Origin of the sequence: Pseudomonas sp. NFPP24 (assembly GCF_900112095.1) — a bacterium.
Classification (GTDB): domain Bacteria; phylum Pseudomonadota; class Gammaproteobacteria; order Pseudomonadales; family Pseudomonadaceae; genus Aquipseudomonas; species Aquipseudomonas extremorientalis.
The window spans coordinates 111,290-168,231 of sequence record NZ_FOKD01000011.1 but is presented as its reverse complement, the minus strand read 5'-3'; the positions used below and the strand labels follow the sequence as shown (position 1 = coordinate 168,231).

Here is a 56,942-nt window from a genome sequence, read left to right as displayed (position 1 = left end):
TCGGTAAATACGCATGTCCGGCCCTTTCGGCAAGCTGCTGGCACGCAGCGGCATGTGCTCGTAAAAAGCCTGGTAAGCCGCCGCCCGTTGCTGCAGAAATTGCCCCACAGGGATCTTCGGGTCCTGGGACCAGCGGTTGGCATAGTCATTCTGTACTTCGTGATCGTCCCAGGTCGCCACGCTCGGTGCGGCAGCGTGCAGGGCCTGTAGATCCGCATCGGTTTTGTACAAGGCATAGCGGTTGCGGTAGTCGCTCAGGCTCACCGCGTTGCCGCTGCCATGGGGGCGAATGATCTTGCCCGAGTCCGCTGCGTAGGAACTGTCGTAGATGTAGTCCCCGAGAAAAAACACCAGGTCGGGTTGCTCCTGCGCCAGGTGGCGATACGCACTGAAATAGCCACGCTCCCAATGGGAGCACGAGACAAACCCCAAGCGTGCCGACACCATGGCATGCACCGCCGGTGCGGTGCGCGACTGCCCCACCGGGCTTTGCGCGCCGAGCCCTTCGAACTGGTACCAGTACGGCCTGCCCGGCTCCAGCCCCGCGACCTCCACATGCACCGAATGCCCCCAGCGCTCGCTGGCCATGACCTCGCCCTGGCGCACCACGCGGGTCATCGCCGCATCGCTGGCGACCCGCCACCGCACCGGTACCGGGCGGCTCAAGCCCCCCTGGCCATCGGCGGCATTGAACAGCGGCGCCAGGCGCGTCCAGATCACAAACCCGTCGGGCAATGGATCGCCGGAGGCCACGCCCAAAGTAAACGGGTAGTCCACGCCGGCACTGCGCGCAAACGGGCTGAGGATCGAAAAAGTGGTGGCAACGGCCAGCCCGGCGAGGACCCGGCGCCGACCGTGATCAACGTCGCCGCTCACAGCCGAAACTCCCAATCCTCACGCAGGGTGGCGAACACCAGCATGTCTTCATGCACCCCATTCTTGAGGAACGCCCCACGCATGCAGCCTTCGTACTGCAGACCGATTTTCTCCATGACCCGCGCCGATTCCTTGTTGCGACTGAAACACTGGCTGCCCACACGGTGCAGGCCCAGTTCGCCAAAGCCGTAGTCCATCAGCGCGGTCGCCGCCTCGGTCGCATACCCCAGGTTACGTGCATCCGCCGCCGTCCAGCCGCCAAGGTGCCCATAGTGATGAGCCGCATTGATGCGCAGGCTGGCGATGCCGATCAGTTCGCCGCTGTCGCGCACATGCACGCCCAGGCTCAACAACCCCACCGAGCGAAATTTCTCCTGCATGCCGTCGATTAAATCCTGCGCCGTTTGCAGGGTATAGGGCGACGGAATGCTCGCCGTGTTATCGGCGATCTTCGGCCCGTTGGCGAGGGTGCACAACGTCTCGGCCTGGTGCTTTTCCAGTGCTTTCAATAGAAGTCGCGGAGTTGAAAGACATGGCAATTCGCTACTCATCTTTGGGGGCCCTCGATGTAAAGTTTTTGAGAATGCCCCTGTCGGGTTTCAATTCTGTTACGTCACAAAAATGACCCAAGAGTCGCCTGTAATACCCGTCCTAGAGGCCTCAAAACGTCAATTAAAGTTAACCAATCGGTCATTTTTGGTTGTTAGCGTGTCGCCCCTAATTCAATAACGGGGTAGCGGAATGAGAACCTGGGACGAACCGAAAAAACGCAAGGCGCACATCGAACTGATCCCGATGATCGACGTGATGATGTTCCTCCTGGTGTTTTTCGTACTCGTGAGCCTGAACGTGATTCCGGCCCTCGGCATGAAGACCCAACTGCCGAGCGCCAGCAGTTCGCAGCAGCTCAAGCCGCAGAACAAATTCATCCTGACCCTGGGCCTGGAAGGCCAGTTGCAACTGGATGGCAAGGACCTCACGGTCGATGGGCTGGTGCCGGCGTTGAAAGCGGCCGAAAAGCCTGACACCAAGTCGACCATCATCGTGAACAGCGACAAAGGCGTCGAGGTTTCGCGCCTGGTGGAGGTGATGGACACCCTGCGTCTGGGTGGCTTTACCTCCGTGTCCATTGCCACGCGTAAGTCCTGATCATGTACGTATTGTTTCGTGCGCGTCAGCTGCTGGGCAGCGTCCCGGCCCTGATCGCTCTGGTGCTGATTGCACTGGGTATCCAGTCCCAGACCTTGAAGGTCGAACCGGTGTATGACGAGTCCGCCGTCGAGTTGGCGCTGGTCGAACCGGAGCCGGAGGTGATCCCGGAACCGGTGGTGGAACAAGAGCCGCCACCGCCGGTGATCGAGGATGAAGAGGCCGAGCCGGCCCCGCCGCCGCCGCCGCCCAAGCCGCTGCCAAAACCCAAGCCTGAGCCCAAACCCAAGCCCGTGCCCAAACCCGTGGTGGCCAAGCCAACGCCTGCGCCGACGCCGCCACCGGTCGCCGCCAAACCGGCGCCTGCGGCCGTGGCCCAGGCCGCGCCGACACCGGCGCCGCCCGCCCCTCCCAAGGTCGACGGCCAAGCGCTGGAAGGCAGTTACCTCAAGGGGCTGCGCAACGAGTTGGACACCTACAAACAGTACCCCACCGGGCGCCAGGCCTCCCTCGAACGCCCGAGCGGCGAAGTGGTGGTCTGGTTGCTGGTCGACCGCCAGGGTCGGGTTCTCGACTCCGGCTTGCAAACCCAGGCCTCGAGCATGTTGCTCAACCGGGCCGCCACCAACAGCTTGCGTCGCATCAAGCAAGTCAAGCCGTTCCCCGAGCAAGCCTTCGGGGGCCGCAATGAGCAGCGCTTCACCGCCACCTTCAACTACAGCGTGCAATAAGCACCCGACACCAGGACGACAGAGATGAGGTTCACACGGATTCATCTGGCACTTGTTGCCGCAAGCATGGGCCATGGAATGGTCATGGCCGATACCAGTGACAGTGACGTCGGGACTATTGGGGTTCAGGGCAAGGCCACGGCAGGTGGCGGCTACATGGTGCAGGAAGAAAGCATCAAGGGCCGTTCCACCGTGACCAAGGAAGCGCTGGATAAACAGACCGCCACCGGCAACGCCGTGGACAAGCTCAAGTACACCCCGGGCTTGAACATTTCCAGCGAAGACAACACCGGTCTGTCAGGCTTTCGCTTTACCATGCGCGGCCTCAACTCCGACCAAGTGGGGATGTCGGTGGACGGCATGCCGATCAACGACTCCGGCAACTACGCGCTGTACTCCAACCTGCTGGGCGACCCGGAAAACATCGAGCAGATCTTCGTCACCCAGGGCTCTTCGGAAGCCGACGGCCCGCACATCGGCTCCAGCGGCGGCAACATCGGTATCGTGACCATTCGCCCGACCAAGGAAACCGGTGCGTTCGTCAAACAGATCATGGGCAGCAACGCCACCCGCAAGACCTTTGCCCGCCTCAACACCGGCGAGATCAACGGCCTGAGCAACTGGCTGTCGGCCTCCCATACCGAAGGCCAGATGTGGCGCGGTTCGGGTGCCGTGCGCGCGGACAAAGTCGAGTGGAACAGCTTCTTCGACGCCGGCGATGGCAACACCGCCAACCTGATCCTCAAATACCACGAGCAGGACAACAACAGTTACAGCCAACTGACCAAGGCTCAGTTCCAGCAGAACGGCCGCAAATACGACCCTTACCCCGCCACCCCCACCGTGGGCAGCAACGGCAAGTACAACAGCTACTACGCCCTGGCGCAGAACCCGTTCCAGACGTTTACCGCGGTGCTCAACACCCAATTCAAACTGGCCGACAACCTCGCGCTGTCGGTGATCCCGTATTACTACTGGGGTAACGGCAGCGGCGTCGGCTCGTCCAGCTATGCCCTGAACCGCGGCTCGAACCAGGGCGGCGTGTTCGACCTGGGCAACCTGCCCACCGGCGCTCAATACAACGCCGACGGCACCCCGAACAGCGGCGTGTACTATCGCCCTTCACGCACCCAGACCTGGCGTCCGGGCATCACCACCAAGCTTAACTGGGACCTGGGCGATCACAGCCTGCAAGTGGGCTACTGGTACGAGCGCGCACGCCAGAGCCAGACCCAGCCGTTCATTCCGCTCAAGGCCAGTGGCAAGCCGGTCGACACCTGGCCGGATTCCAACGAGGCGGTGGTGGATGCCAATGGCAACACCATCCAGGGCCGCGACCGCTTCACCATCACCCCAGCGCAAAAGGTCTGGGCCCAGGACACTTGGTACATCAACTCGGACTGGACCCTGATCGGCGGCCTGGCCTATATGAACGTCAAGCGTGACGGCACCAACCATGGCAGCCTCACCGAGCAAGCAGAAAAACGTAACCAGACCTACAACAAACTGCTGCCCAACGCCGGCCTCAAATACCAGGTGGATGAACGCGACCAGGTGTTCTACAGCCTGTCACGCAACATGCGCATCCCGCAGAACTACGTGCTGTACGACAAGGGCGCAGGCTCCATCGACGCCAAGCCGGAAACCAGTTGGAACCACGAACTGGGCTGGCGCTACACCGATGAAGACATGACCGTGGCCGCCACCTTGTTCTACATGCAGTTCAAGGATCGCCAGGTGTCGTCGCGCGATATCAACGGCGACTTCGCCGACATCAACGCCGGCTCCGTCAACAACAGCGGCCTGGAACTGGAGTGGAGCGGCCTGTTGCCCAATCACTTCAACTACTACACCTCCTACACCTACACCAAGGCCGAGCAGCAAGACGACTTGACCGTGTACAACGCTGGCAAAGCGATCGTACTGCCCACCAGCGGCAAGCAGTTCGCCAACGTGCCGAAAAACATGCTGGCCGCCAACATCGGCTACGACGACGGCCGCTTCTACGGCACCTTCGGCGGCAAGTACACCAGCAAGCTCTACGGCGATTTGACCAACGACGAAGCCATCTCCGGGCGCACCGTATTCAACGCCGGCGCCGGTATCTACCTGCCGGTGGACAAGAAAGTGGTCAAGGACGCGACCCTGCGCCTGAACGTCGACAACCTGTTCGACAAGAAGTACCTGGACGGCGTGTACACCACCAAGACCAACGCGGCCACCTACGGCGGTTTCCGTGACGGCGACCCGGCCTACATCGTGGGCCTGGAACGCACCGTGACGGTTTCCCTGGAAGCCAATTTCTAATTGCGAGGTAACTGAACATGGACATGAACCTGCTCCACGACATCACCTTCTATGTGATGTATGCCGCGATGGCCATCTCGATCTTCATCACCATCGAGCGCGGGATTTATTTCGCGTATGTACGCCGCCAGGCCCATGCACTCACCGAAGTGCTCGGCGCCAACGTGCACAGCGAACGCGACCTGCCGGAGAGCCTGACCCGTCGTGACAGCCTGCCGTTGAGCATGGTGCTGCCGGTGCTGGCACAGAAGGCGTCGAACGGCTCGCGCAAGGACCTGGATGATGTCATCGAGACCCAGTACCTGACCACCCGCGCGCCGCTGGCCCGCAGCCTGTGGATCATCGAAACCATCACCACCGCCGCGCCGCTGTTGGGTTTGCTGGGTACCATCCTCGGCATCATCGACACCTTCAAGGCGTTGGCGACGGCAGGCGTGTCGGACCCGGGCCAGATCTCCGGTGGCATCGGTACGGCCCTGTTCGCCACCGGGTTGGGGATCGCCATTGCGCTGTTCTGCGTGGTGTTCCACAACTTCTTCCAGGACCGCCTGGAGCGTATCAACGACCAGCTGAAAATCCTGCTGATCCGCGCCGCCACCGGTGCCCGCGTGCAGAGTGAAGTGCCGCATCGGGTACCGACGCCGCTGCACAGCCGCACCGCATAAACCTGTGGTGAGCGGGCTTGCCCCGCGTTGGGTGGCGCAGCCACCCCATATCCAGGCACCTCGGTCTTTCTGGGACAACGCGGTGGACTGTTTGGGGCGGCTGCGCCACCCAACGCGGGGCAAGCCCGCTCACTACATCAGTGAAGAGAGTGTTATGTCCGTCTCCTTGAAATTGCGTATCGCCGGCCTTGCCGGCTTACTCCTCAGTCCGCTGGCCCAGGCGGACTTTTCGATTCCGGGGTTTGAACTGGTACACACCGTACCGGTGGACACCGCCCTCGGCACCGACGACCTGCGCCAGCCCGGCCCGGTATGGAGCGAACTGTTCGACGGCGCCAAAAGCCGCATCGATATCGGCCAGTTCTACGCCGCCGATCACCCCGGCTCGGTGATGGACCGTGTGATCGAACGCCTGGAAGCCGCCGGCAAACGCGGTGTGAAGATTCGCTTTTTGCTCGAAGAAAAAGGCATCAAGTTGTCGGAGGCCTCCACCCTGGAACGCCTGCGCGCGATCCCCAACCTGACCTTTCGCGTGTTGCCCTACGCCCGTGTAAGCGGCGGGATCATCCACGCCAAGTACTTGGTGGTGGATGGCAAGCAGGCGTTTGTCGGCAGCCAGAATTTCGATTGGCGCTCGCTGGAGCACATCCACGAAACCGGCCTGCGCATCACTGATCCGACGGTCGTGGGGCAGGTGCAGGCCATCTTCGAACAAGACTGGAAAGCCCAGCATGCGTTGGCCGACAATCAGCCGGTGCCACTGCCCGTCGCGGGTAAAGAACCACCGCGCACCGGCAACTACCTGGTCGCCAGCCCGCAGCGCTACAACCCGCCCGGCGTGGGCGACTCGCAGCTGGAACTGCCGCGTTTGTTGAGTGAAGCCAAACAGGAAGTGCGCGTGCAACTGCTGGACTACGCACCGTTGTCCTACGGACCGGACAAGACCCGTCCGTACTACGCGGTGATCGACAATGCCGTGCGCGCGGCGGCGGCGCGTGGGGTGTTGATCAAACTGATGGTGTCCAACTGGAACACCGACAAGCTGGAACTGCCCTACCTCAAGAGCCTGGCGGTGCTGCCCAACGTGCAGATCAAGATCGTCACCCTGCCCGAGGCCAGGCAGGGATTCATTCCTTACGCGCGGGTGATTCACAGCAAGACCATGGAGATCGACGGCCAGGTTGCGTGGGTCGGCACCAGCAATTGGCTGGGTGGCTACCTGGATAATTCGCGCAACCTGGAAGTGGTGATGCGCAGCGAAGCGATGGCCAGGCGTGTCGGGGAATTGCATGAGCAGTTGTGGGATGGGCCTTATGCCAAGGCATTGGATGTGACAGCTGAATACGCGGCTGCGCACCCGGGTACTTTGTAATACACCATCAGCTGCGGACATTTGAATTCTTGAGATTGGCAGCTAGCCTTCTCAGGCTCCGGACGCAGCTTTAGCGGTGCTGCGGCTGGAGCCCACTGACATGAGAGCATTGCCATGAAAACCGCACCCTTTCGCACCTTGTGTACATTGCTTCTGCTTATTCCACTCAGCGCCTGCGTCAACAGCCCGCCAACACTCACTCTGGTGACCTTTGCCGACGGTACACGGGGCCTCAAGACGCCCGTGGATACTGGCGCACCGGGGCCTTCCCAAGGCGACCTGTTTGTCTTCGCTCAACCCCTGATGGATCAGGATCGCCAGGACATCGGACACAACAATGGCTATTGCGTCACCACGCAGCCTGGCGTTCACAGCCAATGCCAATGGACACTGATGTTCGTGGATACTGCCGGGCAGATCACGGGCACCCTTGTCGTCGGCGGACAGGAGTACGAAACCGGCTTATCCACCGTCGCACTCCTAGGCAGTACCGGCAAGTATGCCGGCTTCACTGGCCATATGACTTCCGAACCCATGCCCGACGGTACATTCAAGCAAACCTTGTATCTGACTCCTCGCTGACCCCGCAAAATGCCGCTCATCAACGCGCGGCGTTTTCTTATTGAAGTAGGACATTTCACTGATCCGCACCTCCCATCTCACGCCTTCACAGTGTTAGTGTGTGGAAATGTTTCTGACAGATCGATCAGAAACCTCCTACTCACTACCTGCAAAGGAATGCGTCTCTCCATGCACTTTCCACTCAAGCAATTGGCGGCTGCCACCCTGTTTGCGGCGAGCCTTTCGGCTGTTACCTGCCCCGCCTTCGCCAACATCACGCCCGAGCAAAGCACGGCGATTCTCAAGAACTTCAACGAAACGTCCGTCACCGATTTTCGCGGCTTCCTCGGCGCGCTGGCTAAAGGCGACCTGGGCAAGACCAGCGACGTCGGCCCGGCAATCAGTGCCTTTCTCGACAACAAAACCCTGAGCGCCGACCAGCAGAACGAAATCAATCGCCTGCTGGGCATCTACACCCGGGTGAAGTACGGCAAAGCCGCCCTCGAAACCCTGCGCGAGCTGGTGGAAATCCCGACCTTCAACGTGGATGGCCTGCCGCAGTACAAGAACCCGGAATTCATCAAGATCGCCGGCAAGCTCCAGGACCTGGCCAAGGCCTTTAACCTGAACTTCCGCAACATCGACAACCGCGTGTACGAAATTTCCCTGGAAGGCAGTGGCGACGACGTCGTCGGTATCCACGCCCACGCCGATGTGGTGCCGGTGACGCCGGAAAATTGGGTGCTCAAAGATGGCACCAAACTCGACCCGTTCAAGGTCACCCTGATCGGCAACCGCATGTATGGCCGTGGCACCGAAGATGACAAGAACGGCATCGTCGTGGCGATGTATGCCATGAAGGTGATCAAGGAAGAAAAGCTGCCACTGGCGCGCAATTTCAAGCTGCTGGTCGACACCACCGAAGAAACCTCCGGCGACGCGATCCCTTACTACTTCGAAAAGAACCCGACACCGCAATACAACCTGGCGCTGGATGGCGGCTACCCGGTGGTGATTGCCGAGAAAGGCTACGGCACGGTGATGGCAACCTTCCCGCGCCGCAAGGGTGAAGGCAAAGGCGCGGAAATCATCGCGATGACCGGCGGCATGGCCACCAACCAGATTCCGTCGGCATCGGTGGCGACCTTCGTCAGCGACAAGCCTGCCGAGTTGGCCGCCAGCCTGCAAAAGGCCGGCAGCGAATACGCCAAGCGCAACGGCGGCGATTTTGCAGTGGCCGCCAAGGTCGACGGCAAAGACGTCAAGCTGACCGTCACCGGCGTGTCCGCTCACTCCTCCGAGCCGGAGTCCGGGGTCAACCCGGTGGCGCGCATGCTGGAGCTGATCCACAGCGTCGACGGCAAGATCGCCCTCAAGCACAACCACATCACAGACGCGGCGCGGTATGCCTCCGACAACTGGGGCCTGGACTACCTGGGTGGCAAGTTGGGCGTGGGCTTCTCCGACGAGTTCATGGGGCCACTGACTACCTCGCTGACTTTTGTCGGCCTGGATGAAAAAGCCTTCAAGCTGGCGGTAAACCTGCGGGTGCCGAAGGGCAAGTCGCCGGAGAAACTCAAGGCCGAGATCGCCGACAAGCTGAGCGCCTGGGACAAGAAAGCCAAGGTCAAGGTGGACTTCGCCTACTCGGTGGCCGAGCCGATGTACCGCAACCCGGAAGGTGAATGGGTCAAGGCACTGCTGGCAGTCGCCACGGAAAACCTCGGCATGGAGCACAAGTTCGGCACCTCCGCCGGCGCAACCTCCGTGCATGAACTGCCCAACGGCGTGCAATTCGGCCTGGCGCGCCCGGAAGTCAAATACACCGGGCACACCGACGGCGAGTTCAAGACCGTCGACCAGTTCCTGCTCGACCTGCAGATCGTCACCGAAATGATGGGCCGTATCGGCCAGCTGCCGAAGCTCTGAGCCCAAAGCACTGATGCAAAGGAGCCCGCCGCAACGGCGGGCTCTTCAGGCTTGCAGCCTCAACATATCCTCGAAAAAACCACCGACCGGTTCCGTGGGATGGCACAGCTGGATTTCCAGCACCCAGGCCATTTCACTCGGTGGGATGTCCAGATCCGCCAGTTCCTTGTTCTCGAACAACGCGTGGGGGAAATCCGCCAGGCGATGCCCCGCAAGGTTGCGCGCCAGCCTCCAGCCTTTTGCCACGGCGCTCTGCTCGGCGAAATCATACAGCTCTCGACCGGTGAGGCCTCGCAACCAGGCGTCGCGGGTCTCGTCGAACACCTCGTGCAGCGCGGTCGTGCACGCCAGGTGCAGCGGCGCGTCACCGAACACAAAGGTATCGCCGTAGTCGCCTTCATAGCCGTCCCACACCGGGCCCAAATCAACCACGACGATATCGCTGGCGCGCAGCCTGCGCTGGCGGTCGATCCCTTCGCGGGGTGGGCGGACCGTGTCGGCGCCAAAGCGGATATAGGTCGGGTGCCAGGTGTGCGATGCGCCCATGGCCTGCAGTTGTTCGGCGGCCATGTCGAGGGCTTCGCCGGTGGTCATGCCCACCCGCAGTCGGCTGGCAATGGCCGCCAGGGCGCGGATGGATTGGTCACGGGCCGCCAGCATGCCGTCAAACGAATAACGGGGGCCGACTTTTTCCCAGATCGGGTCGAACGCAGGTGTAGGCGCTTGCGTGCCTGCGCCACCACTGGGCACAAAGGCTTCGGCGACAAACCGGTGAGCCGGCAAGCCCGCGTCTAGGCACTGCTCGCGGACCTGGCGGATCATTGCGCCGTTGCCGCACGCGTACACCTGGGCAACTTGCCAACGATGCCCATGGCTCAGCGCAACGTCCTGCACGCGCCCCTGCGAAGCCAGCACCGGGTGCCAGTGAAAACGCGGGTGATCGATGACGGACTGGTCCAGGAACACGCGATCATAGAAGTCTGCCGGCTGCGCGCCGCCCCAGTACAACGTCACCTCGACATTGCGCTTCAAGGCGCTCAGCAGGATCGGTTTGATGCCGGCGTAGCCGGTGCCCGTAGCGAACAGGACCACAGGGCTGTCATCCACGTCCTGCCAGGTGCAGGCACCAAAAGGCCCCTCCAGTTGCAGCACGTCGCCGGCCTCCAGGTCGCCCAGAACAGCCTCGGAAAACAGCCCGCCGCGCACCTGGCGAATCTGAAAGACCAGGCGCCCGTCATCTTCGGCCGGCAGGTTGGCGATCGAGAAACACCGCGAGTCACCGTCGACCAGACGGAACTTGAGGTACTGGCCGGCACGCACCGCCAATGGCAGGTCCGGCATCAGCACCAGCTCAATGATGTCAGGGCTCAATGCGCACTTGCTCAGCACTTGCGCCTCGACACTCAGCGCGGGGGTGTCCAGGGCCCAGCCGGGGATTTCCAGGCGCATATCGCCGCAGGCGTGGCTCTGGCACAACAACATTTCATTCGCCGCCAACGGATAGCACGGCGCGGGGGCGTTCGGCGCCAACTGCCTGGCCCGGTACTGCCCTTCTGCGACTACCACCTTGCACGATCCACAGGCACCGCGCCGACAGGAAAACGGCACGGACAGGCCACTGGCGAGCATCGCATCGAGCAACAGCTCATCACCGGCCTCAAAGGTTTTCCCCGAGGGGGACAGTTCGATGACATGACGTGTATTCATAACAACCTCGGGGGTGAGTGAGGCTTGATTGTTGCGCTAGACTAGGCCCATTAAAACCTCCAGTTTTGGATACTTCAGATGGTCCAGATGCGTAAATGGCGGCCGCTGCTCAAGCTGGACGAGAGCGCCAGCCAGGCGTCCTACCGCAAGATCGCCGAAGGCCTGATGACGGCAATCGTCGAGGGTCGCTTGCCGCCCGGCACCTTGCTGCCGGGCACGCGGGAAATGGCGCAATTGCTCGACGTCAACCGCAAGACCGTGATCCTGGCCTACGAAGAAGCCATGACCAAAGGCTGGCTGGTCAGCGAGCCGCGACGCGGGACCTTCGTCAATGTGCAATTGGCGCCCAAGCCAGTGCCGAATCGCGCGCAACCGTCCTTCGCACCGCCCGTCCTGGCCCAGGCGAACGCGCCGTACTTCACCCAGAACGCCCAGGCGACGGCACTGCAACATCGGCGTGGCGCACTGTTTTTCGACAACGGCACCAGTGACCACCGCCTGCTGCCCCAAGCCGTGCTGCACCGCCACTACCGCAATGCCCTGCGCAACAGCTTCGCCTCCAATACGGTGCGCTATGGCAGTGAGGGCACCGGCTATGAGTTGCGCTGCGCCCTGGCCGAAATGCTGCGCAACAACCGCGGGCTGACGGTCAGCGCCGAGAATATCTGCCTGACCCAAGGCACCCAGATGTCGCTGTACCTGAGCGCCAGCCTGCTGCTCAAACCTGGCGACGTAGTGCTGGTGGAACGCCTGAGCTACCCGCCGGCCTGGGAGATTTTCCGCAAGCTGGGCGCGCAGTTGGTCACCGTGGATGTCGACGACGAAGGCTGCCGCACGGACCAGATCGATCGTCTGTGCCGTGAGCACAAGGTGCGGATGATCTATCTCACGCCGCACCACCAATTCCCCACCACCGTGAGCCTGCACGCAGCGCGTCGGCAACAGCTGCTGGCATTGGCGGCACTGCATGACTTCTGCATCATCGAAGAAGATTACGATCACGAATATCACTTCAACGGGCGACCTTACCTGCCGCTGGCCAGCGACCGTTCACAGCGCCATGTGCTCTACGTCGGCTCGCTGTCCAAGGCGCTCGGTTCGACGTTTCGCTGCAGCTATGTGGTGGCTCCCACACCCGTCATTGAAGCCCTGCACGGCAACGCTGCGTTGATGCTGGGCGATGCCGACGCGGTGGCGCAGAAGATGCTCGCGGACCTGATCAACGCGGGTGAATTGAAGAAACACCTGCGTCGGGTATCCAAGGAATACCGCGCCCGCCGCGAAACCTTGCAGGGCTGTCTGCATGCGGCATTCGGTGATCGGATCATGGTGCGCGAACCCGAAGGCGGGCTGGCGCTGTGGGTGCGTTTTGAAGATCGGATAAACGTCGATCAGATGGTGGCCACCGCATTGGAGCATGGGCTGGTCGTACGCAGTGGTCGGCAGTTTTCGCCGATGGACCGGCCGGAAAATGCGTTGCGCCTGGGCTTTGCCTCACTCAATCAGGCGGAAATCCGTGAGGCCACGGTGCGCCTGGCCAAAGCGGTGAACCTGTGCGCACACAAAAATGCCGATCATCGCTGATCGGCATGCGGTTAGAGCGGCAGCAGGAAGCGGGATTTCTCTTCGGCCCGGGCCAGTTCCGGGAACTCCAGCAGCAGCGCCCGGTTGCCCCGGCCAATATGCTCCATCACCGCCCGTGTAATGTACTCACGCACCATGCCCGTCGAGACGTAATACATGGCCCAGGCTTGTTCGGGCGTACAGTGGCCGATCTGTTCTTCGATTTGCGTGTACGCCTCGTCATCGTCCGACTTCACGTCGCGCTGATATTCCGCTTGGCCCATGATTGATCTCCTTCAACGGCACGCCTGCAACAGCCCGGCATGCCTGGTCATTCAGCCGGTCACGTGCCGCTCTTCACTTTGGTCCACACACGCGTGCGGATTCGCTCCAACTTCAAGGGCAGCGGTTCAAGGGGAACCAGTGTGGCAATGGTCTCTTTGGACGGATAAATCCAGGGGTTGTCGCGCAGCTTCTGCTCGACCAACTCGGTAGCGTCCTTGTTGGCGTTGGGGTACAGCGTGTGGTTGGAACTCTTGGCAATCACTTGCGGCTCAAGCATGTAGTTGATAAACGCCAGACCCTGCCTGGCATGCGGCGCATCCTTGAGCAGCACGAAGTTTTCCGACCACACCAACCCGCCCTCGCGCGGCAGGCTGTAGGCAATCTTGCGCCCGGTGTTGTTTTTTTCATTGATGGCCTGTGCCGTCAGCGCCCCGCTCGCCCAGCCCACCACCACACAGATGTTGCCATCGGCAAAGTCGGCATCCGTCCTGGATGAATCAAAGTAAAGGACGTAAGGGCGGATCTTCAGCAGCAGCCCCTGGGCTTTCTGGTAATCCTCAGGGTTCTGGCTGTTGCTGGGCAGCCCGAGATAATGCAAGGCGATCGAAATGATTTCACTCGGGGAATCGAGCATCGCCACGCCACACGACTTGAGCTTGCTGATGTTCTCTTCCTTGAAGATCAGGTCCCAGCTGTCCACCGGGGCATTCTCGCCCAGGTCGGCCGGGACGCTGATCATGCAACTGAACCGACCGGCGTTCTGGAGCTCACTGGTTCGCGTGCTAAAGGAATACGTCCAGATCGACAACTGGGTCGTGCTGATCTTCAGCGACCACCAGGTACGCGTGGTCAGCGTGACTGAGGTCGCCGATGCGGACGAAGTGGACGCGTTGACCCAGCGCTACGTAAAAGGGCTGTACCTGCTCGACCCGTTCTACATTGCCAACCGCGAAAACCCGCAGAGCGGCTTTTTTCATCTGTCCGACATTGCGCCGGAGCACTTCCTGACCACCGAGTATTACCACCAGTATTTCGCCCAGTACATCAGCGTGGATGAGGTGCAGTACAACGTACAACTCGACGCCGACAGAACGCTGTGCATTTCATTTGGCAGCCACGCGCGATACAGCCCGCAGCAGATCGCGACCCTGGACATTATCAAGCCATGGGTGATGGCGTTGATGCATCAACGCATGTGCTTTGAGACTGATGCGGAAAAAAGCCAGGACGAACCGCCACCCTGGTCAGAGGCCATCGTGCAACTGGGCACACAAATCACTGCGCGCGAAAAAGATGTGCTCAAGTTGCTGTTGAGCGGTTTTTCCAACAAAGAAATCGCCGGCAAGCTGAACCTGTCGGCAGAGACCATCAAAGTTCACCGTCGCAACCTCTACAACAAACTGAACATCAAGTCTCAGTCCGAGTTGTTTGCGCGTTTTTTCATGCCGGCGCAGGAGGCCCAGACGGCGCAGTGAACGCAGCCGCAGCGGGCCTGCGGCGGCTCTGCACAAATCACGCGCAAACAAAAACGCCGATCATTGCTGATCGGCGTTTTTGTCGAATATGGAGCGGGAAACGAGACTCGAACTCGCGACCCCGACCTTGGCAAGGTCGTGCTCTACCAACTGAGCTATTCCCGCAAATGGCGTCCCCTAGGGGACTCGAACCCCTGTTACCGCCGTGAAAGGGCGGTGTCCTAGGCCACTAGACGAAGGGGACACACAACTGAAACACATGGTGTGCATTTCAGTGTCCAGGGGTTAGATCCGAAGATCATGCCCTGGTTTCACTCAGTGCCGCCCGAGAGCCACACTGCTTAAACTTGGAGCGGGAAACGAGACTCGAACTCGCGACCCCGACCTTGGCAAGGTCGTGCTCTACCAACTGAGCTATTCCCGCAAATGGCGTCCCCTAGGGGACTCGAACCCCTGTTACCGCCGTGAAAGGGCGGTGTCCTAGGCCACTAGACGAAGGGGACACACAACTGAAACACATGGTGTGCATTTCAGTGTCCAGGGATTAGATCCGAAGATCATGCCCTGGTTTCACTCAGTGCCGCCCGAGGGCCACACTGCTTAAATTGGAGCGGGAAACGAGACTCGAACTCGCGACCCCGACCTTGGCAAGGTCGTGCTCTACCAACTGAGCTATTCCCGCAAATGGCGTCCCCTAGGGGACTCGAACCCCTGTTACCGCCGTGAAAGGGCGGTGTCCTAGGCCACTAGACGAAGGGGACACACGTACAACATTCACTGCTTAACCGCGTTTTGCTGTGTGCTTTACGCGTTAAGTGGCGCGCATTCTATGGACGGATTGAAAGATCGTCAACCCCCAAGGATAAATTTATTAAAATCAATGACTTCCCCCAGCTTTTCGGGCTCATGGGGGGATTGTGCGCGTCCGGGCTTTGACGCCTATATTCTGGCGCCCGACAAGACGCTATAGTTCGCTCCAGCAAATGATGGCAATGTGCATCCATGCAGGGAGCGCCTATGCCTGTAGAAGCAAACTACCCGGGCAACTGGTCGATCAGTCCTATCCGCCGGATAGCCCAGTCACTACACTCCACTGTAAACCCTATAAAGAGGTCACACCGGTGACACCACTCATGATCACCCTGCTGGTAATAGCCGGGATCGCAATACTGATCGCCATTGGCTACATGAACCACGTGGTGGAAAACAACAAGCTGGAAAAGAAGCGCACCGAGATCGAGCTTAACGATCGCCTGCGCCGTTGCGGTGAAATCACCGAGACCTTCCCTGGCCAGTTGATGACCCCGGCGCTCAAGCTGTTGCTGACCCGCCTGGAACTCAACGTCAACCAGCGCCTGCTGAACCTGAATAAAGGCAGCATGGCGCTCAAGGCCCGCATCGCCGAGCTGAATACGCTGGTCGCCCAGGGCGAATCGATCCCGGTGAACAACCCGCCCGCGCCAATCCAGACCGAAGCCAAGGCCAAGGATGTGCGTTTCCTGCTCGAAGCCCTGCACGGCCAGGTCACCCGTGCGGCCCAGGATGGTTTCCTGCCGGCCAACGAGGCCAAGCACTGGATCCGCGAGATCCGCCATATCCTGGTGTTGCTGCATATCGAGTTCTTCAACAACCTCGGCCAGCACGCCCTGCAACAAGGCCAGCCGGGCCAGGCGCGGCTGGCATTCGAGCGTGGCGTGCAGTACCTGCGCAAACAGCCGGAGCCGGTGATCTACAGCGCACAGCTGCAACACCTGGAGGCCCAACTGGGACGCGCCAACTCCACGGTGCTGACCAACAGTAAGCCGGCCGAAGACGAAGTCAACGAACTGACCGAAGGCCTCAAAGTGGTCGACGCCGACGCCGAGTGGAAGAAGAAAGTCATCTACGACTGATTCGCCGGCTGGAAGACTGGCCTGGCTTTTATTGCTGTGGTGAGCACGCTCACCACAGCAATAAAAGCCAGGCCAGTACAAACCACCTCGCTGCTTCACGAGATGCCATCACTTTGCATCTATCCCCCCGCCCCCGACTAGCGTAAAAAAGTGCCCCTCACTCCATGAAGTCAGAGGCCCGCTATGCCTGTCGCCGTCATTGATGGACAACCGCTGCACTACGTCGACCAGGGTTCCGGCCCCGTCGTCCTGCTGGGCTCAAGCTACCTGTGGGACCGCGACATGTGGGCGCCGCAGATCGAAGCCCTGTCGCAACAGTACCGGGTGATCGTGCCCGAGCTGTGGGGCCATGGCGAATCCGGCCCGCTGCCCGCAACAACCCGCTCCCTCGACGACCTCGCGCGCCAGGCCCTGGCCCTGCTGGACCAGTTGGATATTCCACAGATCAACCTGGTCGGCCTCTCGGTCGGCGGCATGTGGGGGGCACGCCTGGCGCTGCTGGCTCCCGAGCGCATCAACAGCCTGGTGCTGATGGACACCTACCTGGGTGCCGAGCCCGAAGCCACGCGCCAGTATTACTTCTCGCTGTTCAAGATGATCGAAGACGCCGGCGCTATCCCCGGGCCGTTGCTGGACGTGGTCGCGCCGATCTTCTTCCGCCCGGGTATCGACCGCGAATCCGCGCTGTATCAGGATTTCCGCAAGCAATTGCAGGGCTACTCCAAGGAGCGCCTGCTGCAGAGCATCGTGCCCCTGGGTCGCTTGATCTTCAGTCGCGAAGATGTGCTGGGACAGTTGCCCAAGCTGGACGCCGACACCACCCTGGTGATGTGCGGCGAACAGGACAAACCGCGCCCACCTGCCGAATCCGAGGAAATGGCCGGCCTGATCGGCTGCAGCCTGATCCTGATCCCGCAAGCCGGGCATATCAGCGCCAGGGAAAACCCGGACTTCGTCAACGAAGCCCTACTGACCTTCCTCGCCAACAACGCCTGACCGCCCTCCCCTGTGATCGCCGCATGAACGCTGCGATCACAGGCGGAAGTGCCCGACCATCCCCTTGAGTTCCGCGCCCAGCTGCGCCAGCTGAATGCTCGATGCGGCGTTGCCCTGCATGCTCAATGCCGACTGATCGGCACTGGCACGGATACTGGTGACACTGCGGTTGATCTCCTCGGCCACCGAGCTTTGCTCCTCGGCCGCCGCGGCAATCTGCTGGTTCATCTGCTGGATCAGCGACACCGCCACCGCGATGCTGCCCAAGGCGCTCTCGGTCTCCAAGGCATCGCTCACCGCCAGCTTCACCAGTTCGCCGCTTTGCTGGATCTGCTGCACCGAGGACTGGGCCGCGTTGCGCAACGTACTGACCAGCCGCTCGATTTCTTCGGTCGATTGCTGGGTACGCTTGGCCAACGCCCGCACTTCATCCGCCACCACCGCGAAACCACGGCCCTGCTCGCCGGCACGGGCGGCCTCGATAGCCGCGTTGAGGGCCAGCAGGTTGGTCTGTTCGGCCACGCTTTTGATCACACTCAACACAGTGCCGATGTTCTGGATCTCGGCGCTCAGGCTCTCGATGCTGGCGCTGGCACTGGTGCTGGAGGTGGCCAGCAATTCAATACGCTGCAAACTCTGGCGCACCACACGCTGGCCGCTGTCGACTTTGTCGTCCGCTGTCTGTGCGGCTTGCGCGGCTTCTTCGGCGTTGCGCGCCACGTCATGCACGGTAGCGGTCATCTGGTTCATCGCCGTGGCGACCTGCTCGGTTTCTTCTTTCTGGCTACTGACTTCGACATTGGTTTGTTCGGTGACGCTGGACAATGAGTGAGCCGAGCTGGCCAGTTGCTCGATACCGGCCTGCAGGCCGCTGACCATATGGCTCAGGCCATTGCCCATCTGCTGCATCGCCTGCATCAGTTGGCCGATCTCATCGCGGCGACTGACCTCCATGCGCCCGCTCAAATCGCCGGCCGCAATCTGCTGGGCAACCGCAATCACGCTGCGCAGCGGCGCGACGATCAAGCGGGTGATCACCCAGGCCGCGATCAACCCCACCAACAGCGCCAGGGCCGAAGAGCCGATGATCAGCATCGCGCTTTTCTTCAACTGTGCCTGCATCGACAGGTCTTCAGTGTCGTACGCCTGGTTGACCCGGCCGACCACTTGCTCGGCCCGATCATGCAACTGCTTGTAGACCACCTTCTCCTGGGCCAGCAGGCCGGTGTACTCGCCGAGTTTTTCACTGAACGAAGCAATATGCCCGGAGACCTCATTCAACACCGTCTGGTAACCGGGGTCCTTGACCGCGGTTTTCAGTGTTTCAACCTGGGCCAGCGCCTGGTCGGCCTGCTCGATCTTGCCTTGCTCGGCGTCATCGGCGTCTACCTTGCGGCTCTGGTCCAGACGTACGTGGGCTTCGTTCATGGCTTGCAACATCAGCCGTGAAACCTGGCTGACCTGCCCCGCCTGCTCGATAAACTCGGCGCCCTCCTTGCCCTGGCTTTCCTTGAGGCCATAGGCACCGTCGTCAGCCAGCCCGGCCTGCAGCACATCGAGATTATTGGCCACGCTGGACACTGACCAACTGGCCATTTCCAACGCCAGGTCCTTGGTCTGGGTCAATTCGACAAACTCATCGAACGCCTTGCGGTAGGCGGCCAGGGCCTGTTCGACATCCGTCATGACGGGCACGTTGGCCGCCGACTGGGCCTTGAGGCTCGCCGCGAGCGCGGCCAAGCCATCGACACTTTCATGCAGGGCGTCGACGGCCTTGGGGTCGGCATGCAACGCGTAGTCCTGCTCGATCAGGCGCACCTTGAGCAAGCCACTGTTGAGCGACGACATGGCCTTGAGGCCTTCGAAGCGCTGGCCAACGGATTGCAGGGACCACACGCCGATGGCCGCGACCAGGGCGGTCAACAGCAATACCAGGGTGAAGCCCAAGCCCAGTTTTTTTACCATACCGAGGTTGGCGAAGCGTCGTTGCACGGCCGAAATCATTGCACTTGCATCCTCTTGCAATGGCAGATGCCATCAAGCCCGGTTTACACAGGCGAGATTGGCAACCACAAGGCACCGAACACAAGTCATTGGCGCCACAATAATGGCAAAAAGCTACACGCTCGTCGTTTTCAGAATGGTCGAGGTCGATCTTGCAGGTCCCATGGCGCGGAATAACGCCAGTGCCCGTTGATCATCAGCATAGGCCACATTGATTCGCAGCCACTCACTGGGCTCATCCGTTGGACTGAACAGTGCCCCCGGTGACAACAAAACCCCCAGCCGCCGGGCATACGCCTGCAACCGCGACCGATCCCCAACCCCTGGCCGCGCCCACACGAACATCCCGCCGGCAGGGTTGGCGAACACCTCCCATTCCTCATCTTCCAGCACCTGCAAGGTCGCAGCCATTTGCGCGCTCAGCCGCTTGCGCAGGCGCTGCACCCACTTGCGATAAGTGCCATTAGCCAGCAGCGTCGCCACTACGGCCTCGGCAAACCGCGAAGTGCCGAAGCCGGTCAGGGTCTTGAGGCTGGCCAATTGCTCGATGATCGCCGTGCTCGCACTGAGATAACCCACGCGCAAGGCACTGCTCAGGGTCTTGGAAAAGCTTGCGACGTAGATCACCCGGTCACCGTGGGGTAACGCCGAGAGCCGCGTGCAGCTGGCGTGTTGCAGATCGCCAAACACGTCCTCTTCGATAATCAAAAAGTTCTCGCGGTGCGCCAGCTCCAACACACGCTCCGCCACGGTGCGACTCAGGCTGGAACCGGTGGGGTTGTGATACAGGCTATGGATGAACAGGCATTTGGGCCGATGACGCTGCAGCAAGGCCTCAAGCGTCGCGATGTCCGGCCCGCCACGGGTGCGTGGCACCTGCAGCAGTTGCACACCATGAAAGACCAGTTGCCGATAAAGGTTGCCGTACCCCGGCGTTTCAACCATCACGCAATCGCCGGCCTTGAGCAGGGTGCGTATCAGCAGGTCCTGTGCATGGCTGGCGCCCGCCGTGGTGAGGATGCCGTCAAGGTGGGTGGGGATGTGGACCTGTGTCAGGCGCTTGAGCAATTGCTCACGCAATGCCGGAAGCCCCAACGGGGTGCTGTAGTTGAACAGCGCAGCCGTGTCGCAGCGGGTGACTTCGCGAATCGCGTAGCTGATGTCATCGCTTTCGCGCCAGGCATCAGGCAGCCAGCCGCAGCCCAGTTTCAGCTCGCCCAACGGGTTATCGGCAAAGGCGCCCCAATCTCGCTCGGCACCTTCATACCACTGGCTTTCGTGTACCGTCGGTGGCTGGGCCACGCAGAAAACCGACCCCTGTTTCGAAACCAGCACGCCCTGGGCGACCAACCGCTCGAATGCCTCGATCACACTGGACTGGCTGAGCAGGTTATCGAGAGCCACCTGGCGAACGGAGGGCAAGCGTGTACCAGGGCTCGCCCCACTCGTGCGAATCCATTGCGCCACCGCGCTGATGATTTGCTGCACCACCGGTACAAGGGCTTGTCGATCGATCCCTAAATCCATGCGCCACTCACTTCAACTGTCTGTAATTCAACCCGGGACAGTTAAGCACAGAAGCCCATGTCGGCCGCTCGCCAACTTTTATTAAATTATTGATTTTATTGAGTTATTTACCTGCTGATACACATTCTGACAAGGCACCGTGCCAGCTATGGAAAAACCTCACACCCTCCCAGGCCTTTTCGAATAGAGGGTGACCTGAGGTCCTAGATAGCCGTCGCGCCACCGTCCACTGCCAAGGCGTGACCGGTGGTAAAGGCCGCACCGTCGCTGCACAGGTACAGCACCGCGCTGGCGATTTCCTCGACCTTGCCGATGCGCCCCACCGGGTGCATGGCAGCGGCGAATTCGGCCTTGCGCGGGTCGGCTTCATAGGCACGCCGGAACATATCGGTGTCGATCACGGCCGGGCAGACCGCATTGACGCGAATGTTCTTCTTCGCATACTCGATGGCCGCCGACTTGGTCAGGCCGATTACCGCGTGTTTGGACGCGGCATAAATGCTCATCTTCGGCGCGGCGCCCAACCCCGCGACCGACGCGGTGTTGACAATCGCCCCGCCGCCCTGGGCCAACAGCAGTGGCAATTGATGCTTCATGCACAACCACACGCCTTTGACGTTGACGCCCATGATGGCGTCAAACTCGTCCAGGGTCCCATCCGCCAGCTTGCCCTTCTCGATCTCGATCCCGGCATTATTGAAGGCGTAGTCCAGGCGGCCATAGGCGGCGAGGGTCTGGGCCATCAATTGCTGAACATCCGCCTCCAGCGTGACGTTGCAGCGCACAAACAGCGCTTCGCCGCCGGCCTGGCGGATCAGCGCGACGGTGCCTTCGCCGCCCGCAACGTCCAGGTCAGCGACCACCACCTTCAACCCTTCGGCGGCGAACGCCAGTGCGGTAGCGCGGCCGATACCGGCGGCGGCACCGGTCACCAGGGCGACCTGGCCGGAAAACGTCATGCTCATGAGGGATGTCCTGTGAGGGAAAGTCGTGGGTCGAGTCTAGCCAACGCCGCACCAGACGCGTCAGCACTATCAAAAGGCCGGTTGAAACTGCATGAATCGTAGTGATAACAGCCGCCGCCTGACTATCAGCAACACCTATCGACCGGCATTCGCACGCTCGGTGAACCTTGCTCCCAGCCCGTTCAAGGTCTATCACTTCAGGTTCATTTCCAGAAGAGTCGCTGCCATGACCGCCCAGACCAACCGCCAATTCCTGCTCGCCAAGCGCCCGGTCGGCGCGGCCACCCGGGACACCTTCACCTACCAGGAAGTCCCGGTGGGCACGCCCCGGGACGGCCAGGTGCTGGTGCGCAATGAATACCTGTCCCTCGACCCCGCCATGCGCGGCTGGATGAATGAAGGCAAGTCCTATATCCCGCCGGTCGGTATCGGTGAAGTAATGCGCGCCCTGGGCGTAGGCAAAGTGATTGCCTCGAACAACCCGGCATTCGCAGTCGGGGACTACGTCAACGGCGCCCTGGGCGTGCAGGATTACTTTCTGGGCGAGCCGCGGGGTTTCTACAAGGTCGATCCGAAACTGGCGCCCCTGCCCCGTTACCTGTCGGCACTCGGCATGACCGGCATGACCGCCTACTTCGCACTGCTGGACACCGGTGCGCCGAAGGCTGGCGAAACCGTGGTGATCTCCGGCGCGGCCGGTGCCGTGGGCAGCATTGCCGGGCAGATCGCCAAGCTCAAAGGCTGCCGTGTGGTGGGCATTGCCGGCGGCGCCGACAAGTGCAAGTTCCTGGTGGATGAACTGGGCTTCGATGCTGCTATCGATTACAAAAGCGAAGATGTGCCTGCCGCACTCAAGCGCGAGTGCCCCAAGGGCGTGGATGTGTATTTCGATAACGTCGGCGGCGATATCCTCGACGCCGTGCTCAGCCGCCTGGCGCTGAAGGCACGCGTAGTGATCTGCGGCGCCATCAGCCAATACAACAACAAGGAAGCCGTGAAAGGTCCGGCCAACTACTTGTCACTGCTGGTCAATCGCGCGCGCATGGAAGGGTTTGTCGTGATGGATCACGCCGTAGGCTTTGCCGCTGCCGGACAGGAAATGGCCGGCTGGATGGCCCAGGGCAAGCTCAAGAGCAAGGAAGATATCGTGGAGGGGCTGGAGACGTTCCCGGAAACGCTGATGAAGCTGTTCAACGGTGAGAACTTCGGGAAGTTGGTGCTCAAGGTCAGCTGACCACCCATAGATCTAAATGTTGGAGATCTGAATGTGGGAGGGGCAAGCCCGCTCCCACATTCGAAAATCAGGCGATTTCGGCGACGACTGCCGCCAATGCCTTGGCCGGATCGGCCGCCTGGCTGATCGGGCGACCGATCACCAGGTAATCGGAACCTGCATCCAACGCCTGGCGCGGGGTCAGGATACGGCGCTGGTCATCCTGGGCACTGCCCGCCGGACGAATACCCGGGGTCACCAGTTGCAACGACGGGTGCGCGGTTTTCAGGGCCTGGGCTTCCAGCGCCGAACACACCAGGCCATCCAGGCCGGCTTTTTGCGCCAGGGCAGCCAGGCGCAGTACCTGCTCCTGGGGCTCGATATCCAGGCCGATACCGGCCAGGTCTTCACGCTCCATGCTGGTGAGCACGGTCACACCGATCAACAACGGTTTAGGCCCGCTGCGCTGTTCCAGCACCTCACGGCAGGCACTCATCATGCGCAGGCCGCCGGAGCAGTGCACGTTGACCATCCACACGCCCATTTCGGCGGCGGCCTTGACCGCCATCGCGGTGGTGTTCGGAATATCGTGGAATTTCAGGTCGAGGAACACTTCGAAACCTTTGTCACGCAGCGTACCGACGATTTCCGCCGCGCAACTGGTGAACAATTCCTTGCCGACCTTGACCCGGCACAGCTTCGGGTCCAACTGGTCAGCCAGCTTCAGTGCGGCGTCACGAGTGGGGTAATCCAGGGCGACGATGATAGGAGTCTGGCAGACGGACATTGGAATGGGCTCTCAGGCAAGTCGAAATCGGCGCGGATTGTAGCGCAAGCGGCGGCGTTGCGGGATCCGATGATCGGTAAATACTGACCAAGCGCTATCGGGCAGGCATTTCAGGGAATTATTTCAAAGCCGATACATTCACGACATGCCCCCAACACGCCTCACGGCTAGCCTCGCTTGCACGACCCACCGACCAGCACTTCCAGCCATGGGGCTGGGCGCCTATGCTGAGCGCAACAACAGGGCAGATGATCGCACTATGCATACCCCTTCCGTCTCCATGAACGACGAGCAAAAAGGCGCGGTGATCGCCGACGACAAACGCTGGAACACCCGCGCGCTGATCGTTGACGACGATGTGCCGATCCGTGAACTGCTGATCGACTACCTGGCCCGCTTCGGCATTCTCGCCAGCGGCGTCACCGACGGTACGGCGATGCGCCAGGCCATGCAGGCCGAAACCTTCGACGTGGTGGTGCTCGACCTGATGCTGCCGGGCGAAGATGGCCTGTCGCTGTGCCGCTGGCTGCGCGCGGAATCGGATATCCCGATCCTGATGCTCACCGCCCGCTGCGAACCCACTGACCGCATCATCGGCCTGGAGCTGGGCGCCGACGATTACATGTCCAAGCCCTTCGAACCCCGCGAACTGGTAGCGCGCATCCAGACCATCCTGCGCCGTGTGCGTGACGACCGTACCGAACAACGCGCCAATATCCGCTTCGACAATTGGCGCCTCAACAGCGTGCTGCGCCAACTGGTCGCCGACGATGGCCTGGTGGTGCCGCTGTCCAACGCGGAATTTCGCCTGCTGTGGGTATTCATCGAACGTCCGCGCCGGGTGTTGAGCCGCGAACAACTGTTGGATGCCGCCCGTGGCCGCTCCATCGAAGCCTTTGATCGCAGCATCGATTTGCTGGTGTCGCGCCTGCGGCAAAAACTCGGGGATGATCCCAAGGCGCCCCAATTGATCAAGACCGTGCGGGGTGAAGGCTACCTGTTCGACGCCCGGGATATCGGTTGATGCGCAACGCCTTCAACACGCTGTTCGGTCGACTGTTTGGCGTGTTGCTGGTGGCGATTGTGCTGGCTCATGTGCTGGCCATTTCCTGGTTTCGCTATTACGGCCCGCCTCCGCCGCCGCCTCAGGAGACCTTTGTCGAGCAGCCGGACGGCACGATGAAACACCTGGCCAGGCACAAGCGACCATGGTTTGGTGGCCCGGTGGTGCCACTGACGTTCCAGTTCATCTCGTTGATCATCGCCGCCTGGTACGGTGCCAAGCTGCTGAGCCGGCCGATCCAGCGCCTGAGCGAAGCTGCCGAGCGCCTGAGCCTGGACCTCGACAGCCCGCCCCTCGACGAATCTGGCCCGCGTGAGGCACAGCAAGCGGCGTCGACTTTCAACCTGATGCAGCGACGCATCCGCGAGCAAGTCAGCCAACGCGCCCGTATGCTCGGCGCTGTCTCCCATGACCTGCGCACCCCGTTGTCACGCCTGAAGCTGCGCCTGGAACAGATCGAAGACACCCGGCTGCAAGGCCAGATGCGCCAGGACCTGGACGACATGATCGGCATGCTCGACGCGACCCTGAGCTACCTGCACGAACAACGCACCAGCGAAACCCGGCATTGGCTGGACGTGCAGGCGCTGGTCGAGTCGATGAGCGAAAACGCCCAGGACCAGGGTTCCGATGTGCAGTTCGGCGGGACCTGCGCACCGCTGCAAGTGCAGCCGATGGCCTTGCGATCGTGCCTCAACAACCTGATCGACAACGCCCTGCGGTACGCCGGTTCGGCGCGCATCGAGCTGACAGACAGCCGCGAGGCGCTGGTCATCCGTGTCATCGACCATGGCCCCGGGATTGCCGCCGACCAGCGTGAGGCGGTGTTCGAACCGTTCTATCGGCTGGAAGGCTCACGCAACCGCAACTCTGGCGGGGTCGGCCTGGGCATGACGATTTCCAGGGAAGCGGCGGAACGCCTCGGCGGTCGGCTGCACCTGGAAGAAACCCCCGGCGGTGGTTTGACCGCCGTGATGTGGTTACCACGCGTCTAGAGCGGCTTGTCTTCCCGCCGCCCCTGGGCCTGGGTTGCACTCCAGTCCATCAACAGGCTGTAGGCCACCGCCAGTAGGGTCGGGCCGATAAACAGGCCGATGAAACCAAAGGCAATCAAGCCGCCGAACACCCCGAGCAGCACGATGACCAACGGCAGGTTGCCGCCGCGGCTGATCAGGTAAGGCTTGAGCACGTTGTCCACGCCACTGATGATGAACGTGCCCCACACGCCGAGGAACACCGCGTAGGTGTAATCGCCCTTCCAGGCCAGCCACGCCGTGGCCGGGATCCACACCAGTGGCGGGCCCATGGGAATCAGGCTGAGCAGGAAGGTGACGATGCCCAGCACCAGCGCACCCGGCACCCCGGCGATCAGGAAACCGATCAGCGCCAACAGGGCCTGGGCGGCGGCCGTGCCGATCACGCCGTTGACCACGCGCTGCACGGTGCCGGCCACCAGTTCGATGTAATAGCCGGCACGCTCGCCGATCAAGCGCTCCAGCAGGCGGTGAACAAACATCGCCAGGCGCGGCCCGTCCCGGTAGAAAAAGAACACGAAGACCAGGCTCAGGGTCAGTTCTAGAATCCCACCACCGATTTGCGCACTGCGCGCCAACAACCAATTGCCGACCTGCCCCAGGTAGGGCTTGATGCTGACCATCAAGGCCGCGCCCTGTTGGTCAATGCTGTCCCACATGGCCACCAGCCGCTCACCGACTAAGGGGATCGAGCCGAGCCAGGCAGGTGCCTCCGGCAGGCCGTCAACCTGGATATCCTTGATCAACGCCGTCGCATCGCGCACGTGATCCGCGAGGTTGAAGCCCAGCCACACCAGCGGCAGCGCCACCAGCAGCATCCAACCCAACGTCAGGATGCCGGCGGCCAGGGATTCGCGCCCCCCCAGCCAGCGGGTGAGCAGGACCATCAACGGCCAACTGGCAAATGCCAGTACCGCGCCCCAGAACAGCGCCGACCAGAACGGCGCCATCACCCAGAAGCTGGCACCGAACAGCACCAGCAGCAGGATTTGCACCAGTAGGCGATCGTTATTGAGCATGGAGTATCTCTAGAAGAAGGCTATAGGAAGAGAGCTTAGGCGAACGGCGCGGGTCCGTTCGCCTTGTAACGGTCAGCGTATCAGATGCAGGTGCAGGCCTTTGGTTTCAGCGGAGCCGGTTTCCATGCGCGCAGCGCGCACACCTTTGTCGACCAGGGCCTGGCGCCAGGCTTCGGCGTTCGGGCCGGTAAGGCTGACGCGCAAGGTGGTATCAAGGTTCAACCCACGGGAAATCAGGGTCAGCCAGGTGTCGTCAGGGTCGCCGCCCAGCGCGGGGAAATCCAGCTCGCCGGTGCTTTTCAGCTCTCGCAGCAGCGTTGCGGAGGTGGGCAGAAGGTCGGCCAGCGGCGCGTTGGCGTCCAGTTGCTCCACGTGCAGATAGGCGCGACGGTTGCCACGGGTGATGCCATACAGCGCCACCAGGGAGTTTTCCTGGGGGGCTGCCAGGCGCAGCAGCAGGTATTCCTGCTGGCCGTCGGCGCCGACCAACTTGGCGTTGCCGAACACTTCATTGGCCCACAGGCTGCTTTCGCCGCAATCCCGGGCCTGGCACCAGAACAGCAACTGCGCGCCCTTCGCCTGCAACGCTTCGCGCGTCGCAGTAAATGCGGCACTGGAGCTGTGTTCGGCAGGTAATTCATAGGTGATGGCGGTGGCTTGGCCCCGTGCGGTGGCCTGGCCTTCGTAACGCAGCTGGCCGCTGATCTTGCGGATGGCGCCCATGGGGTAGATGCGTTCTTTTTCTTCGGTGGGACGGTAGTCGACGATTTGCGCGTCGACCTGGCGGGCCACGGTGGGCAGGTCCTGGCTACCCGGTATGTCGGCGGCAAATACCAGTGGGCTCAGCAGGCCCAAGCCCAGGATACGGATACATCCGTTACGCACGCTCATAGAATCAACGAGCCCTGGCCATAGGCGGTCACAGCGGTGTTGAAGTAGTTCATGGTTGACTCCCTTTCAATCCGCCCAGCCTCGGCAGTTGACCGCCCCAAGTCAAGGCGCGCAGAAGAACCGATTGAAACAGTCTGCAACAAGGACCGCGCCGGGCTCGTCATTCAGGTGTAAATGATGGCCGCCTGGCAGCGTGGTCACGGTAAAGGGTAGCTGGGAAAGCAATTCGGAATGTTTCGCCAGCATGCCATCAGCCGCGACCACCAACTGTGTAGGGCAACCCACACGCCGCACGAAAGCCATTGCCTGCTCATCGGTCAGACGCATCGGCGAAGCCAGGGTCAGGCGGCTGTCGGTGCGCCAGGTGTAACCGCCCGGCACTGGCATCAGACCGCGTTGGGCCAGCAGTTCCGCGGCTTCGCGACTGACCGCCACCACGCCTTTCATGCGCGCCTCGACCGCTCGATCCAGGGTGCTATAGACCGGCTTGCGTTTGTCCTGCAGGTTCAATTGCGCCTGCAACGCCATGCCCAAGCGTTCGGCGGCGTTGTCACCGCTGGCAGTGGGCGGGATCACCCCGTCGATCAATCCCAGGTGCGTCACCCGTTCCGGCAGCGCACCGGCCAGCACCAGGGAAACGATGGCGCCGAGGGAGTGGCCAAGTAATGCAAAACGTTTCCAACCCAGTTGCTCGGCGACGTGCAGCACGTCGTACGCGTAATCCCACAAGGCGTAACCGGCGCCGATAGGACGATGCGCCGAATGCCCATGCCCGGCCATATCCAGTGCAACGATGCGCAAGCCCTGAAGTTTCGGCGCCAGTCGCGCAAAGCTGTTGGCGTTGTCCAGCCAGCCATGCAGCGCGATCACCGGCAAACCGTCCTCGGGCCCGAACAGATGGGCCGCCAACTCGATATGCGGCAGGCTCAGGCGCACTTCTTCGACCGGTGTGCTCATGCGCAACTGCGCTCGCGGGCTTCCCAGCGGGAGAACAGGTTCTTGATCAAGGTCGCGGTGTCCTGGGGGCGTTCAAGGGGGAACATATGGCCGCCGGGCATGGTGAGCATTTCGCCCATGGGCAGGCGACCGACGCCGCTGGCGTGGTGACGCATCACCACCCGGCTCTGCCGGCCGCGCACCACCGCCAGCGGCACCTTCATCTGGCGCACCTGACCGGGGCTGGTGTGGGGCACGCCCCGGTAGATGCTGATCTCGGTAGCGGGGTCGAAGCGCAGGCGCAGGCGGTCACCGACCTGGTGCAGGCCGTGTTGCAGGTAAGCGTCGAAGCATTCCGGGTCAAAGCCACGGAACAAGGTCTTGCCGGCGAAATAGCTGCGCGCGGCGTCCAGGTCGCTGAACTCTTCGCGGCGTCCCTGGGTGCGCCCGGCCGGGGTCAGGCGGTCAATAAAACCAAAGCGCTTGGCCGCGCGGATCACCCAGCGGTCGGCGCGGGTCAACACCGGCGAATCGAGCATGACCACTCCGCGATATAACTGAGGGCAACGCATGGCTGCATGCAGATGCAAAACGCCACCGAGGGAATGCCCCACACCCCACACCGGTTCCGGCTGCCGCTCCAGGTGGTGGATCAGCTCATCCACCAGGTTCTGCCAGTTATCGTCCACCGGAAACCTGGGGTCGTGACCGTGCTGCGGCAGGTGCGCCACTGCATATTCCGGGGCCAGGGCGGCAAACAGCTTGCCGTAGGTGGCCGAGGGGAAACCATTGGCGTGGGCGAAAAACACATGCTGCGACATACCGGATCCATCGACAAAAACAGAGATTGATTGTCACCAGCCCCGACCGCCACAGCAATGACTGTAACTGCCAGGAATGATGACACTCACGCCACGCCTATCGCGCCGGCGGGTTCTCGCCCAGCGGCACCACCGCCATGGTCAGGCGCGACACGCAATTGGCCTTGCCATCGTCGCTGGTCAGGCGAATGTCCCACACCTGGGTGGTGCGGCCGATATGGATCGCCCTGGCCACCGCCGTCACCCGCCCACTGCGCACACCGCGCAGGTGGTTGGCGTTGATCTCCAGGCCCACGCAGTAGAACTTGCTCGCGTCGATGCAAAGATAGGCGGCCATGGAGCCGACGCTTTCGGCCAGGACCACCGATGCGCCGCCGTGCAACAAGCCGTAAGGCTGATGGGTGCGATGGTCGACCACCATGCTGGCGGTCAGCGATTCGTCATCGAAGCGTTCAAAACGGATATCCAGCAATTCACCGATGGTGTTCTTCTGGATCGCATTGAGTTGGTCAATATTCGGTTGAGTGCGCCACAGGCTCATACGGTTGTCCTTGTTGGTTTTATGATGGCCCTAATCCTGCCACAGAACGGTTTCGGAACGCTCGCTCCACGTCTGGAAATGTTCACCGTAGGTCGATTCGATCACATTGCGTTTGATCTTGAGCGTCGGGGTCAGAAAGCCGTTTTCCACCGCCCAGTTGTCTTTCACCACCACCAACTGTCGCAGGCGTTCATGTTTATCCAATGCTTGATTGACCTGCTCCAGCCAGCGTTCAAGGCTGCTGCGCAGCACATGCGGTTCTTCGCTCATTGCCGACAACACGCAAAGCCCCATCGGCGCGGTCAGGCCATCGCCCACCACGCACACCTGTTCGATGCGCGCATGTTCGGCCAGGCGGTTCTCAATCGGTGCCGGGGCCACGTACTTGCCTTTGCTGGTCTTGAAGATCTCCTTGAGGCGCCCGGTCAAGCGCAGCCGACCGTCGGCAGCCTGCTCGCCCTTGTCGCCGGTGCGCAGGAAGCCGTCGGCGGTGATGGTCTCAGCGGTTTTGTGCGGGTCCTTGTAGTAGCCGAGCATGGTCGCACCGCTGCGCACTTGCACTTCGCCCGCAGGATCGATGCGCACCTCGACACCAGGGCACGGCAGGCCGATCCAGCCGATGGACTGTTGCCCGGGGCGACACACATGGGAGTAGCCGCAGCTCTCGGTCATGCCGTACACCTCCAGTACGTCCAGGCCCAGGCGCTGATACCAGCGCAGCAGCGCCTCGGGCACCGGCGCCGCCCCGGACAGTGCGATGCGCAACGCATCCAGGCCCAGCCCGGCGAGCACCTTGTGGCCCACGCGCTTACCGATGAAGGGTAGGCACAGCAGGGTGTCCAGGCGTTTTTCCGGGATTTTGGCGTAGACGCCCATCTGGAATTTGGTCCAGATACGCGGTACGCCAAACAGGGCGGTCGGACGTGCCCTGCGCAGGTCGGTCAGAAACGTCTCCAGGCTTTCGGCAAAAAACACTGTCTGCCCGGTGTAGATCGCCGCCATTTCCACAAACATGCGCTCGGCCACATGGCACAGCGGCAGGTAGGACAGCAGGCGGTCGCCCTCCCCCAACCCGAATAATTCGGTGCCACGGGTGGCGGCAAACCCCAGCGCGCCGAAGCTGTGCATCACGCCTTTGGGTAGGCCGGTGGTGCCAGAGGTGTAGATGATGGTGGCCAAGTCCCAGTCCGCAGGCGCCGGGTCATCCTGGATCGGCGAACAGGCTTGCAGGTCGGCCCAGCTGAAATCGAACGCGCCGGCTGGGCACAGCGGCAAGCTGATGGTCGGGACATTGGACGGCACGCCGGGCGCCATGGCGGGCCAGTCGTCGAGCTTGCCGATGAACGCCAGCGCCGCCTCGGAATGGGCGAGCACATGGGCCACGGAGTCGGCAGTGAGGTTGGGGTACAGCGGCACAGAGACATGCCCGGCCATCCAGATCGCCAGGTCGGCAATGATCCAGTGCGCACAGTTTTTCGAAATCAGGGCAATGTGCGAGCCTGGGGGCAGCTCGCGGGCGCGCAGCCAGTGCGCGGCACACCGGGCCTGTTGGCCGACATCGCCCCAGGTGAGGCGCTGCACCTCACCGCCGCCCACGGGCTGCACCAGAAAGGTCTGGCGCGGGTGCCGCGCTTCACGTTCGAAGAACACCTGCAACGGCAATCGAAATGCGACGGGCATGGGACGCGCTCCTTTGTGGTCCGACGACAGCCAACCAAGCACTTGCTTGGTTGACTATATAGCACACACAAAGCCGCGATAACGCCTACGGATTCTTCACGCTGACCAGGCTCATCAGCCCCGCCAGCGGGAAATCCCCTTCCAGTTCCGCCAGGCTGGCGGTGTGCATCGGCTGAGGCTGGCGCTGATGACCATGCTGCAGAAAGCTGATCAGGCTGCCCACCAGGGGCTGATGGCTGACCAGCAGCACATTGTCGTCGGTGTCGAGCTTTTCCAGCACCTGCAACGGGCTGCCATCGGGGGTCAGCCACGGCACCGTGCGAATCTGCGCCTCGAAGCCCAACGCATCACGCACCAGATGCGCGGTCTGCTGCGCCCGCACATAGGGGCTGGCGATGATCGCACTGAGGGGCTGGCCGATCAGGTGCGCGGCACTGCGCAACACTTCGCCACGGCCATGCTCGGTGAGGTTGCGTTCGGCATCGGTGCGCGCATGCCCTTCGGCCTCGCCGTGGCGCAGTATCCACAACTTCATAGTTTCGGCTCTTCATCACGCACCGGGTGCGGCGCCGGCGGCACGCTGTGGGCAGCTTCGCCCTCGGGTGCGCGCGGGGTCGGCCAGTCGGCGAACGGCCACGGTTTTTGCTCGGTATGGAAGCTGCCGAAACGACCGATCTGCGCCAGGAACTGGCTGAGGCTGTCGCCGAAGTTCATCAGGCCCAGGTTCGGGGCGCCGTAGACCAGGCGGTAGATCAGTTGCACCACCACCAGCGCGCCGAGCAGGAACTGCGCCACTTGCCAAACCAGGGCAAACACCAGCATCCACAGGATGCGCAGGGCAATGGATTCGTACTTGGGGGCTGCTTGCGGATCGTTCATGACGCGTTCCTCAGTTGAAACCACTGGTGGAAATAAAGTCGACATCGGTCTTGGGCTCGGCGCGCATCAGCAACTCGATGACCTGGTTCAAGGTGCGCCCTTCAAACAGGATCGCGTGCAGCCCGGCGACCAACGGCATATACACGCCGACTTCCTGGGCCTTGGCCTTGAGCACCTTGAGGGTATTGACGCCCTCGGCCACTTCGCCCAGGCGCGTGACCGCGTCTTCCAGGCTCAGGCCCTGGCCGAGGGCGAACCCGACCTGATAGTTGCGGCTTTTCGGCGAGGAGCAAGTGACGATCAGGTCGCCCACGCCCGCCAGGCCGAGGAAGGTCATCGGGTTGGCCCCCTGGTTGACCGCAAAGCGGGTCATCTCGGCCAGGGCGCGGGTAATCAACATGCTTTTGGTGTTCTCGCCCATGCCCAGCGCCACGGCCATGCCGGCGATGATCGCGTAGACGTTTTTCAGCGCACCGCCCAGCTCGACGCCAAAGCGGTCGCTGCTGGCGTAGACCCGGAAGGTACGGCCGTGCAATACAGCCTGGACCCGTTCGCACAGCTCTTCGTCTTCACTGGCGACTACGGTGGCGGTCAGCGCGTGCTCGGCGACCTCCCGCGCCAGGTTCGGCCCGGATAACACGCCAATGCGCGCCTGGGGCGCGATCTCTTCGAGAATTTCGCTCATCAGCTTGAAGGTCTGCGCCTCGATGCCCTTGGTCAGGCTGACCAGCAGCTTGCCCACCAGGCGTTCGGCGTGGGGCGCCAGCACCGAGCGCAAGGCGCTGGACGGCAACGCGACGAAGCACAGGTCGCAGGCCGTGAGGGTGTCCAGCAGGTCGGTAACCGGCTCGACCGCCGGATGAATCTTGATGCCTTTGAGGTAACGCGGATTTTCCCGGTGCACCCGAATGGCCTCGGCCTGTTCGGGATCGCGCATCCACTGGCGCACAGCGTGACCGTTCTCGGCCAGCAGGTTAGCCACGGCGGTACCAAAACTTCCGCCTCCCAGGACCGCGATAGGGCGCTGTTCAGTCATATGCAATCCGTTAATCCATACCAGTGGCGATGGCGGCATTATACGGGCCGACCCGTCGGCGGCCAGCCCCCGTATCAATTCGTGCGCTTGTCGGAAAATGCCACACTTACATGAAGTAATTGCAAGTCCGGCGACTGGCAAATGGCCCCACCTCAGTTAACATGGGCGGCTATCCGTAATTATCAAGGCCGTGCCGTGTATTTGGGCCCTCCTCCCCGTTCATCTCTGTGGTTGATGCTGCTGTGCAGTGCGCCTGTCATGGCCGACGACCTGTTCCTCGACAGCCAGCCGCTGCCCCAGGTATTGACCGCCACGCGTCTCAAGCAATCGGCCGCCGCCGTGCCCGGCAGCATGACCGTGATCGACAGCGAGTTGATCAAGGCCAGCGGCGCGCGGGATATCAGCGAGTTGCTGCGCCTGGTGCCGGGGATGATGGTCGGCTACACCTCCGGCAACCAGGCGGCGGTGAACTACCACGGCACCAGCGCCAGCGATGCGCGGCGCATGCAGGTGCTGATCGACGGCCGCTCGGTGTACCGCGCCGGCCTGGCCACCGTGGACTGGAGCGACATTCCAGTAGCGATGGAAGATATCGAGCGCATCGAAGTCTTCCGCGGCCCCAACACCGTCAGCTACGGCGCCAATGCCTTGATGGCGGTGGTCAACATTCTCACGCGCTCGCCGGCTAACAGCCACGGCACCCGGGTCAAAGTGGTGCGTGGCGAGCGTGGCATCAATGACTTCTATGCCAGCCAGGGCATCGGCTGGGAAACCGGCGATTTGCGCCTGTCGCTGTCCGGCCAGCAGGACGATGGGTTCGACAGCGACGCCGCTGGCGCCGACCGCCGCGATGGGCGTCGTCTCAATCGCTTCAGCCTGGCGGTGAGCCAGACGTTGAACGCGCAGCAGAGCATCGACTGGCAACTGGATGCGAAGGAAGGCACCAACCAACGTCCGTATACCTACAGCCCGGTATTCGCCGGGATTACCGAAGGTGGCAACAACTCCGACGTCACGGCCAAGGACTACGCCGGCTCGCTGCGCTGGAATTTCGATTTCAACCCTGAACACAGCCTCTACATCCAGGGCTCGGCCCAGCAGTGGGACCGCCGGCAAATCTGGAAGGCCTGCGACGCCAAGGTGTCGTTCAGCCCGGAATTGACCCAGCTGTGGCAGATGAACCCCAACTACGCCGAGCTGCTGGCCCGCCACATGGACACCTACAGCCAGGGCAGCGCACCGCCGGGTAGCGCTGCCGAGCAAGCGCTGGCCAACCAGGTGTTGCAACAGTGGCGCGACGGTGCCAGTCAAAGCGTGTGCGGCGACATCGACCAGAGCACCCGCGAAAGTCGCTATGACTTGGAAATCCAGGACACCCTCAGCCTGTCCGACAGCCTGCGCCTGGTCAGCGGCATGAACTACCGCTACGACCGCGCCGACTCCGATACCTACTTCAATGGCACCCTGGACGACACCACCTGGCGCCTGTTCGGCCAGTTGGAATGGCGCGCCAGCGAACATTGGCTGCTGCAAGGCGGCGCCATGTATGAAGACACGCACCTGAGCGGCAATTCGCTGACGCCACGGGTGGCGGTCAACTACCTGATCAACCCGCGCCATGGCTTGCGCGCGGTGTACTCCGAAGCCATCCGCTCGCCGGACATGTTCGAGAACAACGTCAACTGGAGTTATCGCGTCACCAACCTCAGCTCCCCGGCCTACGGTCAGACCACCGGGCAATACTTCGTAAAGACGCGGGGGCCGGGCAACCTCGATAAAGAGATGATGAAGTCGCGGGAACTGGGGTACAACGGCTTCTTTGCCGACATCGGGCTGAACATGGACGTGAAACTGTTCTACGACGAAATTACCGACATGATCAGTTCGCCGCTGCGCAATAACCAGTACATTGCCAGCAACGCCAACAGCGCACGCTTCACCGGTGCCGAAACCCAGTTCGACTGGCGCGTGAGCAACGCCGACCGCTTGCGGCTGACCTATGCTTATGTCGATGCCAGCGCCAGCAACCCGCTGGACAAGGCACAGACCGCACGCAACAGTGGCTCTGCCGGTTGGTTGCGTGAATGGGGCCAAGGCTGGTCCAGCGCGCTGTTCTACTACGGCGATGACGCACTCAACCAATATCGCTTCGAACGGGTCGACCTGCGGGTGGCCAAGCGCATTGCCCTGGGCAAAGCCAACGTGGAGCTGGCCGGCATGCTGCAAGAACGCCTGGATCACCAGCCCACCACCTGGGCCGATAACAATTATGACCATCGCCACGTGCTCTACTTCAGCGCAGAGTTAGAGTTCTGACATGGGCGACTCGTCACGGATGACCTGCTTTTTTATCCACACGCTCTGGCGACGCATTGTGCTGTTCGCTTGCCTGCTGTCTGCCGCGCCGGCCTGGAGTGCCGAGATCCTGCTGACCGCTGCCGAAGACAGCGCCGGCGTCCAGGCCTTCGCCCAGGCCCTGGCCCAGCAACGCCCCGAAGACCACATCACCTTCACCCCGCTCAAAAACCTGCCAGCCCCTGGTCGACTGCCGGCCAACACACGTCTGATCCTGCTCGACCTGCCCAGCCTCGACTGGCGCCTGCAGGAGACCCAAGGCCCGCCGACCCTGGTGCTGCGTATCAGTCGGTTGCAGGCCCATCAACGCCTGGGCACCACACCTCACCCGCACATCAGCCTGCTGTGGAGCGACCCACCGCTGGAACGCCAACTGCGCCTGATCGCCGCCATCCTGCCCCAGGCGCGGCGCATCGGCGTGCTCTACGGCGCCGACAGTGAGTTCCTGCTGCCCGAACTGCGCCAGCACGCCACATCCCTCGGCCTGGAAATCGTGCCACAGCTCTGGGACAACATTAATGACAGCCGCCCGCTGCAAAACCTGTTCAGGAGCAGTGACGTGCTGCTCGGCCTGGATGACCCGCAGTTGTACAACTCGAAAACCGCGAAGAACCTGTTGCTGAGCAGCTATGCCCAGCAATTGCCGCTGGTGGGCCCGAATGCAGGCTTTGTGCGGGCCGGCAGCCTGGCCAGCACCTACAGCGACCAGACCGACTGGCTGGCCGTGCTTGACCGTTTGCTAGACCACCCGCCGGCCAACTGGCCGCGCTCGCTGTACCCGGAACACTTCAAAGTCGTGGGCAACCCGCAAGTCGCGCGCTCACTGGGGATCGAACAGGTGGACGAAGCCGGCGTCGCGATCCGCCTGGCCGAAGGAGAAAAACGCCCATGACCTTGCGCCGTCGTTGGGACATCAACACCCGCACCCAGCTCATCACCCTGGGCCCGGCGCTGTTGCTGACGTTGCTGCTGATCAGCTTTTTCACCTTCGTGCGGATCCAGGACTTGCGCCAGGAACTGGACCACACCGGCCAGTTGATCGCCAACCAACTGGCGCCCGCCACCGAGTACGGGGTGATCTCCGGCAACAACGAAGTGCTCGACAGCCTGCTGCGCGCCACGCTCGCTACGCCCCATGTGCGGTTCCTGGAGATCCAGGACAGCAGCGAGAACATCCTGGTGTATGTCGAGCAGCCGTCGGAAAAACACGACCGCTCGTTGTCCGTCAAAGTGTTCCAGGCACCGATTCGCCTGCAACACATCCAGTTGGGCAATGATTTTTTCCAGGACAACCTCAACGAACCCAAGGCACCGCGGGCCGACTACCTGGGCCGGGTGATCGTCGGCATGTCCAACGACGCATTCAGCCAGCGCCAGCAGGAAATCCTGTTCAAGGCCGGCATCCTGGCGCTGTTCGCCCTGCTGTTTACCTTCCTGCTCGCGCGGCGCCTGGCCGCCAGCCTGTCTCAGCCGATCAGCGCCATGGGCCACGCGGTAAAAGCCATCCAGCAAGGTGACTACAAGACGCCGCTGCCGATCGTGGACGACTCGGAACTGGGCGACCTGTCGCGACACATCAATAACCTGGCCGAAGGCCTCAACCAGGCCAGCCGCGAACAGCAGCAGGCCATGGCCCAGTTGATCCAGACCCGCGAAGAGGCAGAGCGCGCCAACAACGCCAAGTCGGATTTCCTGGCGATGATGAGCCATGAGCTGCGCACGCCCATGAACGGCGTGCTGGGCATGTTGCAGTTGCTGGAAACCACCGAGATGACCGAGGAGCAGACCGAGTACGCGGCGCTGGCCTCCGAGTCCACCGAGCATTTGCTCAAGGTCATCAACGACATCCTCGACTTCTCGCGCATCGAACGCGCTGCCCTGGAACTGGAGCATATTCCGTTCAACCTGGCGGACCTGATCAACAGCTGCGCCCAGGCGTTCCAGCACAGCGCCCAGCAGCGCGGGCTGGCGTTGAAACTGTCGATACCACCGGGGTTGGACGCCTTGCGCGTGCAGGGCGACCCGACGCGAATCCGCCAGATCCTGGTGAACCTGATCGGCAACGCGCTGAAGTTCACCGAGCAGGGCAGCGTCAGCGTCGAACCCCATTGGCAGACCCTTGACCATGAACTGGTGTGGTTCACCTGCACCGTGCGCGACAGTGGCATCGGGATTTGCGCCGAACGCCTGGAGTTGATGTTCGACGCGTTCCAGCAGGCCGACAGTTCCATTTCAAGACGTTACGGTGGCACCGGCCTCGGCCTGCCCATCGCCCGTACCCTGGCCGAACGCATGGGCGGCACCCTGCGCGCGCAAAGTGAAGAAGGCCGCGGCTCGGTATTTACCCTGGAAATTCCCCTGGCCATCGACCAGCAGAGCGTGCCGGCCATCGCGCAAGGCGCCGACGGCAAAGCCAACGCCGGCGATGGCCGCCATGTATTGCTGGTGGAGGACAACCCGGTCAACCGCACCGTGGTCGAAGCCATGTTGCGCAGCCTGGGCTTTGAAGTGAGCCTGGCCACCGACGGTGCCGAGGCGATCCGCAGTGCCGAGAGCCTGATTTTCACCGCGATCCTGATGGATTGCCGGCTGCCGCTGATCGACGGCTACGAGGCCACCCGCAAGATCCGTCAACTGCCGGGCTGCGCCGACCTGCCGATCATCGCCCTGACTGCCAACGCGTTGCAGGGCGACCGTGAAGCCTGCCTGGCAGCCGGAATGAACGATTACCTGGCCAAGCCGTTCAAACGTACGGATTTGCAGCAAATCCTGCAGCGCTGGGTGCAATAGCGTCGCGCCATCAGCCAACTCCGACTGGCGTGAAAGACGAAAGTGCGGCAGTCTTAGGCACCCGAACGGGCCCATAAACGGGCCCGGTTTAAAATTTCAGTGAACAAGTGTACATTCAGTGCCTTGCCGCTGTGACTTTCACTACAACGCAATAGTCTACGTGTAGGCTGCCGACATGAGGCATGAACGCTTCATTCGGTTCGGGAAGATTTGCCCTACCCTGCCGCATGGGATTATTGAGGAGCTCGCATGACCAAACAAAACGCCTTTACTCGGGAAGATCTGCTGCGCTGCAGTCGCGGTGAGCTGTTCGGCCCAGGTAACGCGCAACTGCCCGCCCCGAACATGCTGATGGTGGATCGCATCACCCATATCAGCGAAGAGGGTGGCAAGTACGGCAAAGGTGAATTGGTCGCCGAGCTGGATATCACCCCGGACCTGTGGTTCTTCGCCTGCCATTTCGAAGGCGACCCTGTGATGCCGGGCTGCCTGGGCCTTGACGCCATGTGGCAGCTGGTCGGTTTCTTCCTGGGCTGGCAAGGCCTGCCGGGCCGCGGTCGCGCCCTGGGTTCGGGCGAAGTGAAGTTCTTTGGCCAGGTCCTGCCGACCGCCAGGAAAGTCACCTACAACATTCAGATCAAGCGCGTCCTCAAGGGCAAGCTGAACCTGGCCATCGCCGATGGTTCGGTGAGCGTCGACGGTCGCGAGATCTATACTGCCGAAGGCCTTCGGGTCGGCGTATTCACTTCCACTGACAACTTTTAAGGGTTATCCGCATGCGCCGCGTCGTTATCACTGGTCTGGGCATTGTTTCTTGCCTGGGCAATGACAAAGAGACCGTCACCGCTAACCTGCGTGCAAGTCGCCCTGGCATCCGCTTCAACCCGGAATATGCCGAAATGGGTCTGCGTAGCCAGGTTTCCGGCTCCATCGACCTGCCCCTCGAAGAACTGATCGATCGCAAGATCTATCGCTTCGTCGGCCACGCTGCCGCCTACGCCTACCTGGCAATGAAAGACGCGATCGCCGACTCCGGCCTGAGCGACGACCAGGTATCGAACGTACGCACCGGCCTGATCGCCGGCTCCGGCGGCGCATCGACCCTCAACCAGATGGAAGCGCTGGACATCCTGCGCGAAAAAGGCGTCAAGCGCGTTGGCCCGTACCGTGTCACACGGACCATGGGCAGCACCGTTTCGGCCTGTCTGGCCACGCCGTTCCAGATCAAGGGCGTGAACTACTCGATCTCCTCCGCGTGCGCCACCAGCGCTCACTGCATCGGGACTGCCGTTGAGCAGATCCAGCTGGGCAAGCAGGACATCGTGTTCGCCGGCGGCGGTGAAGAAGAACATTGGAGCCAGTCGTTCCTGTTCGACGCCATGGGTGCACTGTCCACCCAGTACAACGAAACCCCGGAAAAGGCCTCCCGCGCCTACGACGCCAAGCGTGACGGTTTCGTCATCGCCGGCGGTGGCGGCATGGTGGTGGTCGAGGAGCTGGAACACGCCCTGGCCCGTGGCGCCAAGATCTACGCGGAAATCGTCGGCTACGGCGCGACCTCCGACGGTTACGACATGGTTGCCCCAAGCGGTGAAGGCGCCATCCGTTGCATGCAGATGGCCATGTCCACCGTGGACACCCCAATCGACTACCTGAACACCCACGGCACCTCGACTCCGGTCGGCGATGCCAAGGAAATGGAAGGCGTGCGTGCGGTATTCGGCGACAAGGCCCCGGCCATCAGCTCTACCAAGAGCCTGTCCGGTCACTCCCTGGGCGCCGCCGGCGTTCACGAAGCGATCTACTGCCTGCTGATGATGGAAGGCAACTTCATGGCCGGCTCAGCCAACATCGACGAGATTGATCCGGTCGTGGCGGATATGCCAATCCTGACCAAGACTGTCGAGAATGCAAAAATCGACACCGTGATGAGCAACAGCTTCGGCTTCGGTGGCACCAACGCCACCCTGGTGCTGAAACGCTGGCAGGGTCAGTAAGACCTGTAGCTTGACCGCATGAAAAAGCCCCGACTGGTTCGGGGCTTTTTGCTTTCAGAGCCATAGGTTTCAAGCTATAGCCGCAAGAGAAGAGCACTCGAACCACTTGCAGCTCGTCGCTCAAGGCTTGCAACTGCCTGTGCCCTATACCGAAGCAAGAGCAAAACGCGATATCAATCAGCGGCACCATCGCGAGTCGACTCAGGCAGGATCGCCAGGAAGTTATCGCGGGCCACTTTGCGGGCGACCCCTTCGGAGAGTGCATCGAGGAACGGGTCGAAGCTGCGCATTTGCTTACCCAACTTGTTGAAGCGCCCTACGACGTCCGAGCCGAGCATAAAGCGCTCGGGAAAGCGCTCCACCAGTTTTACCCACTCGGGGCGAGGCTGGCCTGCATCATCCAGCAAGTAGGGCGTGAGCACGCTCCAGGACAGATCGATGTAAAGGTTGGGGTACGCCTCCAGCATACGGCTCAAGGTGGGCAGCAAAAAGTCCATCTGTACCTGGTGACGATGGATCTCCTTGCTGGTGCCAGCATGGGCCCAGATAAAACGGGTGTGCGGGTGGTTGCGCAGGGGTTCTTCGACCTCAGCCAGGTACAGCGGGTTGCGCTCGCGCTTGGAGGTGATGTTGGAGTGCAGCATCACCGGCAAGTCATTTTCCGCCGCCAGGTGATAGATGCGGGTCATGGCTTCGTTATTGGCCCGTGGTGTGTCACCAGCAGTGATGGCCGTGAGGTCGTCATGTCGGGTAAAAACCTCGCCGATGCCCTGCCACAGTCCTGGATTGAGATCGAGCATACGTTGGATATGGGCGGCCGAGTTCTTGTCGTTGGGGTTGAAGCCGGACAGGAACGGATGAAAGTTCTGGCGCTGCCCAGGGGGCAGTTTGTTGACCGCTGCGGCCACGATCACATCGGTGGCGCTGTACCAATAGGCATCCGCGTCGTCGCCGGCGTAGTAGCGCGGTCGCTTGGGTTCGTCCTCGTGCCATTTCTTCGCAACGGGAATACCAGAAATCATCACGTGATCGATGCGATTGTCGGCCATCGCCTTGAGCAGCTTGTCCATACCCGCCGTTTCCTGGAAGAAGTCCACGTAATGCAGGTGCGCATCGCTGTAGGCATAGTCGCGGGCCTGCGCGGCCAGGCTGCCGGCGGCGAACAACAGGGCAAGGGTCAGGCGAGTCCAGGGCACGGTAACACCTCGATAGGGGCTGATACGGGTAGACCTTGAACGCCTTGCCGGGGTTCATCCGGCAAAAACAAGGAACACCGAAGTGCCAGCATGCTCTATAACTGCATGACCTTCATCCTGCCACCCTGTGAGGTTTGCCATGCCTGTTACCGTAAACACCCTGAACCAGGACAACTTTCGCCATAGCCTCAATATCGACAACCACGAGTTGTTCACCGACCTGCCCAAAAGCCTGGGCGGTGACGATTCGGCGCCCTCCCCCCATGACTACTTCGACGCCGCCCTCGCCTCGTGCAAAGCCCTGACGGTGAAGCTCTACGCCCAGAAAAAAGACATCCCGCTCACCGGCGTGACTGTGGAAGTCAGCCACGACGCCACCGAAGAACAAAAGGGCAAATACAGACTCAACGTCAAGCTCACGCTCAAGGGCGTACTCACTGACGAACAACGCGATGAGCTGCATCGCGTAGCGGATCGCTGCCCGGTGCACAAGCTGATGACCACCGCCGAGATCAGCATCGACACCAAGCTGTCGGAAGGCGCCTTCAGCCAATAGCGGCAACCTCCCGTCGAGCGGGTTATGCTCAGCAGCATCCAACCCGCTCAGACTGGGACGCACCATGACCACCCTCACCGTGATCCGCCCTCGCCCCGAAGATGTCGAAGGGCAACCTATCCTGCGCCCGCTGCCGTCGCGCGAATGCCGCAGCGTCGGGCCTTTTGTGTTTTTCGACCACATGCTGCTGACCCGCTATGCACCGGGCGATGGCATGAATATCCGCCAACACCCGCATATCGGGCTGTCCACCCTCACCTATCTGTTCGAAGGCGCGTTGCAGCACAAGGACAGCCTGGGCTCGGACCAGGTGGTGCAGGCCGGCGACGTCAGCTGGATGACCGCCGGCAGTGCCATCGCTCATGTCGAACGCACACCCGAAGCCCTCAGGGCCGAGGGTTTCAGCCTGCACGGGCTGCAAGTGTGGCTGGCCTCGCCCAAAGACCACGAGACCGGGCCGGGACATTACAGCCATCACCCGGCGGCGAGTCTGCCGGTGAGTGAGAACCTGGGCGTGCAGATACGCCTGATCGCAGGGGATGGGTTCTGTCTCAAGTCACCGGTGCCGGTGCTGTCGCCCACCCTGTATGCCGAGGTGCGGATGCAGACGGCTACGACCCTGCTGGTGCCTGAAGAGCATGAAGAACGTGCGGTGTATGTATTGGAGGGTGAAGCTCAGTTGGACAGCGTGGCGCTGGAAGTGCACAGCCTGGTGGTATTGCCGACCGGGCAGGAGATGACGTTGTTTGCGGACAGTGATTGCCACTTGGTGGTGTTTGGTGGCGCGCCGCTGGATGGGCCACGGCGGATCAATTGGAATTTTGTCGCGAGTGATCCGGCGGTGATTGAACAGGCCAGGCAGCGCTGGGCAGCCGGGGATTGGCCGACGGTGCCGGGTGAGTCTGAAAGAATTGAGTTGCCATTGAGATAGCCATCGGGGGCAAGCCCCCTCCCACATTTGATCAGTGATTGCATCCAAGTGTGGGAGGGGGCTTGCCCCCGATTAGGCCCGGACAGGCGCTGAAGAATCAGGCCTTGAACACTTCATCCAGCAAGTTATGCATCGACTGGAACGCCCGCTTGGCGGTCTTGGCGTCGTACATCATCTTGCCCGGCACATTGGCATGGGGGTCGGTGAAGGAATGCACCGCGCCGCCATAGCTCAGCAGTTGCCAATCCACGCCGGCTGCGTTCATTTCATCTTCGAACGCCGGCAGTTGTTCCTTCGGCACCAGCGGGTCGCAAGCGCCGTGCAGCACCAGCACTGAGCCCTTGATGTTCTTTGCGTCCGCCGGGTTTGGCGTGTCGAGGGTGCCGTGGAACGAGATGGCCGCCTTGACCGGCGCACCGGTACGCGCCAGCTCCAGGGAGCAGCAACCACCGAAGCAGAAACCAAAGGTCGCCAGTTTCGACGTATCGACAGCGGCCTCGGTCTGTCCCTGCAACTGCTCGAAGGCCGCCTGCATACGCTTGTTCAACAACGCACGGTCGTTCTTCAGCGGCATCATCGCTGCGCCGGCTTCATCGCCATTCGACGGGCGTACGGTCTGCCCGTACAGGTCGGCAATCAGCACCACGTAGCCCTTGCCGGCCACGCTTTTGGCGATCTCTTCGGCACCCGCACTCACCCCCATCCAATTCGGAGCCATCAACAGCCCCGGCAGCGGGCCTTTATGATTGGCGTCGAACGCAAGGCGGCTTTCGTAGGACTGGCCATCAATCTGATAGACCACGGAACGTACAGTGACTTGGCTCATCATTTACTCCAGTTGAGGTGCGTTAGAACGAAAAAACCCGCCGAAGCGGGTTTTTCTACATCAGGATCAAACCGACAGTTCAACCAACAGCTTGTTCAGGCGGCGCACATAGGCAGCCGGGTCTTTCAAGCTGTCGCCAGCGGCCAGGGCCGCCTGGTCGAACAGGATGTGCGACAGGTCGCCAAAACGCTCTTCGCTCTGCTCGCCATCGAGTTTCTCGATCAGTGGATGAGCCGGGTTGAATTCGAAGATCGGCTTGGAATCCGGAACCTTCTGCCCGCTGGCTTCGAGGATCTGGCGCATCTGCATGCCCAGGTCCTGCTCGCCGATGGCCAGGATCGCCGGGGAATCGGTCAGGCGGTGCGAGACACGCACTTCGCTGACGGCATCGCCCAAGGATGCCTTGATGCGCTCGACCAGGCCCTCTTTGGACTTGGCGACTTCTTCGGCTTCTTTCTTCTCTTCCTCGGAGTCCAGGCTACCCAGGTCCAGGTTACCACGGGCCACGTCGACAAAGGGCTTGCCGTCGAACTCGTTGAGGTAGCTCATCAGCCACTCATCGATACGGTCGGTCAGCAGCAGCACTTCGATGCCTTTCTTGCGGAAGACTTCCAGGTGCGGGCTGTTCTTGACCTGGGCGTAGGTTTCGCCAGTGAGGTAGTAGATCTTGTCCTGACCTTCCTTGGCGCGCGCCAGGTACTCGGCCAGGGACACAACCTGCTCGCCGTCGTCGCCCTGGGTGGAAGCAAAACGCAGCAGGCCGGCGATTTTTTCCTTGTTGGCAAAGTCTTCCGCCGGGCCTTCTTTCATGACCTGGCCGAAGTTTTTCCAGAAGCCCTTGTATTGCTCAGGCTCGTTCTTCGCCAGTTTTTCCAGCATGTCGAGCACGCGCTTGGTCAGCGCCGACTTCATCGAGTCGATGATCGGGTCTTTCTGCAGGATTTCCCGCGACACGTTCAGCGACAGGTCGTTGGAATCGACCACACCCTTGATGAAGCGCAGGTACAGCGGCAGGAACGATTCCGCCTGGTCCATCACGAACACACGCTGCACGTAGAGTTTCAGGCCTCTTGGCGCTTCACGCTGGTACAGGTCGAACGGAGCACGGGCCGGCACGTACAGCAGCGAGCTGTATTCCAGATTGCCTTCGACCTTGTTGTGGCTCCAGCTCAGCGGGTTTTCGTAGTCGTGACCGATGTGCTTGTAGAACTCCTGGTATTCCTCGTCCTTGATCTCGGTACGCGGACGGGTCCACAGCGCGCTGGCACGGTTGACCACTTCCCATTCCTGGGCAGGGACCTCTTCGCCTTCAGCAGCCGCTTGTTCTTTCGGCAATTCGATCGGCAGGGCGATATGGTCGGAGTACTTCTTGACGATATTGCGCAGGCGCCAGCCATCGGCGAATTCGTCTTCACCGGATTTCAGGTGCAGCACGATACGGGTGCCACGGTCAGCCTTGTCGACGGTGGCGATTTCGAACTCGCCCTCGCCTTTGGAGGACCAGTGCACGCCTTCGCTGGCGTCGAGGCCGGCACGGCGGCTGAATACTTCAACCTTGTCGGCAACGATGAAGGCCGAGTAGAAGCCCACGCCGAATTGGCCGATCAGGTGCGAATCTTTCTTCTGGTCGCCCGAGAGGTTCTTCATGAAATCGGCGGTGCCAGATTTGGCGATGGTGCCCAGGTGGGCGACCGCATCGTCACGGCTCATGCCGATACCGTTGTCTTCGATCGTGACGGTCTTGGCGTCCTTGTCGAAGCTCACACGGATCTTCAGTTCGGCGCCACCTTCCAGCAACTCAGGCTTGGACAGGGCTTCGAAACGTAATTTGTCGACAGCGTCAGAGGCGTTCGAGATCAATTCGCGAAGGAAGATTTCCTTGTTGGAATACAGCGAATGGATCATGAGGTGCAGCAGTTGCTTCACCTCGGTCTGGAAGCCCAGGGTTTCCTTTTGAGTTTCCACACTCATGGTCATCAAACTCCAATTGGATGGCAATGGCCGCGCCCTAGAGGGTTGGCGGCGGGTTGTCATCAAAGTTGGGGGCTAAGAGCAGGATTTCAAGGGCGACCTGGTTCCTCGATCTTGAAATGCGCGCGAGCCGTGGCAATGGGCTCGGCCGCGGTGCTCTGCCAGGCGGTGATCGCCACATTCGCCACCCGTCGGCCCTGGCGCCATACCTGGCATTTGGCGTAAGTGTCGCGAAATTGCCCGGCGCGCAGGTAATCCAGGGAAAAATCGATGATTTTCGGAATGCCCGGCGCGCCCGTGAACACCAGCAGGTGCAGCGCCGCCGACAGTTCCATGAAACCCGCGATCACCCCGCCGTGCAGCGCCGGCAATATGGGGTTACCAATATTGTCCTTGTTGGCCGGCAGGCGAAACAGCAGCTCATCCCCCAGCCGGGTGCATTCGATGCCAATCAGCCTGGCGTAGGGGATCAGGTTGAGCAGCGCTGCGTAATCGCCGCGCCCGTGGGCCTGCTCCAGGCGGGTCTTGAATCGGTGCGTCATGCCTGCTCCCCCTTGATCGTGCTGCCCAGTCCTTGCGTGCCCTTGAGGCGCTTGCCCATGCGCATGAATGTACCAACCACATGGGCGATGGGTTGCTGCGGGTCATCCTGGTAGGCGAAGCCACGGGTGAAGATCACGTCGGTGGTCACCCTGTAGCATTGGGCGAAGCCGTACACCGGTTTGTGTGGGGTAGCGGGATGCATGTAGTCGACGCGCAGGTCGAGGGTCGGACAAACCTCGAATTCCGGCAATACGCACAGGGTGGCCATGCCGCAGGCGGTGTCCATCAGGGAAGTGAGCGCACCGCCGTGGATCACCCCCGATTGGGGATCACCGACCAGATGGGGCGCATAAGGCATGATCAGCGTGATGCCCTCCTCGCTGGCGTGATGAGCGGTAATGCCCAGCACCTGACAGTGGCGCAAGGCCGATACAAAGCGCTTCGCACGCTCTAACAGGGGATTTTCGCTCATTCGTTCCAGACTCTTATTAGTGTTGATCCGCAGAATGGCCGCCAGGACAAAAGTTCCTGTTAGTCAGCGATTTATATATCTACCAAATAAAAGGAACTAATGCCGAAGCGCCATGCTCGAAAGGCCAGTAGATATCTTCAATAAGGAGAAACACCCATGCGCAAGACTTTAGCTATTTCCATGATGCTGGCCGCTGCCCTCGGTCTGGCTGCCTGCGACAAGAAATCCGAAGACAAAGCCCAAGACGCTGCAGCCCATTCTGAGCAAGCTCAGAAAGATATGGCCAAGGCTCAGGATAAAGTGAACGACGCTGCGAAAGAAAACGCCGAAGCTGCCAAAGCTCAGGCTGAATCGAACCAGGCCGCCGCAAAAGAAGCAGCACCTGCTACCGGTTCTTGAGACCGCGGCGTGTAACAGCTTCGCTGCAAAAAGAAAGCCCGCTTAGATAGCGGGCTTTACTTTGCCTGGTGTTTTTACTTGAAGGGTTGATCAAACTGCTTCTTTAACCGGTTCCGACGGCGGTGTATCCGTCTGGGTAAACACCATCACTTGCAGCACGTCGGAATGAAACTCCCGCCGATACAGCACCAACACCACCCCGGCGCTCATCAACATGAATAGCCAGGGGCTGACAAACCACGCCAGCATGGTCATGCCGAAGTAATAAGAGCGCAGGCCAAAGTTGAACTGGTTGGCTGCCATGGAGATGACTCGCGCCGCACGCAGAGCAAATGCCTTGCGCTCCTGCTCCGACACCTCCCGCTCGCCGATCATCGGCGCCGAGCCGACCAGTACCGCCGCGAAGTTGTACTGACGCATGCACCAACTGAACGTAAAGAACGCATAGACGAACACCAGCGCCAGGCACAGCAGCTTGATCTGCGACATGCCTTGGGACGCTTGTTGCACCATCGGTATGTCCGCCAGCAACGACACCGCCCGCTCTGAAGCACCCAACACCGTGAGAATGCCGGCGAGGATGATCAACGTGCTGGAGGCGAAGAACGAAGCATTGCGCTCCAGGTTGCCGATCACACTGGCGTCGGCGATGCGGTTGTCGCGCAGCAGCATGCGGCGCATCCAGTCTTCGCGGTACAGGTGCAGCACGCTGGCGAGGCAGGCCGTGTCGCGGGCCTTCCAAATGGCGTATCGGGTATAGCCACCCCAGCAAAGGGCGAACCATAGGGCGGCAAGCAGGTGGATCTGATTGGTTTCGATGAACGACATGCGGGTCCTTTGCAGAATGAGGGCTGAAAAGCATTTGCGTCAGTTCGACGTTAGCGCACATAAAAAGACACTGCCGTTCACCCATAAAAAATGCCCCGTATCGATTGATACGGGGCATTTCAGTACAGCGAGAAACGTGGGTTATGCGATAGCTTCGCTGCGCTTGCCGAGCATGCGATCGACCCCGAACGCCACGACCAGTGTCATCACTGACGGCACCAGCCACGCCAGGCCCTGCTCGCTCAATGGCAGGTTGGCCAATTGCGAAGGCATCCAGCCCGCCAGGCCAGCGCCCTTGAGCGCATCGATGCAGCCAAAGATGAACGACACCAGCATTACCGGGCCAACGATACGGCCCTGCTCCTGCCAGAAGTCTTTGCAGAAACTCAGCGCCACCAGCACGATGCACGGCGGATAGATCGCGGTCAGCACCGGGATCGAGAAGGCAATCAGCTTGGTCAGGCCCAGGTTCGAGACGAACAACGAGAACAGCGCCAGGATCACCACCAGGGTCTTGTAGGACAGCGGCAGGATCTTGCTGAAATACTCGGCGCAGGCACAGGTCAGGCCTACCGCGGTCACCAGGCACGCCAGGGAGATCAGCACGGCCAGGAAGCCACTGCCCAGGGAGCCGAAGGTGTGTTGCACATAGGCGTGCAGCACCGCAGCACCGTTAGTGGCACCGGCAGCCACTGCATGGCTGCCCGAACCCAGGCGGAACAGGCTGAAGTACACCAGGGCCAGGCCCACGCCGGCAATCAAGCCCGCAATGATGGCGTAACGGGTGATCAGCTTGGGCGACTCGACGCCACGGGAGCGGATGGCATTGACGATCACGATGCCAAACACCAGGGCACCCAGGGTATCCATGGTCAGGTAACCCTGGATAAAGCCTTGGGAAAACGGTGCGGCGACATATTCCGGGGTAGCGACGCCCACATCACCGGCCGGCAAGGCAAACGCGGCGATGCCGAGAATGGCCAGGGCGATGATCTTCAGCGGCGCCAGGAAACGCCCCACGGTGTCCAGCAGCCGACCTGGGTACAGGGAGACAAAGAACACCACGAGGAAGTACACCGAGCTATAGAGGAACAGCGCCAGCGGGCTTTCACCGGTCAGCGGCGCCAGGCCCACTTCGAAGGACACGGTCGCGGTACGCGGGGTGGCGAACAGCGGCCCTACCGCCAGATACGCCGCCGCCGCGAGCAGGCCACCGGCGATCTTGCCGATCGGGCTGCTCAACGCGTCCATGCCACCACCGACCTTGGCCAGGGCGATCACGGTGACCACCGGCAAGCCGACTGCGGTGATCAGGAAGCCCAGCGCTGCCATCCAGACGTGAGGCCCCGACTGCAGTCCAACGATAGGCGGGAAGATGATGTTGCCGGCGCCCACGAACAGGGCAAAGGTCATAAAGCCCAACGCCAGGATGTCCTGGCTTTTCAACACTTTCATTTCGGGAAATACCACACTACTGAATCGGAATTTAGAGAGGGATTCCCTGTGGATGAGGGAAATACTGCCGGCCCTTATGGGAGCCGACCGGTCTAGCGCGGGGCTTCCTTTTGGGAGGCGCACGCATAAAGAGGCGGCTAGGTTACAGAAATTGGCTGACGAACGCACTGTTGCGGGGCGGACTGTCCGATAAGCGACATCTGCATGTCGCATTTTCATACCTAATTTGGCAATACAGGCAAATGTGGGAGGGGGCAAGCCCCCTCCCACATTTTGATCTTTATTAAACCCCGGAAAGCACAAAGGCCACCCGAAGGTGACCTTTGTGTGGTGAAGCGTCAGCTAAGCGCGAGGCTTACTTGACAGCCCAACCGGTCAGCTCGGCCAGGGCCTTGCCGATGTCTGCCAGCGAACGCACGGTTTTTACACCGGCGTCTTGCAGCGCAGCGAATTTCTCGTCTGCAGTGCCTTTGCCGCCAGAGATGATTGCGCCAGCATGGCCCATGCGCTTGCCCGCAGGGGCAGTCACACCAGCGATGTAGGAAACAACCGGCTTGGTCACGTGTGCCTTGATGTAGGCAGCCGCTTCTTCTTCAGCCGAACCGCCGATCTCACCGATCATCACGATCGCTTCGGTCTTCGGGTCTTCCTGGAACAGCTTCAGGATGTCGATGAAGTTGGAGCCCGGGATCGGGTCACCGCCGATGCCGACGCAAGTCGACTGACCGAAACCGGCGTCAGTGGTCTGCTTCACAGCTTCGTAGGTCAGGGTGCCGGAACGGGAAACGATACCGACCTTGCCTGGCAAGTGAATGTGACCTGGCATGATGCCGATCTTGCATTCGCCTGGAGTGATCACGCCTGGGCAGTTAGGGCCGATCAGGACTACGCCCAGCTCGTCGCACTTAACTTTAGCGTCCAGCATGTCCAGGGTAGGAATGCCTTCGGTGATGCAGACGATCAGCTTGATGCCGCCGAATGCCGCTTCCAGGATGGAGTCCTTGCAGAAAGGTGCTGGAACGTAGATCACGCTGGCGGTGGCGCCAGTGGCAGCTACAGCGTCTTTCACGGTGTTGAACACTGGCAGGCCCAGGTGCTCGGTGCCGCCTTTGCCCGGAGTTACGCCGCCAACCATCTTGGTGCCGTATTCGATGGCTTGCTGGGTGTGGAAACTACCTTGCGAACCGGTAATACCCTGGCAGATAACTTTGGTGTCTTTATTGATCAGGACGCTCATTATTTGCCCTCCGCAGCTTTGACAACTTGTTGAGCAGCGTCGGTCAGGCTGGTAGCCGCGATGATGTTCAAACCGCTTTCTGCCAGTACTTTAGCGCCCAGTTCAGCGTTGTTACCTTCAAGGCGAACAACAACCGGGATTTTAACGCCGACTTCTTTCACTGCACCGATGATGCCTTCGGCAATCATGTCGCAACGAACGATGCCGCCGAAGATGTTGACCAGTACTGCTGCGACGTTGGAGTCGGACAGGATGATCTTGAAGGCTTCGGTCACGCGTTCTTTGGTAGCACCACCGCCCACGTCGAGGAAGTTGGCTGGTTTGCCGCCATGCAGGTTGACGATGTCCATGGTACCCATGGCCAGGCCGGCACCGTTGACCATGCAGCCGATGTTGCCTTCCAGGGCTACGTAGTTCAGTTCGAACTTGGCAGCGTGCGCTTCGCGCGGATCGTCTTGCGACGGATCGTGGAAAGTCTTCAGCTTAGGCTGACGGTACATGGCGTTGGCGTCGATGTTGATCTTGGCGTCCAGGCAGTGCAGATCGCCGTCAGCCTTGATCACCAGCGGGTTCACTTCCAGCAGGGCCAGATCGTGATCCTGGAACAGTTTGGCCAGACCAACGAAGATCTTGGCGAACTGGGCAACTTGCTTGCCTTCCAGGCCCAGCTGGAAAGCCAGCTCGCGACCCTGGAATGGCTGAGCGCCAACCAGTGGGTCGATGGTGGCTTTCAGAATTTTTTCTGGGGTTTCGTGAGCGATCTTCTCGATGTCCACGCCACCTTCGGTGGAAGCCATGAACACGATGCGACGGCTCGAACGGTCAACGACAGCGCCCAGGTACAGCTCTTTAGCGATATCAGTGCACGATTCAACCAGGATCTTGGTGACTGGCTGGCCATTGGCATCAGTCTGGTAAGTCACCAGACGCTTGCCCAGCCACTGCTGTGCGAAGGCCTTGGCGTCTTCTTTGCTGCGAACCAGCTTAACGCCGCCCGCTTTACCGCGACCACCGGCGTGGACCTGGGCTTTGACAACCCACTCGCTGCCGCCGATTTTGTCGCAAGCTTCTGCTGCTGCTTCCGGGGTGTCTACTGCGTAGCCCTTGGAAACTGGCAGGCCGTATTCAGCGAACAGCTGCTTACCCTGATACTCGTGAAGATTCATGCTTTTTACCGTCTTCGTTAGGTACTGCGCATTCGGCGCTGCGCTCATTATGAGTGCCGCGCCACCTGTGACTGCTGCTTGCGCAACTTGCGGGGCTCAAGGCCCGTAAAGCTGCGCAAGGCTGCGTCCAGCGGATATTCCGCGGTGAGTCTTGCGCGCAAGGCTCACGACGGGCAACTCCGCCGTGGTTTCTTATTATCTCGCTTAGCGCTTCTTGCGGTTGGCGATGTGGATGGCGCCGCCATTCACTGCCAACGCTGCTTCGTGCAACGCTTCGGACAGGGTCGGATGGGAGAAGACCATCATGCCCAGGTCCTCGGCACTGGTGCCGAATTCCATACCGATCGCGCCTTGCTGAACCAGTTCTGCAGCGCTCGGGCCAATCACGTGGACGCCCAATACGCGGTCAGTCTTGGCATCAGCGATGACTTTGACAAAACCACCGGTGTCGTTGGCTGCCATGGCACGGCCAGAAGCGGCAAACGGGAAGGTGCCGACGTTAACTTCAACGCCTTCAGCTTTCAACTGCTGTTCGTTCTTGCCGACCCATGCAATTTCCGGGTGGGTGTAGATAACCGATGGGATCAGGTCGTAGTTCATCTGGGTTTTGTGACCCTTGATGCGCTCGACAACCATGATGCCTTCTTCGGAAGCCTTGTGCGCCAGCATCATGCCGCGAACCACGTCGCCGATGGCGTAGACGCCCGGCACGGTGGTCGCGCAGTGATCGTCAACATGGATGAAACCACGCTCGTCGATGTTCACGCCACTGTCGGCAGCCAGCAGGTCGGTGGTCACTGGACGGCGACCCACGGCTACGATCAGCTTGTCGAAAGTGATGGTTTTTTCGCCATCCTTGTCGGTGTAGTTGACGACAACTTCTTCGCCGTTGACTTTCGAGCCGGTGACGCGAGCGCCCAGCTTGATGTCCAGACCTTGTTTGGTCAGGGTTTTCAGCGCTTCCTTGGAAACGGCGGTGTCGGCAGCCAGCAGGAACGTGTCCAGGGCTTCCAGCACGGTCACTTCAGCACCGAGGCGGGACCACACCGAACCCAGCTCCAGGCCGATCACGCCGGCGCCGATCACGCCCAGGCGCTTAGGCACAGCCTGGAATTCCAGGGCGCCGGTCGAATCAACGATCACGTTGTTGTCGACTGGAGCAGGCGGAATGTCGATTGGACGCGAACCTGGAGCCAGGATCACGTTCTCGGCTTCGATGATTTCGGTCGAGCCGTCTGGCTTGGTGATTTCAACTTTCTTGCCAGCCAGCAGCTTGCCGTGGCCTTGCAGGGAAGTGACGCCGTTGGCCTTGAACAAGGTGGCAACGCCGGAAGTCAGGCCCTTGACGATGTTGGCTTTACGGCTGACCATCGCTGGCACGTCCATGGTCACGCCAGCATGGTTGATGCCGTGGATCGCGAAGCCATCCTGGGCTTCGTGGAATTTCCAGGAGCTGTCCAGCAGCGCCTTGGAAGGAATGCAACCGACGTTCAGGCAAGTACCGCCCAGCGCCAGCTTGCCTTCCTTGTCGGTGTATTTTTCGATGCAAGCAGTCGAGAGGCCCAGTTGTGCAGCCTTGATCGCGGCAACGTAGCCGCCAGGACCTGCACCAATCACTACGACGTCAAATTTCTGTGTCATGAAAATAGATCCTCTATTTGCGACAAGCTTTTAGCCGCAAGCTGCAAGCCAAGCTGCTTTTTCTTACAGCTTGTAGCTCGCAACTTGCAGCTGCTTCAATCAGATATCCAGCAACAGACGAGCCGGGTCTTCCAGCAGGTTCTTGATGGTCACCAGGAAAGTCACGGCTTCTTTACCGTCGATCAGGCGGTGATCGTACGACAGCGCCAGGTACATCATCGGGCGGATCACGACCTGGCCGTTGATGGCCATCGGACGCTGGATGATGTTGTGCATGCCCAGGATCGCGGCTTGCGGCGGGTTGACGATCGGGGTCGACATCATCGAACCGAAGGTACCACCGTTGGTGATGGTGAAGGTACCGCCGGTCATCTCGTCGATGGTCAGCTTGCCGTCACGGGCTTTCTTGCCGAAGGTGGCGATGCCGCCTTCGATTTCAGCCAGGCTCATCAGTTCGGCGTTACGCAGTACCGGAACCACCAGGCCACGGTCGCTGGACACGGCAACGCCGATGTCTGCATAGCCATGGTAAACGATGTCGTTGCCGTCGATGGAAGCGTTGACTGCCGGGAAGCGTTTCAGCGCTTCGGTGGCCGCTTTCACGAAGAACGACATGAAGCCCAGGCGCACGCCATTGTGGGACTTCTCGAACAGATCCTTGTACTTCGAGCGCAGCGCCATGACTTCGGTCATGTCGACTTCGTTGAAGGTGGTCAGCATCGCCATGTTCGACTGGGCTTCAACCAGACGCTTGGCCACGGTGGCACGTACGCGGGTCATCGGTACGCGCTTCTCGGTGCGGTCGCCGGCAGCGAACACAGGCGCAGCGGCAGCCGGCGCAGCAGCCTTGGCAGGTGCGGCAGCCGGAGCGTTTTTCTTGGCTTCAACAGCCGCAACCACGTCTTCCTTGGTCACACGGCCGTCTTTGCCGGTGCCTTTGACGGAAGCCAGATTGATGCCGTTCTCTTCAGCCAGCTGACGGGCAGCCGGTGCAGCGATCGGGTCTTCAGCGCCAGCAGCCGGAGCGGTAGCAGGAGCAGCAGCGGCGGTGGCCGGTGCAGCAGCAGGCGCAGCGGCAGCAGCACTGCCCTCTTCGATCGAGCCCAGCACCTGGTTCGACAGAACGGTAGCGCCTTCTTCGGCAACGATTGCGCCCAGCACGCCGTCAGCTTCGGCCAACACTTCCAGCACGACTTTGTCGGTCTCGATGTCGACGATCAGGTCGTCACGCTTTACAGCGTCGCCTGGTTTCTTGTGCCAGGTGGCAACGGTGCCATCGGCAACCGATTCCGGGAATGACGGGGCTTTGATTTCGATAGCCATTATCTGTGGGTCCTTAAAATTCGGTTTCAGTCAGCGCGAAGGCGTTAAACAGTGAAAGCATCTTGCAGCAGTTTTTCCTGCTGCTCGGCGTGCATCGACGCATAACCACACGCAGGTGCAGCGGAAGCATCACGACCGGCATATTCCAGGCCCAGGGCCTTGTTGTGGTTGCCGATGCTGCGACGCAGGTGATGCTGGCTGCTGTACCACGCGCCCTGGTTCATCGGTTCTTCCTGGCACCACACTACGTTAGTGAGGTTGGTGTAAGGCGCGATGGCCTCCATCAGGTCGTCTTCCGGGAACGGGTAAAGCTGCTCGATACGCACGATGGCGATGTCTTCGCGGCCTTCGGCACGACGTTTTTCCAGCAGGTCGTAGTAGACCTTGCCGCTGCACAGGACCAGGCGAGTCACCTTGGCCGCATCCAGCGCGTCGATTTCTGGAATAACGGTCTGGAACGAACCATCCGCCAGATCTTCCAGGGTCGAGATGGCCAGTTTATGACGCAGCAGCGACTTCGGTGTCAGTACTACCAGCGGCTTGCGCAGCGGGCGGATCACCTGGCGCCGCAGCAAGTGGTAGATCTGGGCCGGGGTCGTCGGCACGCACACCTGGATGTTGTGCTCGGCGCACAGCTGCAGGTAACGCTCCAGACGGGCCGAGGAGTGCTCAGGACCCTGGCCTTCATAACCGTGTGGCAGCAGCATGGTCAGACCGCACAGGCGACCCCACTTGTGCTCGCCGCTGGTGATGAACTGGTCGATAACCACTTGGGCACCGTTGGCGAAGTCACCGAACTGGGCTTCCCAGATCACCAGCGCGTTCGGCGTGGTGGTCGAGTAACCGTATTCGAACGCCAGCACGGCTTCTTCGGACAGGAACGAGTCGTACAGGTCGAAACGTGGCTGGCCTTCGTACAGGTGCTTCAACGGAACGTAGGTACTGGCGTCTTTCTGGTTGTGCAGGACCGCGTGACGGTGCGAGAACGTACCACGGCCGATGTCCTGGCCGGTCATGCGGATCGGGTGACCTTCGAACGCCAGGGTCGCGTACGCCATGGTTTCGGCGTAACCCCAGTTGATCGGCAGGCCGCCGGCTTGCATCTTCTGACGGTCTTCGTAGATCTTCGCAACCTGGCGCTGCACCACGAAGCCTTCCGGGATTTCCAGCAGCTTGGCGGACAGTTCCTGCAAGGTCTTCAGGTCGAACGAGGTGTCGTGACGCGCCGTCCAGGCGTGGCCCAGGTATGGACGCCAGTCAACGAACAGCTCTTTGTTCGGCTCTTTGACCAGGCTCTTCACTACATGCAGGCCGTTGTCCAGCGCGTTGCGGTATTCGTCGACTTTCGCCTG

51 protein-coding genes, 6 tRNA genes and 2 pseudogenes (2 of these 59 running past the window's edge) are annotated in these 56,942 nt (G+C 61.1%); 22 read left to right on the top strand and 37 right to left on the bottom strand.

The genetic code is table 11. From position 1 onward, the window contains the following. On the bottom strand, window positions 1-876 hold the 5' portion of the coding sequence (locus BM026_RS22715) for an alkaline phosphatase D family protein (protein ID WP_093530144.1). Its footprint begins 699 nt before the window's first position; 876 of the gene's 1,575 nt are visible here — the first part of the coding sequence; its start codon is at window positions 874-876; the stop codon falls past the left edge of the window. After that, window positions 873-1,427 carry a GNAT family N-acetyltransferase gene (locus BM026_RS22710; RefSeq protein ID WP_093530142.1) on the bottom strand — a complete coding sequence of 185 codons (555 nt, stop codon included), beginning with the start codon at window positions 1,425-1,427 and terminating at the stop codon, window positions 873-875. Before BM026_RS22710 ends, BM026_RS22715 begins: the two co-directional genes overlap by 4 nt. Window positions 1,428-1,617: 190 nt before the next feature. On the opposite strand from BM026_RS22710, the gene BM026_RS22705 reads away from it, so the two are divergent. The 7 genes from BM026_RS22705 to BM026_RS22675 all read left to right on the top strand — a co-directional run bounded on the left by BM026_RS22705 (window position 1,618) and on the right by BM026_RS22675 (window position 9,590). Further along, the gene (locus tag BM026_RS22705) at window positions 1,618-2,025 is read left to right on the top strand and encodes an ExbD/TolR family protein (protein ID WP_071492239.1); all 408 of its coding nucleotides are present in this window, start codon (window positions 1,618-1,620) and stop codon (window positions 2,023-2,025) included. Between the two features lie 2 nt (window positions 2,026-2,027). Then, window positions 2,028-2,756, top strand: coding sequence for an energy transducer TonB family protein (locus BM026_RS22700; RefSeq protein WP_093514441.1), 729 nt, complete (start codon window positions 2,028-2,030; stop codon window positions 2,754-2,756). 24 nt (window positions 2,757-2,780) lie between these two features. Further along, the gene (locus BM026_RS22695; protein WP_071492237.1) at window positions 2,781-5,063 is read left to right on the top strand and encodes a TonB-dependent receptor; all 2,283 of its coding nucleotides are present in this window, start codon (window positions 2,781-2,783) and stop codon (window positions 5,061-5,063) included. A 17-nt stretch (window positions 5,064-5,080) separates the two neighbouring features. After that, complete coding sequence (locus BM026_RS22690; RefSeq protein WP_093530140.1) at window positions 5,081-5,728, top strand: MotA/TolQ/ExbB proton channel family protein; 648 nt, start codon at window positions 5,081-5,083, stop codon at window positions 5,726-5,728. A gap of 154 nt (window positions 5,729-5,882) precedes the next feature. Continuing rightward, on the top strand, window positions 5,883-7,100 hold the full coding sequence (locus BM026_RS22685) for a phospholipase D-like domain-containing protein (protein ID WP_093530138.1): 1,218 nt from the start codon (window positions 5,883-5,885) through the stop codon (window positions 7,098-7,100). Window positions 7,101-7,214: 114 nt separating this feature from the next. Next, window positions 7,215-7,682: an allene oxide cyclase barrel-like domain-containing protein gene (locus BM026_RS22680; RefSeq protein ID WP_092247936.1), complete on the top strand. Its 468-nt coding sequence runs from the start codon at window positions 7,215-7,217 to the stop codon at window positions 7,680-7,682. 168 nt (window positions 7,683-7,850) lie between these two features. After that, window positions 7,851-9,590, top strand: a complete 1,740-nt coding sequence (locus BM026_RS22675; RefSeq protein WP_093530136.1) for a dipeptidase — start codon at window positions 7,851-7,853, stop codon at window positions 9,588-9,590. Between the two features lie 45 nt (window positions 9,591-9,635). On the opposite strand, the gene BM026_RS22670 is transcribed toward BM026_RS22675, so the two are convergent. Further along, window positions 9,636-11,297, bottom strand: a complete 1,662-nt coding sequence (locus BM026_RS22670) for a M24 family metallopeptidase (protein WP_093530134.1) — start codon at window positions 11,295-11,297, stop codon at window positions 9,636-9,638. A 78-nt stretch (window positions 11,298-11,375) separates the two neighbouring features. Between BM026_RS22670 and BM026_RS22665 the strand changes: the two genes are divergently transcribed. Beyond that, entirely contained in the window at window positions 11,376-12,881 is a 1,506-nt protein-coding gene (locus BM026_RS22665; RefSeq protein WP_093530132.1) for a MocR-like pyridoxine biosynthesis transcription factor PdxR, read from the top strand. 11 nt (window positions 12,882-12,892) lie between these two features. On the opposite strand, the gene BM026_RS22660 is transcribed toward BM026_RS22665, so the two are convergent. Further along, window positions 12,893-13,144: a hypothetical protein gene (locus BM026_RS22660; RefSeq protein WP_071492230.1), complete on the bottom strand. Its 252-nt coding sequence runs from the start codon at window positions 13,142-13,144 to the stop codon at window positions 12,893-12,895. 59 nt (window positions 13,145-13,203) lie between these two features. Beyond that, window positions 13,204-13,875 (bottom strand): annotated as a pseudogene (locus tag BM026_RS22655) (extracellular solute-binding protein); the annotation flags it as partial. Between the two features lie 7 nt (window positions 13,876-13,882). Here BM026_RS22655 and BM026_RS22650 point away from each other — a divergent pair. Further along, window positions 13,883-14,620 carry a response regulator transcription factor gene (locus tag BM026_RS22650; RefSeq protein WP_371914418.1) on the top strand — a complete coding sequence of 246 codons (738 nt, stop codon included), beginning with the start codon at window positions 13,883-13,885 and terminating at the stop codon, window positions 14,618-14,620. An 89-nt stretch (window positions 14,621-14,709) separates the two neighbouring features. Here BM026_RS22650 and BM026_RS22645 read toward each other — a convergent pair. The 6 genes from BM026_RS22645 to BM026_RS22620 form a co-directional block, all read right to left on the bottom strand. Continuing rightward, window positions 14,710-14,785, bottom strand: a tRNA-Gly gene (locus BM026_RS22645). A 3-nt stretch (window positions 14,786-14,788) separates the two neighbouring features. Then, a tRNA-Glu gene (locus BM026_RS22640) sits at window positions 14,789-14,864 on the bottom strand. A gap of 104 nt (window positions 14,865-14,968) precedes the next feature. Continuing rightward, window positions 14,969-15,044 (bottom strand) — tRNA-Gly (locus BM026_RS22635). Between the two features lie 3 nt (window positions 15,045-15,047). Further along, a tRNA-Glu gene (locus tag BM026_RS22630) sits at window positions 15,048-15,123 on the bottom strand. Between the two features lie 103 nt (window positions 15,124-15,226). Next, window positions 15,227-15,302: transfer RNA gene (locus tag BM026_RS22625), tRNA-Gly, on the bottom strand. A 3-nt stretch (window positions 15,303-15,305) separates the two neighbouring features. Further along, a tRNA-Glu gene (locus BM026_RS22620) sits at window positions 15,306-15,381 on the bottom strand. A gap of 360 nt (window positions 15,382-15,741) precedes the next feature. Between BM026_RS22620 and BM026_RS22615 the strand changes: the two genes are divergently transcribed. Both BM026_RS22615 and BM026_RS22610 read left to right on the top strand, forming a co-directional pair. Then, complete coding sequence (locus BM026_RS22615) at window positions 15,742-16,512, top strand: hypothetical protein (protein WP_092247910.1); 771 nt, start codon at window positions 15,742-15,744, stop codon at window positions 16,510-16,512. A 183-nt stretch (window positions 16,513-16,695) separates the two neighbouring features. Next, window positions 16,696-17,508: an alpha/beta fold hydrolase gene (locus BM026_RS22610; protein WP_093530130.1), complete on the top strand. Its 813-nt coding sequence runs from the start codon at window positions 16,696-16,698 to the stop codon at window positions 17,506-17,508. 36 nt (window positions 17,509-17,544) lie between these two features. Here the strand turns inward: BM026_RS22610 and BM026_RS29670 are convergent, their stop codons facing one another. The 4 genes and pseudogenes from BM026_RS29670 to BM026_RS22595 all read right to left on the bottom strand — a co-directional run bounded on the left by BM026_RS29670 (window position 17,545) and on the right by BM026_RS22595 (window position 22,004). After that, entirely contained in the window at window positions 17,545-18,387 is an 843-nt protein-coding gene (locus tag BM026_RS29670; RefSeq protein WP_371322049.1) for a methyl-accepting chemotaxis protein, read from the bottom strand. Between the two features lie 18 nt (window positions 18,388-18,405). Then, window positions 18,406-18,603, bottom strand: a pseudogene (locus tag BM026_RS29665) (HAMP domain-containing protein); the annotation flags it as partial. A 1,023-nt stretch (window positions 18,604-19,626) separates the two neighbouring features. Continuing rightward, entirely contained in the window at window positions 19,627-21,039 is a 1,413-nt protein-coding gene (locus BM026_RS22600) for an aminotransferase-like domain-containing protein (protein WP_092247901.1), read from the bottom strand. Window positions 21,040-21,242: 203 nt separating this feature from the next. After that, window positions 21,243-22,004 (bottom strand): SDR family oxidoreductase, encoded by a 762-nt coding sequence (locus BM026_RS22595; protein WP_092247898.1) that lies wholly within the window; start codon window positions 22,002-22,004, stop codon window positions 21,243-21,245. 226 nt (window positions 22,005-22,230) lie between these two features. Here BM026_RS22595 and BM026_RS22590 point away from each other — a divergent pair, with 226 nt between their 5' ends. Further along, window positions 22,231-23,238, top strand: coding sequence for an NADP-dependent oxidoreductase (locus tag BM026_RS22590; RefSeq protein ID WP_093530126.1), 1,008 nt, complete (start codon window positions 22,231-22,233; stop codon window positions 23,236-23,238). Window positions 23,239-23,305: 67 nt separating this feature from the next. On the opposite strand, the gene pyrF is transcribed toward BM026_RS22590, so the two are convergent. Further along, window positions 23,306-24,004: an orotidine-5'-phosphate decarboxylase gene (pyrF, locus tag BM026_RS22585; protein WP_010211681.1), complete on the bottom strand. Its 699-nt coding sequence runs from the start codon at window positions 24,002-24,004 to the stop codon at window positions 23,306-23,308. Window positions 24,005-24,263: 259 nt separating this feature from the next. Here pyrF and BM026_RS22580 point away from each other — a divergent pair, with 259 nt between their 5' ends. Together BM026_RS22580 and BM026_RS22575 are read left to right on the top strand one after the other, a co-directional pair. Further along, on the top strand, window positions 24,264-25,028 hold the full coding sequence (locus BM026_RS22580) for a response regulator (RefSeq protein ID WP_058427191.1): 765 nt from the start codon (window positions 24,264-24,266) through the stop codon (window positions 25,026-25,028). Then, the gene (locus BM026_RS22575; RefSeq protein ID WP_071489560.1) at window positions 25,028-26,062 is read left to right on the top strand and encodes a sensor histidine kinase; all 1,035 of its coding nucleotides are present in this window, start codon (window positions 25,028-25,030) and stop codon (window positions 26,060-26,062) included. The genes BM026_RS22580 and BM026_RS22575 overlap by 1 nt, the downstream gene beginning before the upstream one ends. On the opposite strand, the gene BM026_RS22570 is transcribed toward BM026_RS22575, so the two are convergent. The 9 genes from BM026_RS22570 to BM026_RS22530 form a co-directional block, all read right to left on the bottom strand. Continuing rightward, window positions 26,059-27,120 carry an AI-2E family transporter gene (locus BM026_RS22570; protein ID WP_071489561.1) on the bottom strand — a complete coding sequence of 354 codons (1,062 nt, stop codon included), beginning with the start codon at window positions 27,118-27,120 and terminating at the stop codon, window positions 26,059-26,061. The two genes, BM026_RS22575 and BM026_RS22570, sit on opposite strands and share 4 nt — an antisense overlap. Before the next feature lie 72 nt (window positions 27,121-27,192). Continuing rightward, complete coding sequence (locus BM026_RS22565; RefSeq protein WP_092247888.1) at window positions 27,193-28,011, bottom strand: DUF4892 domain-containing protein; 819 nt, start codon at window positions 28,009-28,011, stop codon at window positions 27,193-27,195. Between the two features lie 102 nt (window positions 28,012-28,113). After that, a complete protein-coding gene (locus BM026_RS22560; RefSeq protein WP_092247885.1) occupies window positions 28,114-28,968 on the bottom strand; it encodes an alpha/beta hydrolase in 855 nt (284 codons plus the stop codon). After that, entirely contained in the window at window positions 28,965-29,768 is an 804-nt protein-coding gene (locus BM026_RS22555) for an alpha/beta fold hydrolase (protein ID WP_093530124.1), read from the bottom strand. The genes BM026_RS22560 and BM026_RS22555 overlap by 4 nt, the downstream gene beginning before the upstream one ends. Window positions 29,769-29,865: 97 nt before the next feature. Further along, entirely contained in the window at window positions 29,866-30,309 is a 444-nt protein-coding gene (locus BM026_RS22550) for a hotdog fold thioesterase (protein WP_071496211.1), read from the bottom strand. A 30-nt stretch (window positions 30,310-30,339) separates the two neighbouring features. Continuing rightward, on the bottom strand, window positions 30,340-31,989 hold the full coding sequence (locus BM026_RS22545) for an AMP-binding protein (RefSeq protein ID WP_093530122.1): 1,650 nt from the start codon (window positions 31,987-31,989) through the stop codon (window positions 30,340-30,342). A gap of 85 nt (window positions 31,990-32,074) precedes the next feature. Beyond that, a complete protein-coding gene (gene sixA / locus BM026_RS22540; protein ID WP_092247876.1) occupies window positions 32,075-32,524 on the bottom strand; it encodes a phosphohistidine phosphatase SixA in 450 nt (149 codons plus the stop codon). Beyond that, on the bottom strand, window positions 32,521-32,868 hold the full coding sequence (locus tag BM026_RS22535; protein ID WP_071489568.1) for a DUF4389 domain-containing protein: 348 nt from the start codon (window positions 32,866-32,868) through the stop codon (window positions 32,521-32,523). The genes sixA and BM026_RS22535 overlap by 4 nt, the downstream gene beginning before the upstream one ends. A gap of 10 nt (window positions 32,869-32,878) precedes the next feature. Next, window positions 32,879-33,904: an NAD(P)H-dependent glycerol-3-phosphate dehydrogenase gene (locus BM026_RS22530; protein WP_093123120.1), complete on the bottom strand. Its 1,026-nt coding sequence runs from the start codon at window positions 33,902-33,904 to the stop codon at window positions 32,879-32,881. A 195-nt stretch (window positions 33,905-34,099) separates the two neighbouring features. On the opposite strand from BM026_RS22530, the gene BM026_RS22525 reads away from it, so the two are divergent. From BM026_RS22525 to fabB, 5 genes are all read left to right on the top strand, one after another. Beyond that, complete coding sequence (locus BM026_RS22525; protein WP_331459194.1) at window positions 34,100-36,220, top strand: TonB-dependent receptor plug domain-containing protein; 2,121 nt, start codon at window positions 34,100-34,102, stop codon at window positions 36,218-36,220. A gap of 1 nt (window position 36,221) precedes the next feature. After that, on the top strand, window positions 36,222-37,151 hold the full coding sequence (locus tag BM026_RS22520) for an ABC transporter substrate-binding protein (RefSeq protein WP_093530120.1): 930 nt from the start codon (window positions 36,222-36,224) through the stop codon (window positions 37,149-37,151). Then, complete coding sequence (locus tag BM026_RS22515) at window positions 37,148-39,049, top strand: ATP-binding protein (RefSeq protein WP_093530118.1); 1,902 nt, start codon at window positions 37,148-37,150, stop codon at window positions 39,047-39,049. Before BM026_RS22520 ends, BM026_RS22515 begins: the two co-directional genes overlap by 4 nt. A 249-nt stretch (window positions 39,050-39,298) precedes the next feature. After that, on the top strand, window positions 39,299-39,814 hold the full coding sequence (gene fabA, locus BM026_RS22510) for a 3-hydroxyacyl-[acyl-carrier-protein] dehydratase FabA (RefSeq protein WP_071489573.1): 516 nt from the start codon (window positions 39,299-39,301) through the stop codon (window positions 39,812-39,814). Window positions 39,815-39,825: 11 nt separating this feature from the next. Continuing rightward, entirely contained in the window at window positions 39,826-41,046 is a 1,221-nt protein-coding gene (gene fabB / locus BM026_RS22505; protein ID WP_016974674.1) for a beta-ketoacyl-ACP synthase I, read from the top strand. Between the two features lie 173 nt (window positions 41,047-41,219). Here the strand turns inward: fabB and BM026_RS22500 are convergent, their stop codons facing one another. Then, complete coding sequence (locus tag BM026_RS22500) at window positions 41,220-42,242, bottom strand: amidohydrolase family protein (protein WP_093530116.1); 1,023 nt, start codon at window positions 42,240-42,242, stop codon at window positions 41,220-41,222. Between the two features lie 139 nt (window positions 42,243-42,381). On the opposite strand from BM026_RS22500, the gene BM026_RS22495 reads away from it, so the two are divergent. Then, window positions 42,382-42,798, top strand: a complete 417-nt coding sequence (locus BM026_RS22495; RefSeq protein WP_092247858.1) for an OsmC family protein — start codon at window positions 42,382-42,384, stop codon at window positions 42,796-42,798. Window positions 42,799-42,862: 64 nt separating this feature from the next. Next, a complete protein-coding gene (locus BM026_RS22490) occupies window positions 42,863-43,729 on the top strand; it encodes a pirin family protein (RefSeq protein ID WP_093123133.1) in 867 nt (288 codons plus the stop codon). A gap of 97 nt (window positions 43,730-43,826) precedes the next feature. On the opposite strand, the gene BM026_RS22485 is transcribed toward BM026_RS22490, so the two are convergent. The 4 genes from BM026_RS22485 to BM026_RS22470 form a co-directional block, all read right to left on the bottom strand. Then, window positions 43,827-44,555, bottom strand: a complete 729-nt coding sequence (locus tag BM026_RS22485; RefSeq protein ID WP_093530114.1) for a dienelactone hydrolase family protein — start codon at window positions 44,553-44,555, stop codon at window positions 43,827-43,829. Between the two features lie 66 nt (window positions 44,556-44,621). Beyond that, window positions 44,622-46,526 (bottom strand): molecular chaperone HtpG, encoded by a 1,905-nt coding sequence (gene htpG / locus BM026_RS22480; protein ID WP_093530190.1) that lies wholly within the window; start codon window positions 46,524-46,526, stop codon window positions 44,622-44,624. 89 nt (window positions 46,527-46,615) lie between these two features. Continuing rightward, window positions 46,616-47,068 (bottom strand): PaaI family thioesterase, encoded by a 453-nt coding sequence (locus BM026_RS22475; protein WP_071489578.1) that lies wholly within the window; start codon window positions 47,066-47,068, stop codon window positions 46,616-46,618. Then, entirely contained in the window at window positions 47,065-47,541 is a 477-nt protein-coding gene (locus BM026_RS22470; RefSeq protein ID WP_093530112.1) for a PaaI family thioesterase, read from the bottom strand. Before BM026_RS22470 ends, BM026_RS22475 begins: the two co-directional genes overlap by 4 nt. Before the next feature lie 156 nt (window positions 47,542-47,697). Between BM026_RS22470 and BM026_RS22465 the strand changes: the two genes are divergently transcribed. Beyond that, the gene (locus BM026_RS22465) at window positions 47,698-47,940 is read left to right on the top strand and encodes a hypothetical protein (RefSeq protein WP_058427885.1); all 243 of its coding nucleotides are present in this window, start codon (window positions 47,698-47,700) and stop codon (window positions 47,938-47,940) included. A gap of 90 nt (window positions 47,941-48,030) precedes the next feature. Here the strand turns inward: BM026_RS22465 and BM026_RS22460 are convergent, their stop codons facing one another. The 7 genes from BM026_RS22460 to BM026_RS22430 form a co-directional block, all read right to left on the bottom strand. Continuing rightward, the gene (locus tag BM026_RS22460; RefSeq protein ID WP_092247844.1) at window positions 48,031-48,768 is read right to left on the bottom strand and encodes a DUF599 domain-containing protein; all 738 of its coding nucleotides are present in this window, start codon (window positions 48,766-48,768) and stop codon (window positions 48,031-48,033) included. 141 nt (window positions 48,769-48,909) lie between these two features. Next, window positions 48,910-50,223: a branched-chain amino acid transport system II carrier protein gene (gene brnQ / locus BM026_RS22455; RefSeq protein ID WP_092247841.1), complete on the bottom strand. Its 1,314-nt coding sequence runs from the start codon at window positions 50,221-50,223 to the stop codon at window positions 48,910-48,912. Between the two features lie 355 nt (window positions 50,224-50,578). After that, window positions 50,579-51,460, bottom strand: coding sequence for a succinate--CoA ligase subunit alpha (gene sucD, locus BM026_RS22450; RefSeq protein ID WP_003172813.1), 882 nt, complete (start codon window positions 51,458-51,460; stop codon window positions 50,579-50,581). Next, on the bottom strand, window positions 51,460-52,626 hold the full coding sequence (gene sucC, locus BM026_RS22445; protein ID WP_003190011.1) for an ADP-forming succinate--CoA ligase subunit beta: 1,167 nt from the start codon (window positions 52,624-52,626) through the stop codon (window positions 51,460-51,462). Before sucC ends, sucD begins: the two co-directional genes overlap by 1 nt. Window positions 52,627-52,830: 204 nt before the next feature. Beyond that, complete coding sequence (lpdA, locus tag BM026_RS22440) at window positions 52,831-54,267, bottom strand: dihydrolipoyl dehydrogenase (RefSeq protein WP_092247838.1); 1,437 nt, start codon at window positions 54,265-54,267, stop codon at window positions 52,831-52,833. Window positions 54,268-54,366: 99 nt separating this feature from the next. Then, window positions 54,367-55,590, bottom strand: coding sequence for a 2-oxoglutarate dehydrogenase complex dihydrolipoyllysine-residue succinyltransferase (gene odhB / locus BM026_RS22435; RefSeq protein WP_093530110.1), 1,224 nt, complete (start codon window positions 55,588-55,590; stop codon window positions 54,367-54,369). A 44-nt stretch (window positions 55,591-55,634) separates the two neighbouring features. Beyond that, window positions 55,635-56,942 carry the 3' end of a 2-oxoglutarate dehydrogenase E1 component gene (locus BM026_RS22430; RefSeq protein WP_092247832.1) on the bottom strand. Its footprint extends 1,524 nt past the window's final position, so only the last 1,308 of its 2,832 coding nucleotides appear in the window; its start codon lies beyond the right edge, outside the window — the gene reads right to left on this strand; its stop codon occupies window positions 55,635-55,637.

Coding starts and splice junctions, on each gene's coding strand:
- BM026_RS22710 (WP_093530142.1), bottom strand. CDS start 1,427: ATGAGTAGCGAATTGCCATGTCTTTCAACTCCGCGACTTCTATTGAAA.
- BM026_RS22705 (WP_071492239.1), top strand. CDS start 1,618: ATGAGAACCTGGGACGAACCGAAAAAACGCAAGGCGCACATCGAACTG.
- BM026_RS22700 (WP_093514441.1), top strand. CDS start 2,028: ATGTACGTATTGTTTCGTGCGCGTCAGCTGCTGGGCAGCGTCCCGGCC.
- BM026_RS22695 (WP_071492237.1), top strand. CDS start 2,781: ATGAGGTTCACACGGATTCATCTGGCACTTGTTGCCGCAAGCATGGGC.
- BM026_RS22690 (WP_093530140.1), top strand. CDS start 5,081: ATGGACATGAACCTGCTCCACGACATCACCTTCTATGTGATGTATGCC.
- BM026_RS22685 (WP_093530138.1), top strand. CDS start 5,883: ATGTCCGTCTCCTTGAAATTGCGTATCGCCGGCCTTGCCGGCTTACTC.
- BM026_RS22680 (WP_092247936.1), top strand. CDS start 7,215: ATGAAAACCGCACCCTTTCGCACCTTGTGTACATTGCTTCTGCTTATT.
- BM026_RS22675 (WP_093530136.1), top strand. CDS start 7,851: ATGCACTTTCCACTCAAGCAATTGGCGGCTGCCACCCTGTTTGCGGCG.
- BM026_RS22670 (WP_093530134.1), bottom strand. CDS start 11,297: ATGAATACACGTCATGTCATCGAACTGTCCCCCTCGGGGAAAACCTTT.
- BM026_RS22665 (WP_093530132.1), top strand. CDS start 11,376: ATGGTCCAGATGCGTAAATGGCGGCCGCTGCTCAAGCTGGACGAGAGC.
- BM026_RS22660 (WP_071492230.1), bottom strand. CDS start 13,144: ATGGGCCAAGCGGAATATCAGCGCGACGTGAAGTCGGACGATGACGAG.
- BM026_RS22650 (WP_371914418.1), top strand. CDS start 13,883: ATGCAACTGAACCGACCGGCGTTCTGGAGCTCACTGGTTCGCGTGCTA.
- BM026_RS22610 (WP_093530130.1), top strand. CDS start 16,696: ATGCCTGTCGCCGTCATTGATGGACAACCGCTGCACTACGTCGACCAG.
- BM026_RS29670 (WP_371322049.1), bottom strand. CDS start 18,387: ATGGTCAGCGGCCTGCAGGCCGGTATCGAGCAACTGGCCAGCTCGGCT.
- BM026_RS22600 (WP_092247901.1), bottom strand. CDS start 21,039: ATGGATTTAGGGATCGATCGACAAGCCCTTGTACCGGTGGTGCAGCAA.
- BM026_RS22595 (WP_092247898.1), bottom strand. CDS start 22,004: ATGAGCATGACGTTTTCCGGCCAGGTCGCCCTGGTGACCGGTGCCGCC.
- BM026_RS22590 (WP_093530126.1), top strand. CDS start 22,231: ATGACCGCCCAGACCAACCGCCAATTCCTGCTCGCCAAGCGCCCGGTC.
- pyrF (WP_010211681.1), bottom strand. CDS start 24,004: ATGTCCGTCTGCCAGACTCCTATCATCGTCGCCCTGGATTACCCCACT.
- BM026_RS22580 (WP_058427191.1), top strand. CDS start 24,264: ATGCATACCCCTTCCGTCTCCATGAACGACGAGCAAAAAGGCGCGGTG.
- BM026_RS22575 (WP_071489560.1), top strand. CDS start 25,028: ATGCGCAACGCCTTCAACACGCTGTTCGGTCGACTGTTTGGCGTGTTG.
- BM026_RS22570 (WP_071489561.1), bottom strand. CDS start 27,120: ATGCTCAATAACGATCGCCTACTGGTGCAAATCCTGCTGCTGGTGCTG.
- BM026_RS22565 (WP_092247888.1), bottom strand. CDS start 28,011: ATGAGCGTGCGTAACGGATGTATCCGTATCCTGGGCTTGGGCCTGCTG.
- BM026_RS22560 (WP_092247885.1), bottom strand. CDS start 28,968: ATGAGCACACCGGTCGAAGAAGTGCGCCTGAGCCTGCCGCATATCGAG.
- BM026_RS22555 (WP_093530124.1), bottom strand. CDS start 29,768: ATGTCGCAGCATGTGTTTTTCGCCCACGCCAATGGTTTCCCCTCGGCC.
- BM026_RS22550 (WP_071496211.1), bottom strand. CDS start 30,309: ATGAGCCTGTGGCGCACTCAACCGAATATTGACCAACTCAATGCGATC.
- BM026_RS22545 (WP_093530122.1), bottom strand. CDS start 31,989: ATGCCCGTCGCATTTCGATTGCCGTTGCAGGTGTTCTTCGAACGTGAA.
- sixA (WP_092247876.1), bottom strand. CDS start 32,524: ATGAAGTTGTGGATACTGCGCCACGGCGAGGCCGAAGGGCATGCGCGC.
- BM026_RS22535 (WP_071489568.1), bottom strand. CDS start 32,868: ATGAACGATCCGCAAGCAGCCCCCAAGTACGAATCCATTGCCCTGCGC.
- BM026_RS22530 (WP_093123120.1), bottom strand. CDS start 33,904: ATGACTGAACAGCGCCCTATCGCGGTCCTGGGAGGCGGAAGTTTTGGT.
- BM026_RS22520 (WP_093530120.1), top strand. CDS start 36,222: ATGGGCGACTCGTCACGGATGACCTGCTTTTTTATCCACACGCTCTGG.
- BM026_RS22515 (WP_093530118.1), top strand. CDS start 37,148: ATGACCTTGCGCCGTCGTTGGGACATCAACACCCGCACCCAGCTCATC.
- fabA (WP_071489573.1), top strand. CDS start 39,299: ATGACCAAACAAAACGCCTTTACTCGGGAAGATCTGCTGCGCTGCAGT.
- fabB (WP_016974674.1), top strand. CDS start 39,826: ATGCGCCGCGTCGTTATCACTGGTCTGGGCATTGTTTCTTGCCTGGGC.
- BM026_RS22495 (WP_092247858.1), top strand. CDS start 42,382: ATGCCTGTTACCGTAAACACCCTGAACCAGGACAACTTTCGCCATAGC.
- BM026_RS22490 (WP_093123133.1), top strand. CDS start 42,863: ATGACCACCCTCACCGTGATCCGCCCTCGCCCCGAAGATGTCGAAGGG.
- BM026_RS22485 (WP_093530114.1), bottom strand. CDS start 44,555: ATGAGCCAAGTCACTGTACGTTCCGTGGTCTATCAGATTGATGGCCAG.
- htpG (WP_093530190.1), bottom strand. CDS start 46,526: ATGAGTGTGGAAACTCAAAAGGAAACCCTGGGCTTCCAGACCGAGGTG.
- BM026_RS22475 (WP_071489578.1), bottom strand. CDS start 47,068: ATGACGCACCGATTCAAGACCCGCCTGGAGCAGGCCCACGGGCGCGGC.
- BM026_RS22470 (WP_093530112.1), bottom strand. CDS start 47,541: ATGAGCGAAAATCCCCTGTTAGAGCGTGCGAAGCGCTTTGTATCGGCC.
- BM026_RS22465 (WP_058427885.1), top strand. CDS start 47,698: ATGCGCAAGACTTTAGCTATTTCCATGATGCTGGCCGCTGCCCTCGGT.
- BM026_RS22460 (WP_092247844.1), bottom strand. CDS start 48,768: ATGTCGTTCATCGAAACCAATCAGATCCACCTGCTTGCCGCCCTATGG.
- brnQ (WP_092247841.1), bottom strand. CDS start 50,223: ATGAAAGTGTTGAAAAGCCAGGACATCCTGGCGTTGGGCTTTATGACC.
- sucD (WP_003172813.1), bottom strand. CDS start 51,460: ATGAGCGTCCTGATCAATAAAGACACCAAAGTTATCTGCCAGGGTATT.
- sucC (WP_003190011.1), bottom strand. CDS start 52,626: ATGAATCTTCACGAGTATCAGGGTAAGCAGCTGTTCGCTGAATACGGC.
- lpdA (WP_092247838.1), bottom strand. CDS start 54,267: ATGACACAGAAATTTGACGTCGTAGTGATTGGTGCAGGTCCTGGCGGC.
- odhB (WP_093530110.1), bottom strand. CDS start 55,590: ATGGCTATCGAAATCAAAGCCCCGTCATTCCCGGAATCGGTTGCCGAT.